The following is a 55,766-nucleotide window of genomic DNA, read 5'->3' on the forward strand; positions in this document are numbered from 1 at the left end:
GCCGCCCGCCACGATGACGGTGTTGAGGAACCACTTCGGCAGGTCCGAGTGGGACAGCACATCGGCGTAGTTGTGGAAGCTCAGGTCCTTGAACACCTCGCTGGGCTGCTGCCAGGCGGTCTTCGGGCCCAGCGAGATGAAGAAGATCCACACCACCGGGAAGGCGGCGATCACGGCCGCGAGGATCAGCGTGGCGTGCAGGGCGACGGAGGCCCCCAGGCTGCGCTCCTCCCGGCCGCGCACCTTGCGGGCGCGGGGGGCGGCGGCGGGTTCGGCGGCGGAGCGGGCGGCGGCGGCCGTCTCGTGCGTGGCTGCGGTCATGACGATGGCTCCTTACGCCTGCTCGGACTTCAGGGTGCTGCGGCGGTAGAACGTCGAGAAGGCCATCAGGAGGGCGAGGATGATGATCCCGTAGGTCGCCGCTCCCGCGTAGTCCGAGACGCCGGTGAAGGCCTTGTGGAAGGCGAAGGTGACGAGGATGTCGGTGTCACCGGTCGTGTTGTTGCCCAGCAGCAGGTAGATGACGTTGAACATGTTGAACGTCCAGATGCAGCCCAGCAGGATCACGGTGTTCGTGACCGGGCGCAGACCGGGCAGGGTGACGTTGAGGAAGCGCTGCCAGGGCGAGGCGCCGTCCATCTCGGCCGCCTCGTACAGCTCCTTCGGGATCGACTGGAGGCCGCCCAGGACCGCGACCATGTTGAACGGGATGCCGATCCAGACGTTCACCATGATGACGGCGATCTTCTGGGCCAGCGGGGTGCCGAGCCAGTTCTGCGCGGGCAGGCCGACCGAGGTGATGATGTCGTTGAGGACGCCGTACTGGGAGTTCAGCATCAGCCGCCAGGCGAAGACACCGATGAACGACGGCACGGCCCAGGGCAGGATCAGCATCGCCCGGTAGAAGCCGCGCAGCCGCATCTCGCGGTTGAGGAGCACCGCGAGGCCCATACCGAGGCCGACCTGGAGGGCGACGCAGGACACGGTCCACACGATCGTCCACACCAGCCGCGGGTAGAAGTCGCCGTCCGCGCCCGACAGGACGTGCCAGTAGTTGTCCAGGCCGACGAAGTGGTAGGTCGCCGGGCGGTGGAAGGCACCGATCGTGGTGGCGACGTTGGCCTCGTTGGCGTCGGTCAGCGACTGGTAGAGGCCGTAGCCCAGCGGATAGAGGACGAGTACGGCGATGACGACGGCGACCGGGGTCACCATCGCCCAGGCGTACCAGTACTTGTCCCAGGAGCGCCGGAGCGCGGAAACGCGTTCGGGGCGCGGGCTCTTGCCTCGCGCTGTCCTGTCGGTGGGTCCGGTGCTCGCTGCGGTCGTCATCCTCATCGGCTCTTTCGCGGCAGAAGTCTGGTGGTGCGCGCAGCCCCGGGGAGCCCCGGGCGGGGCGGCAGCGGGGAAACGTGTGTCCCCGGGGCTGCGTGTCCTTCGGTCGCCGTGCGGCTACCGTGGTCGGCTGCTGACGTCAGGTCAGCCGATGGAGTAGCCGGGCAGCAGCTGCTGGAACTGCTTGGCGGTGGCGTCCAGGCCGGACTTGACCGACTCGTCGCCCTGGAGGATCTTCACGTAGTTCTGGGCGAGCGGCGTGAAGAGGGAACCGACCTGCGGCAGCGCGACGCGCGGGCGGGCGGTCTTCTCCAGGATCGGCTTGAACCCGGCGATCTTGGCGTTGGCGGTGACGTCGGAGGTGTACGCGGACTTGCGGGTCGGCAGCGTGCCGGTGCCCTTGGCGATCGCGATCTGGCTCTCGGTGGACGTCATGAACTGGGTGAACAGGTAGCTGGCGTCCAGGTTCGACGAGCCCTGGTAGACGGCCAGGTCGTGACCGCCGGTCGGGGCCTGGGCGGTGCCGCCGGCGCCGGCCGGGACGGGGGCGTAGCCGAGGTTGTCCTCCTTGCCCTTGAACGCCGAGCCGGTCAGGTCGTCGCTCACCGACCACGGGCCCTGGACCAGCATGGCGACCTTGCCGTTCTTGAAGGCCGTCTGCATGTTCTGGTACGCGTTGGCGAAGTCGACCTTCATCGAGGCCTCGTCGTAGATCTTCTTCGCGGTCGTCAGGGCCGTGACGGCCTTGTCGTCGCTGATGGTGATCTTCTTGGCGGAGGTGTCGGCCATGTCGGCGCCGTTGCTGTAGAGCAGCGGGAGCAGGAAGTAGGAGTCCGGGTTGACGTAGGTGCCGTAGGCCCCGGTCTTCTTCTTGATGGTCTTGGCGTCGGCGATGAACTCGTCCCACGTGGCCGGCGGCTTGGCGATGCCGGCCTTCTTCAGCAGGTCCTTGTTGTACAGCAGGCCCAGAGTGTCGGTGACCGACGGCACGCCGTAGGTCTTGCCGTTGTACTTGGCGGTGTTCATCGGGCCCGTGTTGAAGTCCGAGGTGTCCTTCAGCGCGGCCGTGCCGTCGAGCGGGGCGATGTAGCCGAGCGAGGCGTACTCCGCCATCAGGCCGACGTCGGTGCGGACGACGTCCGGGGCGCCCTTGCCGCTCTTGGCGGCCGACTTGAACTTCTGCTCGACATCGGTGAACGGGATGCTCTGGTAGTTCACCTTGATCTTGGGGTACTTGGCCTCGAACTTCTTGATCAGGGCCTTGTACGTCGGGGCTTCGGTCGCCGCGTCCGAGGTGTCCCAGTACGTGATCGTGCCGGAGACGTCCTTCGGGTCCTTCGGCTTGCCGGCCGCGCTGTCACCCGAGCCGCCACAGGCGGTGGCGGAGAGGGCGATCACGGTGACCGCGGCGGCGATCGATATGCCACGTCGCATATTGAAGCTCCTAGAAGAAGGGAAGCCCGGATCGTCCCTTGGGAGACCGCGGGTGCCGTCTGTCCCAATCGACGGCCGCCGGGCGCGGGAGGAAAGTAGCAAGCCTGCAAGTCCTTGCGAAAGGCGTTGCAAGAAGATTTCTGCAAGATCTTGCAAGCGTGACGTTTCCGTTACCGCCAGGTTCCGTTCCCCCCGCCAGGGTGGCCATTTCCCACCGGCTCGTCCAGGGGGCGGGCAGAGGGGAGTCGCCGCGAGGAAGGCGCGGGTCGGCGTGGCCGGCGTGTCGCGGCTCCCGAGGCGGGGGCCCGGCCGGGCGGCGGCTGTCGGGTCGTAGCGCACGAGGTCCCGGAACACCGCCGCGATCCGCTGGCGCGGCTCCCCGGCGTCGTCCTGCCGGACGTCGGCCCCGTCCCCCGGGACGCTGCCCGACGTGGGGTCGTAGAACCTGCACAGCAGGGTCACGCAGCCCGCTGCTGGGCTGTAGCCAGGGCTGCGGGACGGCGGCGGGGCGCAGCAGATGCTGGTGGCCACGGCCGCGGGGTCGGCCCCGGGGCGTCGGCGGGTTCTGCGGTGCGGTCGTCGGCAGATGGTGGTGGGCCACGGCCGTGGAGGCGCCGCGATCCCGGCCGGGCCGCCCTGCACGGCCGCCACCGCCGAGGTGGGCACCGCCAGATCCGGACCGAAGGGTCGCCCCGGGCCGCCGCTGCCGGGCCGTGGCCGCGGCCGCGGGGTCGGCCCCGGGGTGTCGGCGGGTTCTGCGGTGCGGTCGTCGGCAGATGGTGGTGGGCCACGGCCGTGGAGGCGTCGCGATCCCGGCCGGGCCGCCCTGCACGGCCGCCACCGCCGAGGTGGGCACCGTCAGATCCCGACCGAGGGGTCGCCCCGGCCGCCGGGCGCCCGCCCGGTGCGATTCCATCCGGCGGCGGCCCGGGATCAGGCCCGGGCGCGCCGCAGCTCCGCTGCGTGGGCCGCGACGCGCCGGGCGCGGTCAGGCCGCCAGGCGCGGGATGGACCGGCCACAGTGACGCCAAGGGGGCGCTGGTCATCGCGGCCTGCGTCAGGTCACCGCCGCAGTCATGATCTGCGGGGGCGTGTCCCGGCCGCACTGCTCGGGGGTCCCGGCCGAGACGCAGCTGGCCGGTTGCCGTGCGCAGCTCCGCTGCGAGGACCGCAGCGCGTCGGACCGGTCACAGTGGCGCCAGGGGGCCGCTCACGGTCGTCCCGGCCTGCCGCGGTCACGATCTGCGCGGGCGGTGCCGACCGCGCTGCTTGGGCCCGGACCAGGCCAGGCCGGGGGTGGCCGTCAGCTGGGCGTAGGGCCGGCTCGCCGCCCGGCGGTCGGTCTGGGTGTGGCAGCACCGCGGTGGTCGCCCCGGCCTCCGCCGCCCTGGGCCGTGGCCCGCGCCCCGGTCGCCCCGCCCCAAGGGCCCGCCGGTGCACCGCCAACCCGGCGCCGGGCTTCACCCGGCCGCATGCGACGGTGGCGGTGACCCCTCGTGGGAAGGGGCACCGCCACCGCGCCGTACGGGTTACTGCCAGCTGTCGTGGGTGCTGTAGCCGGACGCGGCGCCTGTCGTGTACGACCGGTTGCTGCCCGACTCCCAGGTCACGTTCCCGGAGCCGTCCTTCTTGATGTACTTGTACTGGAAGGCGGTGTTCTTGGGGACGATGACCGCCTTGCTCCACACCGGGTAGGACGCCGAGGACAGCGGGATGGCGTCGGCCGTGTTCCAGGAGCCGAGGGAGGGGACGGAGCCGACGACGTAGACGTTGGTGCCGTACGTGGTCGTCGCGTTCTCGGAGAAGGTGACGTCGGTGGCGTCGGTGTTCGCCACGTTCCAGGAGTTGTTCAGGGTGAGCGCCGAGGTGGTCGTGGTGGCCGACCGGTTGGCGTTGGACTCCCAGGTCACGTTCCCGGAGCTGTCCTTCTTGAGGTACTTGTACTCGAACGACGCGTTCACCGGCACATTCACCTCGCCCGACCAGACCGGGTACCCCGCGGACGACAGCTTGACCGCCTTGGAGGTGTCCCAGCCGCCCAGCGCCGGGATGGAGCCGACCACGTAGACGTTGCTGCCGGAGGGCGTGGACGCGTACTCGTCGAAGGTCGCGCTGACCGTGTCACCGGAGCCGCCGCCCGCGTCCCCGCAGCCCACCGTGCAGGTGTAGGAGGCGTTGTAGAAGGCGACCGCACCCTTGGCCGGGACGGTGAGGGAGGCGCTGCCGCCGGACACGGTCACCGTCGAGGCCCCGCCGTCGATCACGTTCTTGTAGGTGCCGTCGGCCATGCCCGTGGCGAAGGTGTACGTCGCCGCCGAAGTGCCGTTGTTCAGCGCGAAGAAGCCCTTGCCGCTGCGCCCGAAGCCGATGACGGACGAGGACTTGGTCTGCCAGTCCGAGACGGCGGCGGTGTCCACGGCGTTGTGCCAGGCCACCATGCCGACCACGGCGGTGTCGCGGTCGAGGCAGTACCAGCTGCCGGAGCAGTCGGTGTTCGTCACGAAGCCCGAGGAGTTCGGCGGCGCCTGGTCGCTCTGGGTCCACTCCCAGCTGGCGTAGACCGTGGGCGTGGACCACTTGTAGGCGAGCTGGAAGAGGTTGGCCAGCTTGTAGCTGTCACCGTCCTTGTAGGACAGGTCCGTGCCGTTGCGCTCGGTGTCGTGGTTGGTGACGAAGGAGACCGAGTTGGCGGCCGGGAGGATGCCGCTGCTCTCGATCGAGGACAGGTCGGACACATTGCCCTGGAACGCGGACTTCAGCTTGCTCGCGTAGGTGAAGTCCAGGACGTCACCGGAGGCGTAGTAGTCCGAGGGCTGCGGGGTGGCGCCCGGGTAGACCTCCTGGAATATGTACGGCGTCGTCCCGGACGTCGTACGCGTGAGCTTGGACTCGATGGCGGCCAGGTCCGCCTCGGGGATGTGCTTGGCCGCGTCCACCCGGAAGCCGTCGACGCCCAGGGCGAGCTGGCTGTTGAGGTAGCCGGCGATGCCGCTGCGGACGTGGTCCGAGCCGGTCCTCAGGTCGGGCAGCCCGAGCAGCTCGCAGTTCTGGACCTGGGTCAGGCTGGAGTAGTCCTGGATCGTCAGGTCGGAGGTCGGGCAGTCGGTCGAGTCGTGGTAGTCGGTGCGGTCCCACTCGGGGGTGTCGTACTTGTTGCCGACCGTCGTGCCGTTGTAGCCGGTGCCGGTCTGCGCGGAGGTGTGGTTGATCACCGCGTCCGTGTAGACCTTCACGCCCGCCTGGTGACAGGCGCTGATCATCGCGGCGAACTTGGCCTGGGACCCGAAGCGGCTGTTCAGGTCGTAGGAGTAGGGCTGGTAGACGTCCCACCAGTAGTAGTTGGACTGCTTGAGCGACTCGGCGGGCGGGGCCACCTGGACCGCGCCGTAGCCCGCCGGGCCCAGCACGTTCTTGCACTCCGAGGCGATCGAGTCCCAGTTCCACTCCCACAGGTTGGCGATGACATCGCCCTTGGCGGCGGGGTCCGCCTGTGCGGGCGTGACCTGGAGAGTGGTCACGCCCAGGAAGGCGAGTGCCCCCGCCGCGACGGCGCTCGCCGTGCGGTGGAGGACACCCGGTGGCCGGTATCTGGTCATGTGCGGCTCCGACAGTGGGGGTTCGACTTTGAACAACTGGTGAGACTGGGGCTGTTGAGACGGGCACGTCAAGAGCGGTGTTGAAATTCCTTGCTGTGTCTTTCAAGACCCTTGCTGTAAACCTTTCGTTGGCGATACGGTCCCGCGGGGTCGGACCCCCCTGAGCCGTGACGCGAGGAGTTACCCGCCCGTGATACCGAGATGGCCGGCGCCCCGCAGGCGCCGCACCCCACGCGGGAGAGGGGCCGCGGCCGTTGCCGCCGCCTGTCTCGCAACCGCCCTGATCCAGCCACTGGCCGCGCACGCGGCGACCGCGCCCGAGCCGCCCTCGGACGCCGCGCTCGCCGCCCAGGCCACCCGGCACGACGACACCCGCGAGCAGTTCTACTTCGTCATGCCGGATCGTTTCGCCAACGGCGACACCGCCAACGACCGGGGCGGGCTGACCGGCTCCCGGCTCCGGACCGGCTACGACCCCACCGACAAGGGCTTCTACCAGGGCGGCGACCTCAAGGGCCTGACGAAGCGGCTCGACTACATCAAGGGCCTCGGCACCACCGCCATCTGGATGGCGCCGATCTTCAAGAACCGGCCGGTGCAGGGCACGGGCGCGAACGCCTCGGCCGGCTACCACGGCTACTGGATCACCGACTTCACCCAGGTCGACCCGCACTTCGGCACCAACCAGGACCTGAAGAACCTCATCTCCTCGGCGCACGCCAAGGGCATGAAGGTCTTCTTCGACGTCATCACCAACCACACCGCCGACGTCGTCGACTACCGGCAGAAGGAGTACGGCTACCTCTCCAAGGGCGCCTTCCCCTACCTGACCGAGGACGGGCGGCCGTTCGACGACGCCGACTACGCCGACGGCGGCCGGAAGTTCCCCGCCGTCTCCAGCGCCTCCTTCCCGTACACCCCGCAGGTCACCAGCAACGCCAAGGTCCCGGCGTGGCTCAACGACCCGACGATGTACCACAACCGGGGCGACTCGACCTACGCGGGCGAATCGACCACGTACGGCGACTTCTCCGGCCTGGACGACCTGTGGACCGAGCGGCCCGAGGTCGTGCACGGCATGGAGAAGATCTACGAGCGGTGGGTGAAGGACTTCGCCGTCGACGGCTTCCGGATCGACACCGTCAAACACGTCGACCTGCCGTTCTGGACCCAGTGGGCCACCGCCCTCGACCGGTACGCGGCCGCGCACGGGCGGAAGAACTTCTTCATGTTCGGCGAGGTCTACTCCGCCGACCCCGACGTCACCTCCCCGTACGTCACCCAGGGCCGCCTCGACGCCACCCTCGACTTCCCCTTCCAGGACGCGGCCCGCGGCTACGCCTCGCAGGGCGGCAGCGCGCAGAAGCTGGCGAGCGTCTTCGGCGCCGACTACAAGTACTCGACCGACAAGGCCAACGCCTATGAGCAGGTCACCTTCCTCGGCAACCACGACATGGGCCGCATCGGGTACTTCCTGAAGCAGGACAACCCCGGCGCCACCGACGCCGAGCTGCTGAAGAAGGACGAGTTCGCCAACGAGCTGATGTTCCTCAGCCGCGGCAACCCGGTCGTCTACTACGGCGACGAGCAGGGCTTCACCGGCTCCGGCGGCGACAAGGACGCCCGCCAGACGATGTTCGCCTCCAAGGTCGCCGACTACCTCGACGACGACGAGATCGGCACCGACCGCACCCACGCGAGCGACTCCTACGACACCGGTGCCCCGCTCTACCGCGACATCGCCGCCCTGTCCGAGCTGCGCAGGGCCAACCCCGCCCTGGCCGACGGGGTCCAGACCGAGCGCTACGCGGCCGACGGAGCCGGGATCTACGCCTTCACCCGTACGGACGCGAAGACCGGCCAGGAGTACGTCGTCGCCTTCAACAACGCCGACGCGGCGCGGACGGCGACCTTCGCGACCGGGTCCGCCGGCATGACGTACCGGGGTGTCTACGGCGCCACCGACTCCGTGACGTCGGACGGCGACCGCAAGGTCAACGTCACCGTCCCGGCCGAGTCCGCCGTCGTATACAAGGCCGCCGGCACCCTCGACGCGCCCGCCGCCGCCCCGTCCGTCACCCTGACCGCCCCGGCCGCAGGCGCCACCGGCACCGTGGAGGTCACCGCCGGCGTGACCGGCGGACAGCTGGACCGGGTCGTGTTCGCCGCACAGGTCGGCGACGCGAAGTGGAAGGTGCTCGGCACCGCCGACCACGCGCCCTACAAGGTCACCCAGAACCTCGGCAAGGACGTCCCCGCCGGAACCGCCCTGCGCTACAAGGCCGTCGTCGTCGACTCGGCCGGGCACACCGCGAGCGCCCTGGCGAGCAGCACCAGCGGCACCCCGCCCGCGCCGCAGGTCCCCACCGCCTCCTCCCGCGACTACGCGATCGTCCACTACAAGCGCACCGACGGCGACTACGGCAACTGGGGCCTGTACGCCTGGGGCGACCTCGCCGACGGCGAGGCGACCAGCTGGCCCGCCGGCCACCCCTTCATCGGCCGGGACGCCTGGGGCGCCTTCGCCTACGTCAAGCTCAAGCCGGGCGCCTCGAACGTCGGCTTCCTGGTCATCGACAAGGACGGCAACAAGGACGTCTCCGCCGACCGGAGCATCGACGTCACCCGCACCGGCGAGGTCTGGGTCGAGCAGGGCAAGAGCGACGTACTGACGCAGAAGCCCGGCTACCCCGCCCAGGACACCACCAAGGCGGTCCTGCACTACCACCGCGCCGACGGCGACTACAGCGGCTGGGGCCTGCACGTCTGGACGGGCGCCGCGCACCCCACCGACTGGTCGAACCCGCTGAAGCCGGTCAAGACTGATGCGTATGGCGCGGTCTTCGAGGTGCCGCTCACCGAGGGTGCCACCAGTCTCAGCTACATCATCCACAAGGGCGACGACAAGGACCTGCCCACCGACCAGTCCCTGGACCTCAAGGCCGACGGCCACGAGGTGTGGCTGGTGAGCGGGCAGGAGGAGCACCTGCTGCCGCAGCCCGCCGGCAGCGCCGCCGCCCTCGACCCGACCACTTCCAAGGCGATCTGGATCGACCGGGACACGGTCGCCTGGAACGGCGTCGACGGCGCCGCCTCCACCCAGCTGCTGTACTCGCCCGACGGCTCGATCGCCGTCAAGGACGGGACGCTGACCAGCGACGACGAGCACTGGATCCGGCTGACCAGGACCACCCTGACGGACGCCCAGAAGGGCAGGTTCCCGCATCTGAAGGACTACACCGCCTGGTCCGTCGACCCGCGCGACCGGGACCGGGTGCGCGACGCCCTGAAGGGTCAGCTCGTCGCCTCCCAGCGGGCCGCGAACGGAGCCGTGCTGGCGGCCACCGGGGTGCAGATCGCCGGCGTCCTGGACGACCTCTACCCGGCCGCCACCAAGGCGCGGCTCGGCCCGGTCTTCCACCACGGCCGGCCCACCCTGTCGGTGTGGGCGCCGACCGCGCAGAGCGTCGCCCTGGAGCTGGACGGCTCGCTGCACGCCATGCACCGCGACGACACCACCGGCGTCTGGTCCGTCACCGGCCCGGCGTCCTGGAAGGGCCGGTCCTACCGGTACGTCGTGAAGGTGTGGGCGCCCAGCGTCCGCAAGCTGGTCACCAACAAGGTCACCGACCCCTACTCGGTCGCGCTCACCGCCGACTCCGAGCGCAGCGTCGTCGCCGACCTGGACGACCCGTCCCTCGCCCCGCGCGGCTGGTCGGCCTTGCGCAAGCCGAAGGCCGTACCGCTGAAGGACGCGCAGATCCAGGAGCTGCACATCCGGGACTTCTCGATCGGCGACCCCACCGCGAAGCACCCGGGCACCTACCTGGCCTTCACCGACAAGAACAGCGACGGCTCCCAGCACCTGCGCGCGCTGGCCGGGGCCGGGACCTCCTACGTCCATCTGCTGCCCGCGTTCGACTTCGCGACCGTCCCCGAGAAGAAGGCCGACCAGGCGAGCCCCGGCTGCGATCTCGCCTCCTACCCGGCCGACTCCGAGCAGCAGCAGGCATGCGTGGCGAAGACCGCCGCCAAGGACGCCTACAACTGGGGCTACGACCCCTACCACTACACGGTCCCCGAGGGCTCCTACGCCACCGACCCGGACGGCACCGCCCGCACGGTCCAGTTCCGCAAGATGGTGCAGGCCCTCAACCAGGACGGCCTGCGGGTCGTCATGGACGTCGTCTACAACCACACGGCGGCCAGCGGCCAGGCGGACACCTCCGTCCTGGACAAGGTCGTGCCCGGCTACTACCAGCGGCTCCTCGCCGACGGCTCGGTGGCCAACAGCACCTGCTGCGCCAACACCGCGCCGGAGAACGCGATGATGGGCAAGCTGGTCGTGGACTCGATCGTCACCTGGGCCAAGGAGTACAAGGTCGACGGCTTCCGCTTCGACCTGATGGGCCACCACCCGAAGGCCAACATCCTCGCCGTCCGCAAGGCCCTCGACGCGCTCACCCCGGCCAAGGACGGCGTCGACGGCAAGAAGATCATCCTGTACGGCGAGGGCTGGAACTTCGGCGAGGTCGCCAACGACGCCCGCTTCGTGCAGGCCACGCAGAAGAACATGGCCGGCACCGGCATCGCCACCTTCTCCGACCGCGCCCGGGACGCCGTACGCGGCGGCAGCCCCTTCGACTCCGACCCCGGCGTCCAGGGCTTCGCCTCCGGCCTGTACACCGACCCCAACGGCTCGGCGGCGAACGGCACCCCGGCCGAGCAGAAGGCCCGGCTGCTGCACTACCAGGACCTGATCAAGGTCGGGCTCACCGGAAACCTCGCCAAGTACCGCTTCACGGACGACGACGGCAAGGAGGTCACCGGAGCGGAGATCGACTACAACGGCGCACCCGCCGGATACGCCGACGCCCCGGGCGACGCCCTCGCCTATGTCGACGCCCATGACAACGAGTCGCTGTTCGACGCGCTGACCTACAAGCTGCCCGCCTCGACGAGCGCCGCCGACCGGGCCCGGATGCAGGTCCTGGCGATGGCCACGGCCGCCCTCTCGCAGGGCCCGGCGCTCTCCCAGGCCGGCACCGACCTGCTGCGCTCGAAGTCGCTGGACCGCAACTCCTTCGACAGCGGCGACTGGTTCAACGCCATCCACTGGAACTGCGCGGACGGCAACGGCTTCGGCCGGGGCCTGCCGATGGCGGCCGACAACCAGTCCAAGTGGGAGTACGCCAAGCCCCTGCTGAGCACGGTCAGGGTGGGCTGCCCGCAGATCACCGGCGCCTCCGCCGCCTACCGGGACCTGCTCCGGATCCGTACCACCGAGAAGGCGTTCTCCCTCGGCACGGCGGACGCGGTGCAGGGCCGGCTGTCCTTCCCGCTGTCCGGCCCGGACGAGACACCCGGCGTGATCACCATGACCCTCGGTGACCTGGTCGTCGTCTTCAACGCCACCCCGCACCAGCAGGAGCAGAAGGTGACCGCCCTCGCCGGGACGGACTACCGGCTGCACCCGGTGCAGGCCGGCGGCACCGACCCGGTGGTGAAGACCTCCTCCTACGCGGCCGGCTCGGGCACCTTCACCGTCCCGGCGCGGACCGTGGCGGTGTTCACCAGGGCGGCGAAGTAGGGTCGGGCCGTTGCCGTAGAACAGGAGTGGCCATGCCGCAGATCACCGTCGACTACTCGCACCCGGTGGAGGACGCCTTCGACGAGAGGGACTTCGCGCGGGCACTGCACCAGGCGGTTGTCGAGATCGCGGCGGCCAGGCCGGAGGCGTGCATGACGCTCTTCCGGTCCAGTGACTCCATGGCGTTCGGATACGAGGACCCGGAGGCGCACGGACACGCCCTCGTGAACGTGACCATCGGGCTCCTCGCCGGCCGCACCGAGGAGACCAAGGCGCGGCTCACCGAGACCGTGCTGGAACTGGTCCGCAGCCATGTGGCGCCGGAGGACGGGGTCGTCCTGCACGCCTCCGCCGAGGTGCGCGACCTCGACCCGTCCTACCGCAAGTACGACGGATAGCGGGACCGGCGCTCAGGGCGCCAGGGACAGCAGCCGGCCGACCAGCTCCGCGAAGGGGCCGTCGGCCGGCTCTTCCTTGACCATCGTGCGCAGGGTCTCGGCCATGTCGTCGTCGTAGGCCGCGCTCACCGCGGCCAGCGCGGCGAAGTCGTGCACCAGCTGGAGTTCCAGTTCGGCGCGCGGCACCCGCCGGCCGTCCAGCCAGAGCAGCGCCGTGGACTCGGCGAGCGAGATCCAGGAGCGGACGACCAGCTCCAGGCGCGGGGAGGCGTCGGTGATACCGAGGTGCGCCAGGATCTGCTCGTAGGCGGCCTGCCGTACGGAGTCGATGAGGGCGTTGGTCGTGGACACGTGGTCCTTGGTGCCGACGCCGTCCGCGGAGACGGCCGGGCCGCCGCGCATCAGCGCCGAGAAGCCCGGGCCGTGCTCGTCCACGAAGTCGAAGTAGCGGCGCATCACGCGCAGCAGCCGGGCGCCGAGCGGACCCTCGTGCGGCTCGGCGAAGCGCGCCGCGAGATCCTCCGCCGCGCGCTTCAACGCCGCCTCGTACAGGCTGAGTTTGCCGGGGAAGTAGTGGTAGACCAGCGGCCGGGAGATGCCCGCGGCCGCGGCTATCTCGTCGATGGAGACCTCGTCCGGCGAGCGCCGGCTGAACAGCTCCAGTGCGACACCGATGAGCTGCTGCCGCCGCTCCTCGACGCCCATCCTGCGGCGAACCCCGGTACTCATGCGAACACCTTACCGACCGGTTCGGATCGGTGGTGTTCACATGTCCAGCACCAATCGATCACTTCGTGCACGCGATACACAGAGCAGCATCGAGTCACCACGCTCCGCGTCCGTGAGCAGCTCGTCCCGGTGGTCGATCTCCCCCTCCAGCACCCGCTGTTGGCAGGTCCCGCAGAAACCCTGCCGGCAGGAGTAGGGGGTGTCCGGCAGCTCCCGGCGTACGGCGTCCAGCACGGTGGAGCCGGCCGGCACGGTCACCGTCCGCCCGCTGCGCCGCAGTTCGACCTCGAACTCCGTGTCGCCCTCGGTGGCCGTGCGCGGGGCGAACCGCTCCAGGTGCAGCGCGGCGCCCTCGGGCAGCCGCTCCGCCACCGCCGCCATCAGCCCCTCGGGGCCACAGCAGTACACCGCCGTGCCCTCCGGCACCTCGGCGAACAGGGCGTCCAGGTCCGGCCGTCCGTCCTCGTCCTCGGCGACCAGCGTCAGCCGGTCCCCGGCCAGCTCCCGCACTTCGGCCAGGAACGGCATCGACGCCCGGGTCCGGCCGCAGTACAGCAGCCGCCGGCGAGCGCCGTCCGGCAGCGCCCGCAGCATCGGCAGAAGGGGGGTGATGCCGATCCCGCCGGCGACGAAGACATAGGAGTCGGCCGTGACCAGCGGGAAACGGTTCCGCGGCCCGCGCACCTCCAGCTCCATGCCCTCGGCCAGCTGCTCGTGCACCTCCCGCGAGCCGCCCCGCCCGTCCGCCACCAGCCGGGTGGCGACCGTGTAGCCCGAGGTGTCCTCGGGGTCCCCGCACAGCGAGTACTGCCGCACCAGCCCCGAGGGCAGCACCAGGTCCAGATGCGCGCCCGGCTCCCAGCGGGGCAGCGCCTCGCCCTCCAGCCGGAGCCGTACGACCCCGTCGGCGACCGTCTCGTGGGAGGTGAGCAGCAGTCGCAGCGCCCGGGAACGCGGCCGGCCGGAGACCGGCGGGTCCAGCGCGGGCAGCGGCCACAGCGGCGAGTCCTGGATGCGCCGGCGCAGGGCGCGCCGGGTCAGCAGGGCGGCGCCCGCGAGGAGCGCGGCGGTGGCGAGGGCGCGGGGCTGCGGCATCACGCGGCCCTCTTCTCCGCCGCCGTGGCCGCGGGGGAGGAGGCCAGATAGGCGACCGCCTGCTCGGTGTCGCCCTCCTGCGAGGGGTGGTAGTCCCGGCTCAGATAGCGGGGGATGGACCGCAGCATGTCCCCGGTCGAGGGCAGCAGGCCGCTCCTGCCCCGCAGGTAGAAGTCCTTGAAGGAGGCCTTGCCGTCGACCAGCGTCGGGTCGTTCTCCATGAAGAACCGCACCCCCCGCTGCCACAGGAACACCAGCGCCGTGAAGGCCGTGGCCCAGGTCCGGGCGCGCCGCCGGTAGCTGCCGTCCAGGTGCAGGAACAGCTCGAAGGCGACCGAGCGGTGCTCGACCTCCTCGGCGCCGTGCCAGCGCAGCAGGTCCAGCATGGTCGGGTCGGCGCCGCACCGGTCCAGCTGCTCGGCGTTGAGCACCCAGTTGCCGAGGAAGGCGGTGTAGTGCTCGATCGCCGCGATGAGTGCGACCCGCTCCAGCAGCCACCACCGGCGCGGCCTGCCCGGCGGCAGCGTCCGGTCGCCGAGCAGCTTCTCGAAGAACCAGTCGACCTGCGCGGTGTACGGCGTCGGGTCGAGCCCCTGCTCGCGCAGGTGCGGCAGCACCTCGTCATGGGCCTGGGAGTGCATGGCCTCCTGGCCGATGAACCCGATGACGTCCTCGCGCAGCCGCTCGTCGCGGATGTACGGCAGCACCTGCTTGTACACGTGCACGAACCACCGCTCACCGGCCGGCAGCAGCAGGTGCAGCACATTGATGGTGTGGGTGGTGAACGGATCCCCCGGCACCCAGTGCAACGGGGTGCCGTCCCAGGAGAAGGACACCTTGCGTGCCGTGAGCGGCACCCGGGCCTGCGTGTTAGACATGGCGTCAATGTACTGGCGGGTAGGCCCCCTGAGAACCCCCGCGACCAAGCTTGTTGACGCCAGTGTCAACTAGTGCAGTCCGGTGACCGTACGCCCGTCCGCCAGGGTGCCCTTCAGCTCCGCCTGCGCCCCCTGCGTGGCCCGCGCCGCCAGCAGCGCGCCCGGGCCGGAGGCGGTGACCCCGCCCGTGGCCCGGATCGACGCCGTCCGCGGGTCACCCGCCGCCAGCAGATACCAGTGCCCGCCACCGGACTTCCACAGCACCCCGGCCAGCACATGCGGATCCCGCGGCCCGCAGGCCGGCACGTCCACACCCTTGGCGACGGCCGCGCCGACCGGCCCGTTCGGGGTGCGGAACTGGGCCAGCGCCACCGTGCCGTCACCGCGCCAGGTGTCGGCCCGGGTGCACACCCAGTCACCCGCCCCGCTGCCGTCGGGCAGCGGCTGCTCGGCGTACGGCCACGCGTTGACGGTGCGCACCCCGGCCGCCCGCTCGGCCGCCAGCGAGCAGGCGAACGGCGCCCACGCACGCAGCCCCGCCGCCCCGGACGCCTCGCCGGGCACACCGGGCCGCCCCGCGGTCAGATGGGCCGGGACCAGCTCGCCGAGGTCGGTGGAGAGCCGGGTCCCGGAGGCGTCGGTCAGCTGGAGCACGGTCCACGAGGTGCAGGCACCGGGCTGCAACGCCGGGCTGGCCAGCGGTGCGGTGACCCCGTCCGTGACGGTCAGCGGGGTCGCCGCCGAGGCCGGCTTCATCAGGTCCCGCGCCGCCGCCCTGCGCACCCAGGGGGCGGTCAGATAGCGGACGTTGCCGTCGGCGCGGCCCAGCACCAGCGCGCTCGCCTCGGCGCCGGTCGCGCCGTCGACCCGGGCGAAGTCCAGGGCCGCGCCCGCGGTGCCGTCCTTCGGCTCGGCGTAGCGGGCGATGCGCAGACCGTCGTAGAGGATCACCACCCGGGCGGTGTCCACCTCGCCCGCGTACAGCAGTTGCGGCGGGCCCGCCGGGCCGCCGGTCTGGGTGCCGGGGGTCGCCGAGACCCGGACGGTCTGCCCGGGGCGGGCCCAGACGGCGAGCGCCCGGCGCAGCAGCGCGGTGTCCCCGGTGAGCGGGCCGCGCGCGGGCCACACCGAGAAGTCGGTGCGCGCCGAGGTCTTCCAGGCGGTGGGGGAGATCCGCACCAGCCTGCCCGGATCGAGGGCGGCCTCGGCGGACGGGTTCTCGGCGTAGGCGGGCGCGGCGGCGCCGTCCGGGCCCCAGCCGTCGCCCGGCAGCGCGACCAGCGCGCCGCACACCGCGAGCGCGGCGGCCGCGGCGAGCGCGGCCCTGGTGTGCTGACGGCGGCGCACCAGATCGGTGGGCCGGGCCTGGAGCGAACAGGGGTCGAACTCGGGGGAGTCGAGCAGCGGACCCTGCGCGGGCACGCCGTCCGCGGTGGCCAGCGCGCCGCCCGGGTCGTCCACCCCGGCGGCCGTGAGCACCTTGCGCACCTCGGCGTCGGACAGCTGGTCCAGGCCGCGCAGCACATAGGCGGCGCGGGCCGGCCCGGACAGCGCGGACAGCCGCTGGTCCAGGGCGAGTTCGTCGGCGCCGCCGGGGCGCGGGAAGAGCCTGAGGCCCCACACCTGCGGCAGCAGCGGCGGCAGCTGGGACAGTTTGGGCAGGCCCGCGCGGGGCCGGGCCGCCTCCAGCGCCGAACGCAGCACCCGCTCACGCAGGAAGGCGTACCCGGGGTCGGCGTCCCGGCGGCCGGTCTGGGCCGGGATCGTCGACCGCCGGCCGCGGCCGCGGGGCAGGGCCCGCTGGACCAGTGCGTGCGCGGTGAGCACACGGCGGCTGCGGCCGAGGCCGGGGGGCAGTACCAGGTAGGCGATGCGGACCAGCCGTGGATAGTGCTCGACGAGCGCGGCCTCGGCCTGCTCGACGTCGACCGGGCCGGCTGCTCCGGAGGAGGCGGGTGCGTGACGCTGGGCTACATCCTGTGACTGCACGTCCGGGAAAACGAGCGACGCGTTGATCGGTCACCCCCCGACCGGGTGGCCCGCTCCGGCGCGGCCCCGGATTTGAGCGCTCCGCGGCCGGGAGCCGTATCCGAAGGAGCTGACGCATGCTGTGGGCCACACGATCCGGAGGAACAGATGAGGCTGACCCGACCGATGCTCGCCGCCGCCGCGGTCCTCGCGCTGGGCGGCTGCGGCGCCGGCGGTACGACCGCGAAGGTGCCGCCGACCGCGACCGGCAGCCTGGAGAAGCTGGCCGCCGCGGTGCGCTGCACACCGGACATGCAGACGGACGCCGACGAGATCCGCCAGGCCATCTGCGCCAACAAGGAAGGCAAGTTCATCCTCGCGACCTTCGCCACCGACCGCGGCCAGCGCGAGTGGATCAACGACGCGAAGGACTACGGCGGTTACTACCTCGTCGGCCGCAAGTGGGTCGCCGTCGGCGACGACGGCACGGTCCGGGCGCTGCGGGGAACGCTCGGCGGTGACGTCGAGATGGGCACCGACCACCGCCATATGCACGGCGGCTGAGCGCGGCCCCGGGCACGCGGAAGGCCGGTGACGGGAGGGGGGCTTCCGTCACCGGCCTCGTTCACGGCCCGTCCGCTGGGTGGGGCGGGGTCAGGCGCAGTTGGCGCCGCGGTTGATGCAGTTCGCGATCTGGTTGGCCAGACCGCCGGTCGTGATGCTGATGAAGTCGTCGTGGTCCGTGGCCGGCTTGTGCAGCTGCTCCGGGAAGCCGTCCACCGCGTAGGCGTTCTTCACCTGGCCGTTCTGCACGGTCGGCGGGGTGATGTTGTAGACCAGCCGCATGGTCAGCTGCGGGATGGCCTTGAAGCCGTTCGGGCAGACCCCGCTCGCCGGGTCCGGGAAGGCCACGTGCGTACGGTGGTTGGCGCTGTCGATGTTCTGCCCGTCCCAGCAGCTCTGGAAGGCGAAGGTCCGCACCACCTTGCTGCCCTGCGGACAGATCGGGTACTGCTGCGTCAGCTGGACCTTGTTCTCGAAGCCGGTGCAGCTCCAGTGCGCGTTGGCGTTCGCCAGGCCGTTGGTGGTGGTCTTGGCGTCACCGGTGATGATCCGCAGGAACTGCGGCATCGGCACCACCTTGCTCGCCGGGCTGCCCACGTACTTGATCTGCGCGGCCACCGGGGTCAGGATCCGGCCGGCGTTGCCCTCCTTGCCACCGCCGAGGGCGTTCTGGTCGAAGTCCTGGGTGCCGTCCTGGACCCGGACCACCGGCCAGTAGTACGCCGACAGGTCGTTCTTGTTCTGGCAGCTGGTGCCGCCCTGGAGGAACGTCTGGTTGCTGGCGAAGGCGTTGATCTTCTGGTTGCCGACGTAGTCGTGCAGGTGGTGCGCGCCGTTGGTCACTCCGGGCGCCACGATGACGTTGTCGGTGTTGTGGTTCTTGTTGGCGTTCACCCCGCAGCGGGTGACGAACGTGCCCGTCGAGGCGTTGCCGGTCTGGCGCGGCTTGGCCTGGACGTTCGGGGCGACCTTGGTGATGTCCACGAAGTCCGCCGCGACGGGGCCGTTGCCGGCCTGGCCACCGATGTTCTGCCCGGCACCGCCCTGCTGGCCGGCACCGCCCTGCTGCTGACCGCCGGTGTTGTTCTGCTGGCCACCGTTGTTCCCCCCAGCGGTGGTCTGGTTGGCGGACTGCGTCGTGCAGGAGGCGAGCTGGGCGAGCGAGTTGTCGAAGCTGCCGCCGGCGCGCTGGACGTCGATGCGGATCCGGTTGATCGTCGCCGACCGCTTCTCCTTCAGCGGACCGACGATCGCGTTCTGCACGAAGCTGGGGTCCTTCGACTGCGCGTCCCGGGTGGAGGCGAGCCGGGTGTAGGCCTCGGTGATCTGCTTGTCGAGGTTCGACAGCTCCTGTGCGACACCCCAGCGGGCGGCGTTCGGCACGTTCGTCAGCTTCTGGCCGACGTCGGGGCAGGAGATGGTCGCGACCTGCGCGGTCGCGGCCTTCGTCTGGTTGCCTCCCCACATCTGGTTGTCCGACTCGTGCGCCGAGGCGTAGAAGTTCGCCCAGAGCAGCCCGCCCCCACCGAGCGCTAGGGCCGCCGCTGCGGCTAGCGCCTTGGTGGCCGGTGGCGTACGGCGTTTGCGTGTGTTGCGTCCCATGGAACTCCTCTGACTTCCTTGCGGGGCGGCAGCGAGGCGCCCGACAGGAGTGAAGCGGCGCCCTTCCATACGGGCGCCGCCCCGGAGGTGTTCACCGGTCTCACAAATTCCCTTCAGAAACAGGAAGTTGGCTCGCCAGGGCCAGCACCCTGGCCTCCACGTCCGGATCCAGCCCGACGGCGGGCCGGTCCGGGCGGCGGGGCGCCTCGCCGCCGATCCCGGTCAGCCAGCGCCAGGTGTCCGCGACGGTCTCCGTCACCGGCCGGCACACCAGCCCGGTCTCCAGCGCCCGGGAGACGTCCGCCCCGTGCGCGCCGGCCCACTCCTCGCCGGGCGGCACCCAGACCGGCAGCTGGGTCCACGGTTCTATGCCGGCGGCCAGGATCGTCTCCGGGTCGGTCCAGCGCAGCTCGGCGCCCGCGCCGGTCACCTCGGCGCAGGCCCGCAGCAGTTCGCCCATGGTGGTGTGGCCGGGCGGGCTCACGAGGTTGTACGGCCCGCTCGCCCCCTGCTCCACCGCGCCGAGCAGCCACTGGGCGAGGTCGCGCACATCGACGTACTGGAGCGGCAGCCCGGCCGGCCCCGGCGCCAGGACCGGGCCGCCGCGGGCCGTCCGGGACAGCCACCAGGGCAGCCGGCCGACGTTCTCGTACGGGCCGAGGATCAGCCCGGCCCGCACCAGCACCGAGCGTGCGGCGCCGAACTCCGCCACGGCGGCCAGTTCACCGCCCCGCTTGTCCCGGGCGTAGTCAGACGTCCCGGCGTCGGCGGACGCCCCCTCGACCAGCGCGGCGGCGTCCTCGGCGACCCCGGGCGGCCAGGGCCAGGCGTACACCGAGCGGCTGGAGACGTACACATACCGTCCGGCCCGCTCCCGCAAGGCTCGTGCCGACCCCCGTACGGCACGAGGCTCACCGGACCAGGTGTCGACGACCGCGTCCCAGGTGCCCGGGTGCGCGGCGAGGGAGGCCAGGCCGTCCGGGGAGGCGCGGTCACCGGTCAGCGACCGCACCCCGGCGGGGGGCTCGCGGCGCCCCCGGTTGAAGACGGTCACCTCCCAGCCGCGGTCGAGCGCGGCCTCCACGACGGCCCGTCCCACGAACTCCGTACCGCCCAGCACCAGAAGTCTCATACCGGGGAGCCTGCCCGCCCGGGAGCCGGGGCGGGAAGAGCGCTCTGCCGTCGGCAGAACGACGGGGTTCAGCGCCCGGCCGGCGGAGTGTACTTGTAGCCGACCCGGCGCACCGTCTGGATCGCCCGGCGGTGCTCGCCCAGCTTGCGGCGCAGCCGGGCGACATGCACGTCGACGGTACGGCCGTCGCCGACATGGCCGTACCCCCACACCGTGGAGACCAGCTGGTCGCGGGTGTGCACCCGGTGCGGGTTCGCCACCAGGTGGGCGAGCAGCTCGAACTCCAGGTAGGTGAGGTCCAGTGCGTGGCCGTCGACGCTGGCGGTGCGCCGGGTGAGGTCGACGCGGACCAGGGGATCGGGCGGGCCGGCCGCGGCGTCGTCGGCCGGGTCCGGCACGGCGACCGGATCCGGTACGGCGACCGGGGTGAACGGCGGGTGCTGGTCGGCGGGGACCAGCACCAGGTAGCCGACCATCGGCGGCCGGCCGGGCAGCGCGGGCAGGGTGTGCTGCGGGGCGGGCAGCCAGGTGGCGCCCGGCGGCAGCAGCTCCGCGATGTCGAAGGCCTCGTCCGGGGCGACGGCGCGCAGCCGGTGCCGGGCGCCGACGGGGGAGGGGGCGACGGGGGAAGGGGAGGGCAGGGAACGGGTGATCGCCATGAGAGGTCAGCTCTTTCGCGCGAGGAGTGCGTCGGGGACGTACGTCGTTTCGCGCCGACCGGGGCCGGGAGTTACGGCTTCAGCGGGTCCGCGCGGTGGTCGCGCGACAACACATCCGGTCGAAGTCGTGGTGCTGACGGGACGGCCAGAAGGGCTCGAGGTCGTGACGACCCGTCGCGAGGTTCTTCTGGAAGCCGGCCATGCGCCTATTGAAGCAGACCCGGTCCGCTCCGACGACCCTGGTGTCACCGGCAACTCGCGGACGGGGGAGCGGGGCAGGGCGGGCGCCGGGCATGCGGCAGGGGCGCCCGCCGTCACGGCGGGCGCCCCTGCGGACGAGCGGGCGGATCAGACCTGGCTGGCCTTCTCCAGGGCGGAGCAGCAGGTGTCCACCAGCAGGCGGGTCACCACGTACGGGTCGACGTTGGCGTTCGGACGGCGGTCCTCGATGTAGCCCTTGCCGTCCTTCTCGACCTGCCACGGGATGCGGACCGAGGCACCGCGGTTCGAGACGCCGTAGGAGTACTCGTTCCACGGGGCGGTCTCGTGCAGACCGGTCAGCCGGTCGTCGATGCCGGCGCCGTAGTTCTTGACGTGGTCGAGCGGCTTGGAGCCCTCGCCGAGCGACTCGCACGCGGTGATGATCGCGTCGTAGCCCTCGCGCATCGCCTTGGTGGAGAAGTTGGTGTGCGCGCCGGCGCCGTTCCAGTCGCCCTTGACCGGCTTGGGGTCGAGGGTGGCGGAGACGCCGAAGTCCTCGGCGGTGCGGTAGAGCAGCCAGCGGGCCACCCACAGCTGGTCGGAGACCTCCAGCGGGGCCAGCGGGCCGACCTGGAACTCCCACTGGCCGGGCATGACCTCGGCGTTGATGCCGGAGATGCCCAGGCCCGCCTTCAGGCAGTTGTCCAGGTGGGCCTCGACGATCTCACGGCCGAAGATCTCGTCGGCGCCGACACCGCAGTAGTAGCCGCCCTGGGGGGCCGGGAAGCCGCCCTCGGGGAAGCCCAGCGGGCGGGCGCCGTCGAAGAAGGTGTACTCCTGCTCGATGCCGAAGATCGGCTCCTGCGCGGCGAACCGCTCCGCGACCTCGGCCAGCGCGGCCCGGGTGTTGGAGGAGTGCGGGGTCATGTCGATGTCGAGGACCTCGCACAGCACCAGGATGTCGTCGCCGCCGCGGATCGGGTCCGGGCAGGTGAAGACCGGCTTGAGGACGCGGTCCGAGGAGTGCCCCTCGGCCTGGTTGGTGGAGGAGCCGTCGAAGCCCCAGATCGGCAGCGCGTCGAGACCGGCCGGGGAACCCGTGATGATCTTCGTCTTGGAACGGAGCTTGGCCGTCGGCTCGGTGCCGTCGATCCAGATGTACTCAGCCTTGAAGGTCACGGGGCCACATCCTTCGGGGGTGGGTCGGGCGCACCGGCGTGCGGGTGCTGCGGCGCTGCGGCACTGGGGCGCCGCTCGATCTGCCGCGCAGCCTGTCAACAGGCGGTTTCCCGGTCATTGCTCGAATGTGAACCCCGTGTTACCTGGTGGTTTTGTGCTGCGGGTCACCTTGTGAGGTGCCGGCGGGCGGGGTATGGGACGCGTCCGCCGCGGCCCGCCGCACCCCGTCGAGAAACCCGTGGATCGCGGCCCGCTCGCGCTCGTCGTAGCCGCGCAGCAGCTCCAGGCAGCGCTCGATCAGCGGGCCGAAGAAGGACCAGCCGAGGGCGACGGCGCGTTCCTCCACCTCGATCACCACCCGCCGCCGGTCCTGTGTCCCGCGCACCCGGCGTACGTGCCCGGCCCGCTCCAGCCGGTCCACGAGCGCGGTGGTGCCCGCCGAGTTCAGGCCGAGCGCGGCGCCGAGCCGTCCCGCGGTCAGCTCCTCGCCGGCCCGCCGCGCGTCCATGAGCGCGATCAGGGCGCGTACGTCCGTGGGGTGCATGCCGTACTCCTGCGCGAACCGGCCGCTGTGCAGGCCCAGCTCGACGGCGACGGCCCGCAGCAGATGGACGGTCTCCAGCTCGGGTCCTGATACCGGGTCCGTCTCCACAGGGCCTCCACGCTACTATCTCGTTCAGCGAATATCTTGCTGAGCGAGATAATAAGGGGGTACTCCGATGGTTTCCACGGCCGGGTACGACAGCGACGCCTTCCGGGTTGCGTACGACAGGGTGCTGGCGAAATGGCCCGCTGACCGGGAGTCCCTGTTCGTCTCCACCCCCTTCGGGGACACCCATGTCAACGCCTGCGGTCCGCGCGACGCGCCCCCGCTGCTGCTCCTGCCCGGCGGCGACGGGGCGACCGCCGCTTCCTGGTACGCCCAGGCCGCCGAGCTGTCCCGGATCCGGCGGGTGTACGCCGCGGACCTGATCGGCCGCCCCGGCCTCGGCACCCCGGCCGACGCCCGCCCGCTGCGCACGGCCGACGATCTCGCGGTCTGGCTGGACGCCCTTCTCGACGGCCTCGGCGCCGGCGCCGCCGACGTGGGCGGACACTCGTACGGCGGCTGGATCGCCCTGCACCACGCGCTGCGCTCCCGCGCCCGGGTGCGCCGGCTGTTCCTCCTGGATCCGACCCAGTGCTTCGCCGGGTACCGGAAGTCCTACCTGCTGCGCGCGCTGCCGATGCTGCTCAGGCCCGCACCCGGCCGGGTCCGCGCCTTCCTGGAGTGGGAGACCGGGCGGACGGACCTGGACCCCGACTGGCTGCGGCTCCAGGAGGCCGCCGCAGGCTTCCCCGCCGAGCGGCCGGTGACCGGCCCGCGCCCGGCGCCGGACGCGCTGCGCGCGCTGGACCTGCCGGTCCTGCTGCTCGTGGCCGCGAACAGCAGGACCCATGCGGCGGGTGAGGTGGCCGACCGGGCGCGCGCACTGCTGCCGCGCGTGCGGACGGCGATCCTGCCGGGGGTCTCCCACCACGCGCTGCCCCAGTCCGCGGGGCCCGACGACGACGTGGCCGGCCGCCTCACCGCGTTCCTGTCCGGATCCTGAGCCTCACCCCACCTTCTCGATCAGCGCGTGCCGGATCAGGAACTTGCCGGGCTCCCTGACCTGTTCGAAGGCCGCGTTGTTGAGCAGCACGCAACTGCCGGAGACGGAGGTGACCTTCACCGTCGTGGACTTGTTGTTGTCCAGGTTGGTGACCTTCAGGGTGGTCCCCGCCGGGAACTGCCCGCTGGACGCGGCCGGGGCACCGGCCTCGCCGGACAGGGTCACGGTGGAGCCCTTGCAGACCTGCTGACCGGACTGCGCGCCCGCCTGTCCGGCGGCCTGCTGGCCCTGCTGTCCGCCGGCCTGCTGGCCCGCCTGTTGCGAGGCTTGTCCGCCGGCCTGCTGCGAGGCCTGTCCGCCCGCCTGCTGCCCGGCCTGTCCGGCGGTGCCGTCCTGTGCCGTCTGGGAGCCCTGAGCCGACTCCCCGACGGTGCATCCGGCGGCCTTCTGCTGGACCTTGATCTGGTCGATCACCGCCTGCCGGTTGGCGATCCGGGCCGCCGACTGGCCGTCCGGATGCGCCTTCTGGCCGTCGATGAACTTCTGGTTGTTGCCGAGCGCCGTGGCCAGCCCCTGGCACACGCCCGCGTCCCCGGCCGACAGGGTCCGCGCCTGCCGGCCGGGCTGGGCGGCGTTCGACGTGGTGGCCAGCGCGAAGGCACCGCCGCCGGCCACCGCCGCGGCGCTGACGAGCAGCGCGATCTTCTTCTTCGTACCGAGAGTTCTCCTGCGCGACATGCGCGCCTCCTGAAAGAGGTAGGGGAGCGTACGTCGCTAGGTACGAGATACCGAACAGGGTTGCTCAGCCGCTGAAGCGCTTGCCCAAGTAACCTGAGTCACAGGGGAGTTGAGCGGCGCTCAGCTCTTGTTGTGCGCCAGGGCCTCGCGTACGGCCTCCTCGGTGCGGGCGACCAGGGCCGTACCGTCGTCGGCGGTGATGATCGGCCGCTGGATGAGCTTCGGGTGCTCGGCGAGCGCCGTGATCCACCGCTCCCGCGACTCCGCGTCCCGCGGCCACTCCTTCAGCCCCAGTTCCTTGGCGGCCTCCTCGCCGGTGCGGGTGATGTCCCACGGCTCCAGGCGCAGCCGCTCCAGTACGGCCCTGATCTCGTCCGCGCTCGGCACGTCCTCCAGGTAGCGGCGGACGGTGTAGTCGGCGCCCTCGGCGTCGAGCAGGCTGATCGCGCTACGGCACTTGGAGCAGGCAGGATTGATCCAGATTTCCATGCGCGCCACGCTACCCGCCCTCCGGCGGCAGCAGCCGCAGCGCCTCCAGGGCGGCGTGTTCGAATTCCGACCGCCTCATCCGCACCTTCCGAACCTGGTGTGACACGGCGCCAATTTCCAGCCTGACCTGGGAGTTCGCGCACTCCGCGGCCATCCCGTTGTCAGTGCCCGGCAGTAGAATGGAGGCAGTGTTCGAGGGGGTCACCGGAACCCTGGACGACCCCCTGACCGCGACAGGAGGATGCCTGTGCCCGCTGCCGCTCTGAAGCCGAAGCCCTTGCCGACCCAGTCCACCACCAAGCGTTCCGTGCTGTTCGACTCGCCCTACGAGCCCGTGGTGAAGCGGCCGCTGCCGGCCGGACGGCCGCGCGACTGGTACGTCACGCACAACCGGCGGCTGAAGGCCATGCGCCTCGCCATAGCCCTGCTCGACTCCGGTGTCTACGCGCCGAACCAGGCGGGCGACGAGGCGATCCGCAGCACCGCCGAGCGGATCGGTGTGCACCCGCCGTCCGCCACCACCTGCCACATGGTGCGCGCCCTGCTGCGGTACAGCCGATGAGGTACGGCGCCGGACGCCCCGTGGCCCGGGGCGCCCGGCGCCGGTCTCAGGCCGACAACTCCCGCTCCAGCGGGGTCCGGAAGCGCGGGGTGATCCGCGTCGCCCCCACCCAGGCCCGCAACCGCTCCGCCTCCCGCGCGATCGCCGCCTCGCCCTCCGCGCCCACGCCGTCCGCGAGGATCCGCCACACGACCTCCCCGTCCGCGCGCCGGGCCCAGCCGCCCACCACCCGGCCGTTCCACCACACGGTCGGCCCCACGTTCCCGCTGCGGTCGAACAGCTGCGGCCGCAGGCCCGGTTCGAGGTACCAGTCCCGCTGCTGCCAGCCCATGGCCGTCGGGTCGAGAGCCGGCAGCAGCGCCGCCCACGGCTCCTTCGGGGCCTGCACCGGGTCCGTGTCGCCGTCCGCCACATAGCCCGTGCCCTCCGCCAGCGACACCTCGCGCGCCCCGATCGCCGTCAGCGCCCCGCGGACCTCGCTCACCCGCCACCCCGTCCACCACTTCAGATCCGCCTCGGTGGCCGGGCCGCAGGCTCTCAGCCAGCGCTCCAGCAGCCGCGCCCGGGCCACGCCGCCGTCCAGCTCCGGATGCGGCGGGGCCGGGGCCCAGCGGAACTGCCCGGACGTCCAGGAGCCGAGCGGCCGCCCGCGGACGACCTTGCCCTCGACCCCGAGGACGCGCAGCAGGCGCGAACACACCGTGTGCACACCCTCGTAGCTCTTGCCCGCTCCGTACACGAACTGCTCGCGCAGCCGCGGCTCGTCCGCCGACAGCTCCGCCGCGGTCGCCTGGCCCCGCCGCTCCAGCGCGGCCAGCGTCGCCTTCTCCACCTCCGCCAGCCAGTCCGCGTCCGGGGCGCCCGCCCGAGCCATGTCCCGGAGCAGGTGCGCCCGCTCCCGCGCGGCCACCGCCAGCCCCGTCGAAGCGTGCACGACCGCCGTCAGCTCGGCCGGGAACACGAACACGGTGTGCCGCATGCCGTGCATCCGGACCAGGGTGCGGTCCTCGTACAGCGCCCGCTCCGTCTCCGGGACCGTCCGCGCCGGGTCGGCCAGGCGCGCGGCCAGCGCCAGATACACCGTCGCCGGATCCGTGCCGTGCAGGGCGACCAGCGCGCCGGCGACCTCCTCGGGCCGCGCCGCCCGGACCGCCCCCGCCAGCCGGTGCCGCACCGCCAGCCGGGCCCGCCGCTCCTCCACCCCGATGTGCCGCATGCCACCATCCCCTCACGCCGATCCCTGCCTGCATGGTCGCGCACCGCACTGACAACGGCCCCGGTCTCCCGTCACCTGTTCGGAGTACTCCGCGTGCGGACGGCTCCTCCCGCGCCTTCACTGCGAGCAGGAGCTGCGCGGGAGGAGCCGAGGGAGGCCGCCGTATGAGTACTCCGGAGGACCGCGCCCGGCGCGGCAAGGAGGCCCGCAAGCGCGTCGCCCGTTCCGCGCACGCCCTCTGGCTGCCGTCCGCCGAGCGCCCCGACCCGGTCGCCGTACTGGAACGGCAGGGCCGCGACCGGCTTCCGGAGCTGCTGCCCGTGCGGTACGGCCGGATGGCCGCCTCCCCGCTCGCCTTCCTGTGCGGCGCCGCGGCGGTGATGGCCGCCGATCTGGCCGCCGCCCCGCACACCGGTCTCACCGTGCAGCTGTGCGGCGACGCCCATCTGCTGAACTTCGGCCTGTACACCGCCCCCGACCGCACCCTCCTGTTCGACCTGGACGACTTCGACGAGACCTTCCCCGGCCCCTTCGAATGGGACGTGAAGCGGCTCGCCGCCAGCGTCGCCGTCGCGGCCCTGGAGAACGGCCACGGCAAGGGAGCCGCGCGCGCCGCCGCCCGGGCCGCCTGCGCCGGATACCGCACGACCGTCCGCCGGCTGGCCGGACTCGGCGAACTGGCCGTCTGGCACGAGCGGATCGACACGGCGAGCCTGCGCCCCCTGGTCCGCTCCGGACGGCGCCGGGCGCGGGCCGGGGCCACGCTCACCCGGGCCCGCCGCCGCACCCACCTGCCGGCCCTCGGCAAGCTCACCGAGCTGGTGGACGGGCGGTGCCGGATCATCCACGACCCGCCGCTGCTGGAGCCCGCCGGTGCCCCGGACACCGCCTCCCTGCGCAAGCTCTTCAGCGACTACCGCTCCACCCTCCCCGAGGAGCGCCGCAGCCTCCTCGACCGCTACCGCTTCGCCGACGCCGCCCGCGAGGTCGTCGGCGTCGGCAGCGTCGGCATGCGCTGCTTCCTCGTGCTGCTCGCCGGGCGGGACGCGGGCGACCCGCTGTTCCTGCGGATCAGGGAGGCGCGGACCTCGGTACTGGAGGAGCATCTGCCGAGCGGGCCGTACGTCCACCCCGGGGACCGGGTCGTCGCCGGGCAGCGGCTGCTCCAGGCCGGTGCCGACCTCTTCCTCGGCGCCGTCACCGGACCCCAGGGCCGCGCCTTCTACTGGCGGCACCTGCGCGAGGCCAAGGGCGGCGCGGTGGACGTGGCCGGCCTGGGCCCGGCGGCCCTGGCCGGCTACGCCCGGCTGTGCGGCAGCGTCCTGGCCCGCGCGCACGCCCGCTCCGGCGACCGGGTCGCCATCGCCGCCTACCTCGGCGGCGCCGACACCTTCGACCGCTCGGTCGCCGACTTCGCCCTCGCCTACGCCGACCGGACCGCCGCCGACCACGGCACCCTGGGCGCGGCCATCGCGGCGGGCGTGGTGACGGCGGCGCCGGGCCTGTGAGGGCGCGGGACGGCGAGTCCGCCGCACAGCGGCACGGGCGGGACGGCGAGTTCGCCGTATAGCGGCACGGGCCGCGGAAAACCGGATGCAGCCGCGCTCCCCCTCTCCCTACGCTGAACAAACGGCACGAAGCCGACACCCTCCCCTTCCGCCACCCCCCTTTCCGCCACCGGCACCCAAGGAGGTCCGTCATGCGTGGCATCGTCGCGACCGGGACGGCCGTCCTGGTCATCCTCGGTATCGGAGACCATCTGTGGTGGCTCGCCGCCGTAGCGCTGCTCTATCTCTACGCCACGCACGGCCGCGGATCACCCGGCACGACCGGCACGACCGGTTCGACCGGTACGGCCCCGCCCGCGCCCGGCGCCGGTGCGCTGCCGGACAGCTACCGGGCCTACCGCGAGCGCCGCGACCGGCAGGCCCGCTGGGAGCGCCGCTACCGCCGTGAGCGCCCCGTCGAGGCCCGCCGTCAGGAGCAGGAGAAGAGCAGGTGAGCCAGGGCGCCCCCGGTCACAGTCCGGGGGCGCCCCACACCGGGAACCAGCGGCCGAGGTCCGGCTCGATCCGCAGATCGTCCGCGAGCGCCGCCTTCACCTGGAGCTCCAGCGCGCCGTTCCGCCGCTGCCCGCCGCCCGGCAGCGGCGCGAAGGGATAGAAGCTCCCCCGCTTGTACAGATACACCAGCGCCAGCCTGCGGCCCCCGTCGTCCCGGAACCCGGCCAGCGAGCACAGCAGCTGCGGGCCGAAGCCGTTGGCCTCCATCGAGCTGTTCACCGCGTGCAGGTCGTTGACCAGCTGCGGGAGCTGGTCGGGGGAGCGCTGGGACACCAGCCAGGAGTAGCCGTAGTCGTCCCGCCGCAGGTCCACCGGGGGACCGGTGCGCTCGGCGTCCGCGTCGAGCAGCGCCTGCACCTCCCGGTGGGTCTGCTCGAAGGCCGCGCCCTCCACCGTGGCGAAGCACACCGCCCCGCCGCCGGTCGGGGTGAAACCGGCCGCCGCCTGGAGAGTGACGGCGGCCGACGGCAGCGCGAACAGCTGGTCGAGATCGGGCGCGACCGGTTTCGTACGCCCCAGCAGGATGTCCAGCAGCCCCAACGCTCAGCCCGCCTTCCGCCGACGTGTCACTGTCATTCGCCCGCCCCGGGGACGGCCGCTTCGCCCAGCTCCGCCGAGATCCGGCCCAGCTGCGCCAGGCGCTGCTCCAGGGTCGGATGGGTGGAGAAGAACCGCTCCAGCCCGGGCTCCTTGCCGGCGGCCGGGGTGAAGTAGAACGCGTTGAACGCCTGGGCGGTGCGCAGATCCTTGGTCGGGATCCGGGCGATGTCCCCGGAGACCTTGGTCAGCGCGGACGCCAGCGCCGAGGGCCGGCCGGTCAGCTGGGCGGCGGCGCGGTCGGCGGCCAGCTCCCGGTACCGGGACAGCGCCCGGATCAGCAGGAAGCTGAGCGCGTACACGGCCGCGGAGACACCGAGCACGGCGGCGAACACGACGGCCGTGTTCTGGTCCCGGCGGCCTCCGCCGAACACCTGTGAGTAGAAGGCGAACCGCACGATCAGCCCCGCGATCACCCCGAGGAAGGAGGCGATCGTGATCACGGCGACGTCCTTGTGCGCCACATGCGACAGCTCGTGCGCGAGCACGCCCTCCAGCTCGGCGGGGTCCAGCCGGCGCAGCAGCCCGGTCGTGACACAGACGACGGCGTGATCGGGATTCCGGCCGGTCGCGAACGCGTTCGGCATGTCCATCTCGGACACCGCGACCACCGGCTTGGGCATGTCCGCGATCGCGCACAGCCGGTCGACCACCGCGTGCAGCTCGGGATACTCCTCCCGCTCCACCACCCGCCCGTGCATCGCGAACATGGCGATCCGGTCGGAGAACCAGAACTGCGCCACGAACATCGCCCCGACCAGGACGACGACCAGCAACCAGGACTTCAGCAGCACGATCAGCGCAGCGACGAAGCCCACGTACAGCAACCCGAGCAGGAACAGCGTGAGACCCATGCGCATGGTCAGTCGCCGGTCGCTCCGGAAGCGGCTCTGCATTGTGCATCACCCCGCAGTCAGGCACTCGTCCCGCTGTCCAGTGTGCACCTGCGGACCGCCATGAAGCGCTCCCGAACGGCCCTAGGACCAGCAAAACGCCTCGGTCTGTCAACCCAGCAGCACACGGATCCGTTCCAACAACCCGGCGACCTCCGGCTCCGCCCGGCCCACCGTCCCCCACCTCAGCGCATGCCGCGCGAGCGGCACGGCCCGCGCCCGCAGCCGTACGTCCGCGTCACCGAGCAGGACGACGGCCGCCCGCAGCCGTACGGCCTCGCCGTGCGCGGCGAGCAACCGCCACGCGGACACCCGCACCCACCGGGGCCGCGCCGGGTCCAGCCGGTCCAGCAGCCACCCCGCCGGCAGGGCGGCCGCCGAGGGCAGCAGGGCGAGCGTGGCCTCGCTCACCACCCCGGCCGCCGGATCGTCCAGCATCGCCCGCAACCACTCCACGTCCGTCGCATCGAGCACCCGCAGCCCGGCCACCGCCCGCGCCCGCACCGCCGCCACCGGATGGCCGAGCAACCGCCGCAGCACCTCGGCATCGCCGCGCTCCCCGCACTCCGCGAGCCCGATCACGGCCCCGGGCGGCAGCGCCGGGTCGCCCGGATCGGCGCAGCACGCCCGGTACCAGGGCAGCGGATCGGTTCCGTACTGCCGTACGACATACCGGGCGCAGGCGCGCACCAGCGCCGACCGGTCCGCGAGAAAGCCCACCGCCCGCTCCGGGAGCCCCAGTGGCCGCAGCGCGGTCACCCCGGCCGACCGCACCCGCGGACTGCGGGCGCCGAGCAGCGGTTCCAGCACCTCCTCGCACGGCGCGGCGAGGGCCGCCTCCGCACACATCGTCTGTACGACGGGATCGTCGTCCCGCGCCGCGGCACGCGCCAGCTCGACGGGGGACAGGGCCCCGCCCCCGACGGCCAGCTCATACCCGTACCGCCGCACGGCACGGTCCCCGGAGCAGAGCAACGGGGCCAGCACCTCCCGCTCCGCCCCGCGCAGGACGTCATCGAGCAGCCGGAGCCCGAAGTCCCCGCGGTGCCGGTCGCCGAGGCGCCGGACCAGCGGGGCGAGGCTCACGGCCGTCCGGGTGTCCAGCGCCTCGGCGAGCAGCTCCCGGGCCCGTGTCCGCACCGGCTCGGCCCAGTCGGCGCACCGCACCGCCACCAGCGGCAACAGCTGCGCCCGCCCGCCGGCCCGCTCCAGCGCCCGCTGCCGGATCCGTCCGTGACGGTGGCAGAGGGCGAGGGCGAGCTGGGAGTCACCGAGCGGCTCACGCGGTCCAGGGCGGCGAGCAGGGCCCGCCCGCCGTCCGTCCCCTCCCAGTCCGCGCCGACCTCCGGCGGCCGGTAACAGTCGATCACCCGCGCGCCCTCGTCGAGCTCCAGCCACGCCACCGGGTCGCCGCTGCCGAGTACCTCCCGCAGCGCCGCACCCTCGGCGAGCCGCGTCGCCGCCCGGCTCCCCTCCCGCACCCGTGCCCCCTTAATACAAGGAACTAATACGAGGAACGCATTTGCGCGTACCCCAGCAGCACTATCACCGCGGCCACGCAGCCGAGCACCACGACCGTCGACACCCACGACGAGCGTCGCGGCCCCACCGGATCCGGGTCGGCGCGGAACGGCGCCGGATTCGGCGGGTTCTCCTTCCACCGCGCGGCCAGCATCCGAGCCCGCGCCGAAGGCTCCTTGTGCTCAGCCGAGTTCGCCCACGTGTGGTCGAACTCGCCCTCCCAGTCGTCCAGTTCAGACATCCCCGTTCAACCTCTCTCGTCCGACAGAGTCAGGAGGGATGATCCCCCGAGAGTAGGAAGCATGGAAAGCCGGGAAGGTTGCGGCGCCGGGGGAGAGGGCGGCCGTGGTCAGCGCAGGGCAGCCACGGACGGTACGACCACGCCGTACAGGTCCGCGATGGTGGCCAGGGCGCTGTGGTGGAGCTGGGGGGCCGGGACGTCGGCCACGGGGGTGGACAGGGGGCGGGTCGCGCAGGCGTCGGCGACGACCGTGGGGCGGTTGCCGCGGAGAAAGGCGCCCTGGGCGGTGAAGGTCACGCACATGTGGGTCATGAAGCCGGCGATGATCACGTCCTGGTGGCCGGCCGCGTCGACGTGGGAGCCCAGGTCGGTGTCACGGAACGCGTCGGGTGCCCCCTTGACCACCACGGCCTCGCCCTCGGCGGGCGCGACGCGCGGGTGGAGCCGGCCGATGTCGGCGCGGATGTCGTAGGGGGTGTCCGGGCCGCCGTCGTGTATGACGTGGACGACCGTGGCGCCGGCCTCCCGGGCCCGGGCCAGCAGCTCGGCGCCGGCGTCGAGCGCGGCCTCCCAGCCCGTCAGTTCCAGGACGCCCCGGGTGTAGGTGTTCTGGTAGTCGACCAGGATCAGCGTCGAGGCGGCGAGCGAGGCCGGGGTCGGGTCGAGGTCGTTGAGGTCGCGCAGCGTTGTCGTTTCCATGCCCCTCACGCTAGGAGCGCTCCTGCTATGGCGACAATGTCGGGTGACTTGCAGATTCGGACATCGAGAAGGGGAGGGCCGAGGTGGGGGAGGAGCGCGTGGTCGTCGTGCTGTTGTTCGAGGGGGTCGATCTGCTCGACGTCACCGGGCCGCCGGAGGTGTTCGCGCTGCTGCGCCGGGAGACGGAGGAGGCCGGCGGTTACCGGGTCGCGCTGGCGGCCGCGAGCCTGGACCCGGTCACCACCTCTGCCGGGGTGCGGGTGCTGCCGGACATCACCTTCGCGCAGGCCGCCGAGGGCCGTATCGACACCCTGCTGGTGCCCGGCTCGGTCGACGTCGACGAGCACCGGCGGGTCCATGCCCGGACCGACCCGGAGGTGGTCCGGTGGGTGGGGATCCTCGCCGAACGCGCCCGGCGCATCGCCTCCGTCTGCGTGGGCGCGCATCTGCTCGCCGCCGCCGGACTGCTCGACGGCCGGCGCGCCACCACCCACTGGTCGACGGCACAGCAGCTGGCCGCCGAGCACCCGTCCGTCGAGGTCGACGCCGACCCGATCTTCATCCGCGACGGCAAGGTGTGGACCGGCGCGGGCATCACCGCCTGCCTGGACCTCTCCCTCGCCCTGGTCGCCGAGGACTTCGGCGAGACCGTCGCGCTGCGCGTCGCCCGGCAACTGGTGATGTACCTGAAGCGGCCGGGCGGCCAGAGCCAGTTCAGCGTCCCCCTCGAACCCGTCTCGACCACCCGCCGCATGGACGAGCTGCGCCGCCATGTCACCCGGCACGCCACCGGCCGGCTCACCGTCGCCGACCTCGCCGCCCACGCCCATGTCAGCGAGCGCCAGCTGACCCGCCTGTTCAAGACCGAGCTGGGCACGACCCCGGCGTCGTACATCGAGTCGGCCCGGGTCGAGGCGGCCCGCAACCGGCTGGAGACCACCGACGACACCCTGGAGCGGGTGGCCGCGGCCTGCGGGTTCAACACCGTCGACACCCTCATCCGCGCCTTCCGCCGCAAGCTCGACACCACCCCGACGGAGTACCGCAGCCGTTTCCGGCACACCGGCTGAGCCGGCCGGGGCCGGCGAACGCGGCGGGGGCCGCCACCCTTGCGGATGACGGCCCCCAGGGGCGCTCGGCGGTGTCGATCACACGTCGAAGTACAGCTCGAACTCGTGCGGGTGCGGACGCAGCTGGAGCGGGGCGATCTCGTTGGTGCGCTTGAAGTCGATCCAGGTCTCGATCAGGTCGGACGTGAACACGTCGCCCTGGAGGAGGAACTCGTGGTCGGCCTCGAGCGCGTCCAGGACGGCGTTCAGCGAGGTCGGGACCTGGGCGACGTTCGCGTGCTCCTCCGGAGCCAGCTCGTACAGGTCCTTGTCGATCGGCTCGGCCGGCTCGATCTTGTTCTTGATGCCGTCCAGACCCGCGAGGAGCAGGGCCGAGAAGGCGAGGTACGGGTTGCCGGAGGAGTCGGGCGCGCGGAACTCGACACGCTTGGCCTTCGGGTTCGAACCCGTGATCGGGATACGCATGGCGGCGGAGCGGTTGCGCTGCGAGTACACCAGGTTGATCGGCGCCTCGAAGCCCGGCACCAGGCGGTGGTACGAGTTCACCGTCGGGTTGGTGAAGGCCAGCAGCGACGGGGCGTGCTTGAGGATGCCGCCGATGTAGTAGCGGGCGGTGTCCGACAGGCCCGCGTAACCGGCCTCGTCGTAGAACAGCGGGTCGCCGTTGGACCAGAGGGACTGGTGCACGTGCATGCCCGAGCCGTTGTCACCGAAGATCGGCTTCGGCATGAAGGTCGCGGTCTTGCCGTTGCGCCAGGCCACGTTCTTCACGATGTACTTGAAGAGCTGGAGGTCGTCGGCCGCGGCGAGCAGCGTGTTGAACTTGTAGTTGATCTCCGCCTGGCCGGCCGTGCCCACCTCGTGGTGCTGGCGCTCCACCTTCAGGCCGGACTTCTCCAGCTCCAGGGAGATCTCGGCACGCAGGTCGGCGAAGTGGTCGACCGGCGCGACCGGGAAGTAGCCGCCCTTGTAGCGGACCTTGTAGCCGCGGTTGTTCTCCACCGCACCGGTGTTCCAGGCGCCCGCCTCGGAGTCGATGTGGTAGAAGGACTCGTTCGCGGAGGTGGCGAAGCGGACCGAGTCGAAGACGTAGAACTCGGCCTCGGGACCGAAGTAGGCAGTGTCCGCGATGCCGGTCGAGGCGAGGTAGGCCTCGGCCTTCTTCGCCACGTTGCGCGGGTCACGGGAGTACTGCTCGCCCGTGATCGGGTCGTGGATGAAGAAGTTGATGTTGAGGGTCTTGTCGCGGCGGAACGGGTCCACACGGGCGGTGGAGAGGTCGGCGCGCAGGGCCATGTCGGACTCGTGAATGGCCTGGAAGCCGCGGATCGACGAGCCGTCGAAGGCAAGCTCCTCGTCCGGGTCGAACGCCTCAACGGGCACCGTGAAGTGCTGCATGACGCCCGGCAGGTCGCAGAAGCGGACGTCGACGAACTTGACGTCCTCGTCCGCGATGAACTTCTTGGCCTCGTCGGCGTTCTGGAACATCCAGCTCCTCCTACTCCCGACCGTCCTCGCCGGGGTGGTAGATCGTTCGTGCGGCCAGTGCGGTGGCACACGCTGGTCTCGACCCTAGGGATGGGTGATTTCTCGGGCGTGACTCGTTTGTTTCGCAGAAGTTAACCGGCCACGCTTCCACCGTAGCCCCGGGACACCCCGCCGTACCCCGGTCATTTCGGGCGCAGTACCGTGGTCGCGTGGACAACAGGCAGGCAATCGGATCGTGGCTCTCCGGGCCCCGCGCGGCCATGGAAGAGGCCGGTGCGGACTTCGGCTACCGGGGTCAGCAGCTGGGGCTGCCCGAGCAGGGGCCGAACTCGATCGCCCGGCCCGGGCGGCGGCTCGGCGCGCTGCTCGTGGACTGGGGGCTGTGTGTCTTGATCGCATACGGCCTGATCACGCACGGCAACGGCCCGGCTACCAGCAACTGGGCACTGGGCATCTTCTTCGTGCTGAGCGTGCTGACCGTCGGCACGGTCGGCTTCACTCCGGGTAAGCGGATCTTCGGCCTCCGGGTCGTCGCCCTGGAGACCGGCACGGTCAGCCCGCTGCGCTCCCTGTTCCGCTCGGTCCTGCTCTGCCTGGCCATCCCGGCGCTGATCTGGGACCGGGACGGGCGAGGACTCCACGACCGCCTCGCGAAGACGGTCGAGGTCCGCATCTGACACCGGCCGAGGCCAGGTCCACACCGATCCGGCACCGGCCGGCGACCTGTGCCGCACCGACGCCCGGCATCGGGCCACCGGTCCGCACCTGCACCGGTCTGCCACCGGCCGGGACCCGCACACCGGCCACTGGGCCCGACCCTGCACCGGCTGGCCACCGGCCCCCGACCCCGCACCGGCCGGCCACCGGGCCGCACGCGGTCCGGCCGGCCCCCAGCCCCCGACCCCCGCCGGCCGGCGACCCACCCGGCGCCGCCCTGGCCCCCGTGCTCGCCCCCCTCAGCCGCGCCTCAGCCCTGCCTCAGCCCCCCTCAGCCCCACCCCCACCCCCTCACCCCAACCCCAGCACCTCCCGCACCACCCCCCGCAGCTCGCCCTCCGCGTCCCCCGGCGCAGCCTGTGTCCGCCACGCCACGAAGCCGTCCGGGCGGACCAGAACCGCGCCGTCGGGCGTCGTGCCGTGGGCCTCGGTCCAGTCGGTGTCGCAGTGCAGGTCGGCGTCCGGAGCGGTGGCGGGGCCGATCCGGTAGGGCTCCAGACGTACACCCTCCGTCCGGGCGATCCGGTGCGCCGCCCGCTGCCACTCCGCGCCCGCCGGGGTCGACGCGTCGCTGAGCAGGACCAGTGACCGTTCGTACAGGTCCAGGGTGGACAGGCGGTCGCCCGCGCGGTGCAGCCACAGGTGGGGGGCGCGGGTGCCCGGCTCGCCGGACAGGCTCAGGCCCTCGGGTACGACGGGCTGGGACCGGTCGGCGCCGACGACCGCGCCGTCCGGGTAGCGGTGGCCGAGGACGACGTTGAGGATGCCGCCGCGTCTGCCGCCGCCGATGCCGGGGGCCGGGGCGAAGCCCGGGTGGCTGTGTTCCACCGAGCGGGCCGAGGCACGGGCGCTGGTGGCGAGGGCGACCGGGCGGCGCTCGGCGTCGTAGCTGCCGAGCAGGCCGGGGCCGGCCCAGCCGTCGACGACGGCGGCGAGCTTCCAGGCCAGGTTGTGGGCGTCCTGGATGCCGGTGTTGGAGCCGAACGCGCCGGTCGGGGACATCTCGTGGGCGGAGTCGCCGGCCAGGAAGACCCGCCCGTCGGCGTAGGCCGCGGCGACCCGTTCGGCGGCGCGCCAGGACGCCTTGCCGGTGATCTCCACGTCGAGGTCGGGGACACCGACGGCGCGGCGGATGTGCCGGCGGAGCCGTTCCTCGGTGAACTCGTCCAGCGTCTCGCCGTGCTCGGGGTGCCAGGGGGCGTGGAAGACCCAGCGCTCCTTGTTGTCGACGGGCAGCAGGGCGCCGTCCGCCTCCGGGTCGGTGAGGTAGCAGCAGATGAAGCGGCGGTCGCCCACCACGTCGGCGAGGAGCTTGGACCGGAAGGTGACGCTCACGTTGGCGAACAGGTCGCCGGGGCCGGTCTGGCCGATGCCGAGCCGGTTGCGCACCGGGCTGCGCGGGCCGTCGGCCGCGACCAGGTAGTCGGCACGGACGGTGTAGAGCCGGTCGGAGTCGCGGTCGCGGACGTACGCCGTCACTCCTTCGGGGTCCTGCGCGAAGGATTCCAGCTCGTGGAAGTAGCGCAGGTCACCGCCGAGTGCGCGGGCGCCGCTCAGCAGCACCGGTTCCAGGTCGTTCTGGCTGCACAGGCACCAGCTGGTCGGGCTGAACCGGGCCAGGCCGCCGCCCGGGTCGATCTCCCGGAACAGCCATTCGCCGGCATCGCCGACCAGCGTCGGGGTCTGGAGGATGCCGTGGTTGTCCGCGAGGAGCGAGGCCGCCTCCTTGATCGCCGGCTCGATGCCGGCCACCCGGAAGAGTTCCATCGTGCGGACGTTGTTGCCGCGGCCACGCGGGTGGATCGAGGTGCCGGAGTGCCGCTCGACGAGCATGTGGCGGACGCCTAGACGGCCCAGGAAGAGGGACATGGACAGGCCGACCAGGGAACCGCCCACGATGAGGACGGGCACCTGGTGATCGGCTTTCGCTTGCATCGGTGGCTCCAGAGGCAGGGGTCGGGCGGTGGGGCTCGTTGCAGGTTCCATGCCCGGTGCGGAGCCCTGTGCGGGGCTCCCGGCGGGCTCAATCACCCGCCTGGTTCACGCGAGTCGCGCGTCGTCCGGGACCGGAACACGATCAAAAAGCGCTGACGTCGCGTCATCGGCGACGGCGCTGAAGCCTCTGCCCGCCCGGGCCCCCGTGAAGGAGATGTGCGACCCATGACGACCACCTCGGAAAAGGCCTCGGATCAGCTGACGCGACAGATGACGAAACGGGTCTCCCAGTCCGTCTTCGACGGCTCCCGCCTCCGGGTCGTCCTGCTGGTGGACGTGTACGACGGCGCCCAGCAGCAGTTCCTGGAGGCCTACGAGCAACTGTGCAACCAGGTCGCGTCCGTGCCCGGCCATGTCAGCGACCAGCTGTGCCAGTCCATCGAGAACCCCTCCCAGTGGCTGATCACCAGCGAATGGGAGAGCGCCCCGCCCTTCCTCAACTGGGTGAACAGCGAGGAGCACGTGCGGATGGTGGAGCCCCTGCACTCCTGCGTCCGCGACACCCGCTCGCTGCGCTTCCACATCGTCCGGGAGACCGGCACGGAGGCGGCGGCCGGGGCCGCGCAGCCGCAGCGCCGGCTCCAGGCGTCCCCGCGGATCGGGGACGGAGTGATCCGGCACGCGCTCACCTTCACCGTCCGGCCGGGCAGCGAGGAACGGGTCGCGAAGATCCTCGCGGACTACGCCTCGCCCGAGCCGCGGGTCGACGAGACCACCCGGCTGTGCCGCACCTCGCTGTTCATGCACGGCAACCGGGTGGTACGGGCCATCGAGGTGCGCGGCGACCTGCTCGCGGCGCTGCGGCACGTGGCCCGGCAGCCCGAGGTACGGGCCGTCGAGGAGGCCATCAACCCGTACCTGGAGCAGGAGCGCGACCTCAACGACCAGGAGTCCGCGCGGGTGTTCTTCACCCGGGCGGCGCTGCCCGCCGTGCACCACGTCACCGCCGACGAGCTGGCCGAGGGCGAGCGGCACGCGCTGTACTACCCGGCCCGCCCGGACCGCGGGATGGAGCTGGCCGAGCTGCTCGCGCAGACGGACGAGGCGGCGGCGGACGACCCGGCCAGCCCGGTGCTGCGCAGCACGATCTTCCAGCGGGACGACGTCGTCGTACGGCTGATCGACCTGCGCCCCGGCGCGGACGCGGACGCCGCCGCGGCGGCCGCCCCGGCCGACCTGCTGGCCGGTGCCGCCGTCCGCATGCAGCTCATCACCGACCGCCGCTCGCCGGACGCCTGAACCGCCAAGCCGCACCACACCACGGAGGTACGTCGTGATCAAACCCCTTCCGAAGATCGTGCACCTCAGCGAGGTCGAGCCCAACACCCGGCGCGGCGGCGATCTGCGCGCCATGCTCACCCCGGCCACGGTCGGCTCCACCAGCGGTTTCATGGGTGTGGCCATCGTGCAGCCGGGAGACCGCATCGGCGAGCACTACCACCCGTACTCCGAGGAGTTCGTGTACGTCGTCTGCGGCGAGCTGGAGGTCGACCTGGACGGCGAGCCCCATCCGCTCCGGCCGGAGCAGGGGCTGATGATCCCCATCAACATGCGGCACCGCTTCCGCAACGTGGGGAACGTGGAGGCGCGGATCGTCTTCCACCTCGGCCCGCTGGCCCCGCGGCCGAGCCTCGGCCACGTCGACACGGAGGAGACGGAGTCCGTCGCGGTGGGGCAGGTCCGGTCGTGACCCGGCGCGTGGCGGTGACCGGCATAGGCGTGGTGGCTCCGGGTGGGATCGGCGTGCCGGCGTTCTGGAACTTGCTCGCCGAAGGCCGGACCGCGACGCGCGGCATCACGTTCTTCGACCCCTCCGGACTGAGGTCGCGGATCGCGGCCGAGTGCGACTTCGACCCGGCCGCGCACGGCCTGGACGCCGAACAGGTGGAGCGGGCGGACCGGTACATACAGTTCGCCCTGGTCGCGGGCGAGGAGGCGGTCCGGGACTCCGGTCTCGACCTCGGCCGGGAGAACCCGTGGCGGGTCGCGGTGTCGCTGGGCACCGCGGTCGGCGGCACCACCCGGCTGGAGCACGACTATGTGCTGGTGAGCAGCGCCGGCCAGCGCTGGGACGTGGACCACCGCAAGGCGGAGCCCCAGCTGCACCGGGCGTTCTCGCCGAGCACCCTCGCCTCCGCGGTGGCGGAACGCTTCGGCGCCCAGGGCCCGGTGCAGACGGTCTCCACCGGCTGCACCTCCGGCCTGGACGCCGTCGGCTACGCCTTCCACACCGTCCAGGAGGGCCGGGCCGACATATGCATCGCCGGCGCCTCCGACTCCCCGATCTCCCCGATCACCATGGCCTGCTTCGACGCGATCAAGGCCACGTCCCCCAACAACGACGACCCCGCGCACGCCTCCCGTCCCTTCGACAACGACCGTGACGGCTTCGTCATGGGCGAGGGCGGCGCGGTGCTCGTCCTGGAGGAGCTGGAGCACGCCCGGGCCCGCGGTGCCCGCGTCTACTGCGAGCTGGACGGCTACGCCACCTTCGGCAACGCCTACCACATGACCGGCCTGACCAAGGAGGGCCTGGAGATGGCCCGCGCGATCGAGACCGCGCTCGACCACGCCCGCCTCGACCCGACCGCCATCGACTACGTCAACGCACACGGCTCCGGCACCCGGCAGAACGACCGCCACGAGACCGCCGCCGTGAAACGGGCCCTCGGACAGCACGCCTACGACACCCCCATGAGCTCCATCAAGTCCATGGTGGGCCACTCCCTCGGGGCGATCGGCGCGATCGAGGTCGTCGCCTGCGTGCTGGCCCTCGCCCATCAGGTCGTCCCGCCCACCGCGAACTACGAGACCCCCGACCCCGAATGCGACCTGGACTACGTCCCGCGCGTCGCCCGCGAACGGACCCTGAACGGCGTCCTGTCCGTGGGCAGCGGCTTCGGCGGCTTCCAGTCCGCGGTGATCCTGACCCGGCCGAGAGGAAGGAAACGATGAGCGAACCCCATCCTCGGCGGGCGGTCGTCACCGGCATCGGCGTCGTCGCGCCCAACGGAACCAGCACCGAGACCTTCTGGAAATCCGTCGTGGACGGCGTCAGCGTCCTCGACAAGGTGACCCGGGAGGGCTGTGAGGAGCTGCCGCTCAAGGTGGCCGGCGAGATCCGCGGCTTCGAACCGGCGGCCGCGGTCGAGGAACGCTTCCTCGTCCAGACCGACCGTTTCACGCACTTCGCGATGGCCGCGGCCGACCTCGCGCTGGACGACGCCCGGCTCGGCCGCGCCGACACCGACGGCTCCCCGTTCGACGTGGGCGTGGTCACCGCGGCCGGCTCCGGCGGCGGCGAGTTCGGCCAGCGCGAACTCCAGCGGCTGTGGGGCAAGGGCAGCCGGTACGTCGGCCCCTACCAGTCCATCGCCTGGTTCTACGCCGCCAGCACCGGCCAGATCTCCATCCGGCGCGGCTTCAAGGGGCCCTGCTCGGTGGTCGCCGCCGACGAGGCCGGCGGCCTGGACGCCCTCGCCCACGCGGCCCGGGCCGTGCGGCGCGGCACCGATGTCATCGTGGCCGGCTCCACCGAGGCGCCGCTCGCGCCGTACTCGGTGGTGTGCCAGCTCGGCTACGACGAGCTGAGCCGGGAGGCCGACCCGGCGCGCGCCTACCGCCCGTTCACCGACCAGGCGTGCGGCTTCGTGCCGGCCGAGGGCGGCGCCATGCTCGTCGTCGAGGAGGCGGCCTCGGCGCGGCGCCGCGGGCTGCCCGTGCGGGCCGTCCTCGCCGGGCACACGGCGACCTTCACCGGAGCCGGCCGCTGGGACCGGTCCCGGGAGGGGCTCGCGCAGGCCATCCGCGGCGCCCTGGACGAGGCCGGCTGCGCCCCGGAGGAGATCGACGTGGTCTTCGCCGACGCCCTCGGCACCCCCGAGGCCGACCGCGCGGAGGTGCTGGCCCTCGCCGACGCGCTCGGCGCGCACGCCCGGCGGGTGCCGGTCACCGCGCCCAAGACCGGGATCGGCCGCGGCTACTGCGCGGCCCCCGTCCTCGACACCGCGGCGGCGGTACTGGCCCTGGAACACGGCCTGGTCCCGCCCACCCCGGGTGTCGTCGACACCTGCCACGACCTCGACCTCGTCACCGGCCGGGCGCGCGCCGCCGAGCTGCGCACCGCCCTGGTCCTCAGCCGGGGACTCATGGGGTCGAACGCGGCGCTCGTGCTGCGGCACGGCGCCGCCGCACCACCGGACACCAGCGAAGGAGGAAAAGCATGAGTGACCACATCACCGTGGAAGAGCTGTCCGAACTCATGAAGAAGGCCGCCGGGGTCACCGTCTCCCCGGACGAGCTGGAGCGGCGCGCCGACGCCGGCTTCGACGACCTCGGCATCGACTCGCTCGGCCTGCTCGGCATCGTCGGCGAGCTGGAGAACCGCCGCGGCACGCCCATGCCGGTCGACGCCGAGCGGTGCAAGACCCCCCGCCAGTTCCTCGACCTCGTCAACAGCGCACTGCCCGCGGGAGCCTGACATGGCCGGACACACCCAGAACGAGATCACCGTCGCCGCACCCCTGGACCTGGTGTGGGACATGACCAACGACGTGGCGAACTGGCCGAACCTCTTCACCGAGTACGCCAGCGCCGAGATCCTCTCCCAGGAGGGGAACAAGACCACCTTCCGGCTCACCATGCACCCCGACGAGAACGGCACGGTGTGGAGCTGGGTCTCGGAGCGGGAGACGGACCGTCCGCGCCTGGAGGTGCGGGCCCGCCGGGTCGAGACCGGCCCCTTCGCCTACATGAACATCCACTGGAAGTACGAGGAGGTACCGGCCGGCACCCGCATGGTGTGGACCCAGGACTTCCAGATGAAGCCGGAGGCGCCGGTCGACGACGACTGGATGACCGACAACATCAACCGGAACTCCAAGATCCAGATGGCCCTGATCCGGGACAAGATCGAGAAGGCGGCCGCCGGTCACCGGCCCGCCCCCGCCCTGGCCACCGACTGAGCCCGGACGACGAGGAGACAACCGTGCACCAGGCCCTGATCGTCGCCCGGATGGCCCCGGGCTCCGCCCCCGACATCGCCAAGGTGTTCGCCGAGTCCGACCGGGGCGAGCTGCCGCACCTCGTCGGTGTGGTGCGGCGCAGCCTCTTCCAGTTCGGCGATGTGTACATGCACCTCATCGAGTCCGAGCGCGAGCCCGGCCCGGCCATCGCCAAGGTCACCTCGCACCCCGAGTTCAAGGACGTCAGCGAGCGGCTCTCGGCGTACGTCAGCGCCTACGACCCGGAGACCTGGCGGTCCCCGAAGGACGCCATGGCGCAGCGCTTCTACCTCTGGGAGCGCGACGCCCGTAGCTGAACCCGCCCTCCGGACACCGGTGCCGGGCCCGCGTCGTACGCGGACCCGGCACCAGTGGCGTTCCGGGGGAGCCGGCTCACCCGGAGACCGTGCAGTCGAACGCGTGCAGATACGGGTTGACCGGCCGGATGTCGCCGACGGTCAGCCCCCCGGCCGTCAGCCGCTCCACCATGCTGGCGGTGGTGTGCTTGGCCCCGCCCACGTTCAGCAGCAGCAGCAGGTCCATGGCGGTGCTGAACCGCATCGACGGGGTGTCGTCCACCAGGTTCTCGATCACCACGACCCGGGTGCCCGGACCGCCCCGCTCCACCACGTTGGCCAGCAGCCGCGCGGTGGACCCGTCGTCCCACTCCAGGATGTTCTTGATGATGTAGACGTCGGCCTCGACCGGCACGGACACCCGGACGTCACCGGGCACGATCTCCGCCCGGTCCGCGAGGTCCCCGCCCGGGCGCAGCCGCGGTACGGCGTTCTCCACCACCCGGGGCAGATCCAGCAGATAGCCCCGCATCGCCGGGTACTTGTCGAGCAGGCTGGCCACCACGTGCCCCTGGCCGCCGCCGAGGTCCGCGACCGACGTGGCGCCCGACAGGTCCAGCAGGGCGGCGACATCGCGGGCCGACTGCTCGCTGGACGTGGTCATCGCGCGGTTGAAGACGTCCGCGGACTCGGGGGCGTCCTCGTTCAGATAGACGAAGAACTCCTTGCCGTACAGGCCCTCCACGACGTTCCGGCCGGAGCGCACCGCCTCGTCCAGCTTCGGCCAGGCGTCCCAGGTCCACGGCTCGGTGCACCACAGGGCGATGTCCCGCAGGCTGTGCGGGTCGTCCGTGCGCAGCAGCCGGGACATCTCGGTGTGCGCGAACGTCCCGTCGGGCCGCTCGGCGAAGACGCCGTAGCAGGACAGGGCGCGCAGCAGCCGGCGCAGCGGCTTCGGCTCGGTGTGCACCGCGGCCGCCAGGCCCTCCACGGTCATGGGGGCGTCCCCGAGGGCGTCCGGGACGCCCAGCCGGGCGGCCGCCCGGACGGCGGCGGCGCACGCCGCGCCGAACACCAGCTCCCGCAGCCGCATCGACGGCGGCGGGGCGGAAGCGGCCTCCTGCACCGCGGGGGCCTGGAACTCGCGGGATGGTGCGGTCATGCGCCGCCCTCCTTCCTTGGGTGGGGGTGGTACGGCCGTGCGCTCAGCACAGACCGGCGGGCTTCGAGGTCCGGCAGGAGTTGCTCTGGAAGGTGTTGCCGCTCTTGGTGGCTTCCTGGTTGACGAGGTCCGCGGGGCCGTTCTCCGCCAGCGTGTTGCCGCTGATCCGGTTCCGCTCGCTGGTCACGCCCACGAAGCTCTTGAACAGCACGATGCCGCCCGACAGCGGGGATTTGCCGGAGTTGCCGGTGACCAGGTTCCGGGTCACCTCGGTGTCCTCGGCGCCGGTCAGGACGATGCCGGAGCCCTGGAGGAAGGCCAGCCGGGCGGTCTTCTCGCAGTACTTGTTGTTCTTCTCGATCCGGTTGTCGCTGACGGTCAGCGCGCCCGCCTTCGGCTTGTTCTCGTCGCCGACGACGAACACGCCCGCGCAGTTGCCGGTGACGGAGTTGTCCGCGACGGTGAGATTGCGCAGCCGGCGCACGGTGACGCCGATCCGGTTGCCCTCCAGCAGGTTCCGCTCGATCACCGTGCCCCGGGTGTCGGTGGCGCCCGCCTCGTCCTTCACGGTGTTGGCGAGGAACAGGCCGGCGTCGCCGTTGTCGCGGGCGATGTCGTCCCGGTAGACGCTGCGGGTGGAGCGCTCCTCGGCGATGCCCCACTGGCCGTTCTTCTCGGAGGTCACCCCGCGCACGGTCAGATGGTCCGCGCCCACGGCCATGACACCGATCCGGGAGAACCCGCGCACGGTCAGGTGGGCGACGGTGACGTCCTGGACCGGCTGGTTCTTGGCCCCGACGACACAGATGCCGTTGCCCTGCTCCGCACAGGACTTCTCCGCCATGCGGGAGCCCGTGGTCTTCTGCGCGGCGGGCTGGAGCACGGTGCGCGAGCCCATGCCGCGCAGCGTCAGGCCGGGCGTGGTCAGCTTCACGCTCTCGCGGTAGGTGCCGGCGAGCACGAGCACCGTGTCGCCGGGCTGGGCGGCGTTCACCGCTTTCTGGATCGACTCACCCGGACGCACCACGAGGGTGCGATGGGCGGCGGAGGCGGGGGCGGCGGCCAGGAGCGCGCTGCACAGCGCGGTGGCGCACGAAACGTATGCGATATGGCGTTTTGTCACATTCCGAAGGCTAGGAGTGGATGAGCCGATAACCGGCCGGATGCTCCGTTCGGCGGCGTGTCCGGGGGAGTACGGCCCCACCGGCGCCCTGATGCCCCGGCAACGGCGGCACCGGCTGCTAGCTTCGCGAGCTGTCGGAGGGTCCCAGGCCACGAGCGGAGGCAGCGGTGACGGGTACGACGGACGACGCGGACGGGCCGGAGATCGCCCCGTTCGGACGCAGGAGCTTCCTGGCGACGGCCGCGCTGGCCGCCGCGGCGCCGGTCACGGCGGCCGCCCCGGCCGAGGCTGGGGAACCGCCGGCGGCCTCTGCCGAGGCCGTGGAACCGCCGGCGGACGACCCGTTCCCCGGCCCGGTGGCGCGGCTGCTGGCCGTTCCCGGTGGCGGCCGCGGGGTCGGCTGGCTGCGGGCGGCGCTCCAGGTCGCCGCGGAGATCGAACTCTCCACGATCCCGCCCTACCTGTGCGCGTGGTGGTCCGTCACGGACCGCGGCTGCGAGGCCGCGCGGCTGATCCAGCGGATCGTCGGCGACGAGATGTACCACCTGGGCGTGGTCTGCAACCTGCTCGCGGCGGTCGGCGGCCGCCCCCGCCTCAAGCGCGCGGCACCCGTCTACCCCGGTCCGCTGCCCGGCGGCGTACGCGCCGGGGTGAACGTGTACCTGTCGGGGCTGACCCGGTCCTTCGTGCACGACGTGATGATGGCGATCGAGGCGCCCGACGAGCCGCTCGCCCGGAAGAGGGAACTCTCGCCGGGCATCGGCGACTTCTACGGCGGTCTGCTGGAGGCGTTCCGGCGCACCGCGCCGGAGCTGTCGGCCGAGGGCCAGCTGTCCAGCCGGATCGGCGCCGACGAGCTGAAGCCGGTGGCGAACCTGGACGACGTGGAACAGGCCATCGAGATCATCAAGGAGCAGGGCGAGGGCACCGCCGGCTCACCGGCCGACGCCTACCAGGACGACCACCCGGCCCACTACTACGCCTTCGCCGAGATCTACCACGGCCGCCAGCTGCGCCGTACCGAGCACGGCTGGCACTTCACCGGCGCCCCCGTGCCGTTTCCGGAGGCCCGCCCGATGGCCCGGGTCCCGGCCGGCGGCTGGCCCGACCCGCCGGAGCAGGTGCAACGCCTCCTGGACCGGTTCGACGGCACCTACACCGATGTGCTCGCGGCCCTGGAGGACGCCTGGTCCGGCGGCGGCTCCCGCAGCCTGGGCGCGGCGATCCGCTCGATGCGCGCGATGGAGGCCCCGGCCGTGGAGCTGATGGAGATCCCCCTCCACCACGGACGGGGCACGTACGGCCCGCAGTTCCGCTGCTCCTAGGGGCTACCGCCCCCGCTGCCCGCCCTTGGGCATCCGCATCCCCTTGGGCATGGGCCCCTTGGGCAGCGGCATGTTGCTCATCAGGTCACCCATGGCCCGCAGCCGGTCGTTCGTGGCCGTCACCTGGGGACCGGCCAGCACCCGCGGCAGCTTCAGCATGGTGGTCCGCAGCTTCTTCAGCTCGACCTGTCCCTCGCCGTTGCCCACGATGATGTCGTGCACCGGCACATCGGCGACGATGCGGTTCATCTTCTTCTTCTCGGCGGCCAGCAGGCTCTTCACCCGGTTGGGGTTGCCCTCGGCGACCAGCACGATGCCGGCCTTGCCGACCGCCCGGTGCACCACGTCCTGGCTGCGGTTCATCGCGACCGCCGGAGTCGTCGTCCAGCCCCGGCCGATGTTGTCCAGCACGGCCGCGGCGGCGCCCGGCTGGCCCTCCATCTGACCGAAGGCGGCCCGCTCGGCACGGCGGCCGAACACGATCGCCGTCGCCAGCACCGCGACCAGCAGGCCGAAGATGCCCAGGTAGACCGGGTGACCGATCAAAAAGCCGATCGCGAGGAAGACACCGAGGGTGCCGATGCCGACGGCCGCGAGTACAAGACCGATCTTGGTGTCGGCCTTGCGGGTCATCTTGTACGTGAGAGCGATCTGCTTCAGTCGCCCTGCGTTCGCGGCGTCCGCCGCGGGTTCCTTCCTCGCCATGCCACGAAGTCTACGTGGCGCCGGGAGCGCCGACGACGGCAGTGCCCGGCGGCGCCCTGCGACGGCGGACGTCAGGGCAGGGTGGCGGCCCGGTCCAGGACCCGCTGGGCCTCGACCCGGTCCTTGGCCCGGCGGCGGTCCTCCAGCACGGACGTCCAGGCGTTACGGCGGGCGGTGCGCTGGCCGCCGCTCATCAGCAGCGACTCCACGGCCCGCAGGGCGGCGGTGAAGGACGGGATGGCGGTGGCGCGTACGGGCGCGGCCTGCATGATCGGGGTCCCCCCTCAGTAGGTTCTACGGGGTGTGATGCCATGCTCACTGATCGGTGTTACCAGTGCATGTCCGACCGGTCAAACACCCATGAAGACCTGATGCGCGGACCGGAAACGCGGACGCGGCCCCGGAACGCGCCCTCATCAGCGAGGACGCGCGGGACCGCGTCGAGTCGGCCATTACTGGCCGGTCATGCCGTATGCGTGAATTCACACGCGCTGTCGGGGGTGGCTCAGACCGCCTGGGCGGCGACGTACGTGCCGCGCTTCTCCACGGCCATCTGGTAGAGCCGCCCGGCCCGGTAGGAGGACCGCACCAGCGGGCCGGACATCACCCCGGAGAAGCCGATCTGCTCGGCCTCCTCCTTCAGCTCCACGAACTCCTCCGGCTTCACCCAGCGCTCCACCGGGTGGTGCCGCACGGAGGGCCGCAGGTACTGGGTGATGGTGACCAGCTCACAGCCGGCGTCGTGCAGCTGCTTGAGCGCCTCGCTGACCTCTTCCCGGGTCTCGCCCATGCCGAGGATCAGGTTGGACTTGGTGACCAGGCCGAAGTCGCGGGCCTCGGTGATGACCTTCAGGGAACGCTCGTAACGGAAGCCGGGGCGGATCCGCTTGAAGATCCGCGGGACCGTCTCGACGTTGTGCGCGAAGACCTCGGGGCGGGAGGCGAAGACCTCGGCCAGCTGCTCCGGGACGGCGTTGAAGTCGGGGGCCAGCAGCTCGACCTTGGTCCGGCCGCCCTCGCGCTGTGCCGTCTGCTGGTGGATCTGGCGCACGGTCTCCGCGTACAGCCAGGCGCCGCCGTCCTCCAGGTCGTCGCGGGCGACGCCGGTGATGGTGGCGTAGTTCAGGTCCATGGTGACCACGGACTCACCCACGCGGCGCGGCTCGTCGCGGTCCAGCGCCTCGGGCTTGCCGGTGTCGATCTGGCAGAAGTCACAGCGCCGGGTGCACTGGTCGCCGCCGATGAGGAAGGTCGCCTCGCGGTCCTCCCAGCACTCGTAGATGTTCGGGCAGCCGGCTTCCTGGCAGACCGTGTGCAGGCCCTCGCTCTTCACGAGGTTCTGCATCTTCGTGTACTCGGGGCCCATTTTCGCCCGGGTCTTGATCCACTCGGGCTTGCGCTCGATGGGGGTCTGGCTGTTGCGGACCTCCAGGCGCAGCATCTTGCGTCCGTCGGGTGAGACTGCGGACACGTCGGCTCCCTAGCGATTGATTCTTCGGCGTTCCCAAGGGTACGCCCGTGGATTTGGTGGCCCCGAGTCGGTTCCGGCCTGGGCCGGTCAGGCGGACGCCTGCTCGATCACCCGCGGCTTCAGGTCCGCGTTGCCGAGGACGTCCTGGAGGTGCTTCTCGACGACCGGCAGCACCTCCTCGATGGTGACCTCGCGGCCGAGTTCGTGGGAGAGGGAGGTGACGCCCGCGTCGCGGATGCCGCAGGGGATGATCTTGTCGAAGTTGGCCGTGTCCGGGTTCACGTTCAGGGCGAAGCCGTGCATCGTGACGCCCTTGGCGACCCGGATGCCCATGGAGCAGATCTTGCGGTCCTCGTGCCGGCGGCCCGCGCGCGAGGGCGCGTACTCGGGGCCGACCAGGCGGTGGTCGAACTCGTCGTCGTCGGCGCGCGGCGCGAAGTCGAGCGTCAGGCCTCCGAGCGCGGGGCGCTGCTCGATCGGGTCGCCGAGGACCCAGACCCCGGCGCGGCCCTCGACCCGGGAGGTCTCGATGCCGAACTCGGCGCACACCCGGATCATCGCCTCTTCCAGGCGGCGCAGGTGCGCGACCACGTCCACCGGGCGCGGCAGCTTCTGGATCGGGTAGCCGACCAGCTGGCCCGGGCCGTGCCAGGTGATCTTGCCGCCGCGGTCCACGTCGATGACCGGGGTGCCGTCCAGCGGGCGCTCGCTGGCCTCGGTGCGGCGGCCCGCCGTGTAGACCGGGGGGTGCTCCAGGAGGATCACGGTGTCGGGCACCTCGTCGGCGAACCGCGCCGCGTGCACCCGGCGCTGCTCGTCCCAGGCCACCTGGTAGTCCACGAGGTCCGCACCGAACCCCATGCGGACGAACCGCAACTCACTCACGGCAAGCGCCTCCCTCGGCGACGGTTGTCAGGCATGTTCTGCGCTCACGCCACTGTACGTCCGTCCGGAGTACGTCAGCCGGGAGGGCGTTCCTCACACGATCGGATGAATGGGGGGCGAATTATGCGACTGCCTGTTCACTTACCGCTACATTCGCGCCGTTCGTGAGGCCATAAGGGCTGCTCAGAGGCAAACCGGGCACTTCAGATGACCGGAAGGCAGGAGACCGCACCGCAGATGACGGACCGACCCGCGCAGCGCACCCCCAACCGCCAGCTCGCCGCGCTCATCGCAGAAGCTGGGTTCTCCAACGCGGGTCTGGCCCGTCGCGTCGACCAGCTGGGTCTGGAACACGGGCTGGATCTCAGATACGACAAGACCTCGGTCACCCGCTGGCTGCGCGGGCAGCAGCCGCGGGGCACCACCCCGGCGCTGATCGCCGAGGTGTTCACCCGCCGGCTCGGGCGCCGGCTCACCGCCCAGGACCTCGGCCTGGACGCCTGTGCGCCGGTCTACGCCGGGCTGGAGTTCGCCGCCTCGCCGGAGGAGGCCGTCGACATCGTCAGCGGGCTGTGGCGCAAGGACTCCGGCAGCCACGCCGAACTGCGCAAGATCGCCTTCACCCCGGCCGGGCTCGTCGTGCCCAGCCGGGACTGGCTGATCGGCAAGCCCGACGACAAGGTGGCCCGGGAGCCGGCGCCCCGGGTGCCCCCGCAGGGCCGCCCGGGGGTGGTGCGGCCCCAGCCGCTCGCACCGCCCCGGACGCGCGGGCACGCCGAACGCGCCCCCGGGCACAAGGTCACCGGCGGCGACATCGCCGCGCTGCGCTCGGTCGGCGAGCTGTTCCGCACCCTCGACGACCGGTTCGGCGGCGGCCACGCCCGGCAGGCCCTGGTGCGCTATCTGGAGCACGAGTGCGAGCCGATGCTCCGCGGCACCTACGACGAGCAGACCGGCCGCCGGCTGTTCGGCGCCGCCGCCGATCTGACCCGGCTCGCGGGCTGGACGTCGTACGACATCGCCGCGCACGGGCTCGCCCAGCGGTACTTCGTGCAGGCCCTGCGGCTGGCCCAGGCCGCCGGCGACCGGTCGTACGGCTCCTTCGTGCTGGTCACCATGAGCCGCCAGGCGGTCTACCTCGGGCACGGCCGGGAGGCCGTCCAGCTCGCCCGGGTCGCCCAGCAGGGCGTCGGCACCGGCGCCCCGCCGGTCGTCCAGGCGCTGCTGCACTCGGCGGAGGCGCGGGCGCACGCGGTGCTGGGCGAGGTGCGGGCGTGCACGGCCGCGCTGGTGCGGGCCGAGCGCGCGCTGGAGGCGGCCCGGCCCGGGGACGACGTGCCGTACTGGGCGAGGTTCTTCGACGAGGCCCAGCTGGCCGACGAGTTCGGGCACTGCCACCGCGATCTGCAGCAGTTCCGGGCCGCCGCCCAGCACGCCGAACGCTCCCTCCAGCTGCGGGCCCCCTCCTTCGCCCGCAGCCGCCTCTTCTGCCGGGTCGTCCTCGCCACCGCCCGCCTCGGCCTCGGCGAGCTCGACCAGGCGTGCGCGCTGGCGGCGGAGGCGGCGGGGCAGGCGGCGGAGATGCGGAGCGCTCGCGCCGTGGAGTACGTACGGGACTTCGAGCGTCGGCTGGAGCCGTACAAGGACGCGGCACCCGTGCGGGGCTACCGGGAGAGGGTGGCGGCGCTCGGATAGGCCACCCCCTCCTCCGGGGCTACGCCGCCTTGGGCAGCACGGGGGCCGGGTCCGCGCTGTGCATCGAGCCCGCCGCGCCCAGGTCCGTCAGGATCGCGGCCGCGGCGCGGTGGGCGGAGTGCAGGGCGCCCTGGACCGTGCTGGTGTCGCGGTGGTCGCCGCACACGTACAGGCCGGCCAGCAGCCGTACCGGGCGGCGCGGATCGTGCGGCGGGCGCATCGCCGGGACCGCCTCCGGGGTGTGGTGCACGGCCAGCGTCTCCCAGCGGCGCGTGGAGGTGCCGTAGAGCCGGGCGAGGTGCATCCGTACGGCCGTCTCCACGCCCTCGGGCGGCGGGCCGAGGACGGTCGAGGAGATCAGCACCCGGCCGGCCGGCGCCCGGCTCGGGTCCACCGTGCTCAGCACCGCCGTGTGCGCCACCGGCCCGCCCCGGTCCGCGTCCAGCAGCAGCGAGGTGCCGACGGAGAACGCCGGCCCGGGGTCGTCGGTGGTGTGGTGGACCACCGTGACCGCGTGGAACTCCGGCACCCGCAGCCCCGGCAGCAGCTCCGCCGCGGCCCGTGCGTCGGTCGCGAGCAGCACCGCCCGGCAGCGGATCTCGCCGTGCTCCGCGGTCGTCACCGCGGTCGTGGAGACCGAGGTGACCCGCACCCCGGTGTGCACCGTGCCCGGCGGCAGGGCCCCGGCCAGCAGCTCCGGCAGCATCTCCGCACCGCCCTCCGGCACCGCCAGCCGGCCGCTCGCGAAGGCGCGCAGCGCCAGATCGGCGCACCTGCTGGATGTGCTCAGCTCCGGGTCGCACAGCAGCGCGGCGAGCAGCGGCCGCAGAAAGCCCTCGATGGTGCGCGCCGGCACCCCGCGCGTGGCCAGGGCCTGCGCGGCGGGCATCTCGGGGCGCGCCAGGAGGCGCTCGACGGGGGTCGCGGCGATCCGGCCCAGCGCGGCGCCGAGCCGGGCCTGGTCGACCGCGCTCACCGGGGCGCCGGCCCGGCCGGGCGCGGCCGCCGTGCCCCGGGGGGCGCTGGCGAAGGCGCGCACCACATGGAGTGCGCCCCTTGCGCTCCCCGTGCTCGCCGGCGCGCCCGCGCGGTGCCGGCGGCCGTCGCGGTGCAGCAGGACGCCCGGCGCGAAGCGGCGCAGGGTGAGGGCGTCGAGGCCGGGGGTGAGGCGGAGTTCGGGGTAGGACGTGGACAGCAGCTGTCCCATGCGGTCCAGCCGGAAGCCGTCGACCTTCTCGGTCGACATACGGCCGCCGACGTACGGGGCGGCCTCCAGGACCGCGGTGGTGACTCCTGCACTGGTCAGCCGATGAGCCGCCGAGAGTCCGGCGATTCCGGCTCCGACGATGACGACGTCCACCTGGTACGCGGGCTCAAGCACGAGGCCCCTCCTGTGGTTGCGCGGCCGGTGGAGACGTCATGCCCCCAACAGGCTCCGGGGATACCCGAGTTCGGGTCGAGGGTAGGGTGCCGACCGGTCAACGGCAGTCGCGCATCGACAGGGCACGGTCGCATAGAGGTCGCATGTGGTCACGCCGGTTCTCCGCTGCCGCGCTGGCCTCGCCAGGTCGCATCCGGTCGACCGCCTTTTTCCGGGCATGGAAACCCCTTGGGAGCCCCGCGCGGCGCGCCGTAGGGTGAGCGCCATGCCCCGACCGTCCCTCCGTCCCGCCGTGCTTGCCGACGAGGAGCAGCTGGCGCTCCTCGACCGGATCACCTGGTCCACCCTGCACGCGGTCTCCCCCGAGCCGAAGCCGCCGTACCAGCCCTTCTTCGACGAGCGGCACGACCCGCGCGACCATCTGGTCGCCGAGCTGGAGGGGCGCGTCGCCGGCTACATCCGGCTCGGCCGGCCGACCCCGCTCGCCGTCAACGCGCACGTCCTCCAGATCCAGGGCCTCGCCGTCGCACCGGAGGCGCGCGGGCTGGGGCTCGCCCGCGCACTCCTGCGGGCCGCCGCCGAGGAAGCGCGCAGGCGCGGCGCACGCCGGCTGACCCTGCGCGTGCTCGGGCACAACACCCCGGCGCGACGGCTCTACGCGTCCGAGGGATTCGCCGTGGAGGGCGTACTGCCGGAGGAGTTCCTCATAGACGGGACGTACGTGGACGACGTGTTCATGGGCCGCAGCCTGTGAGCCGCGCCCGGTGAGCCGTGCCGTACGAGCCGTACGGCGTGAGTGCTAGGAGTCGACCAGGGCGCCCGTGTCCACCGGGGCCGTCGCCGTCGCCGCGCGGTCGGCGTCGCCCGCGACCTCGGCCGCCGTCAGGGCGTACCCGGTCTCGGCGTCCGAGGTGGAGCGGGCGAAGACCACCCCGAAGACCTTGCCGCCCGGGGTGAGCAGCGGGCCGCCGGAGTTGCCCGGCCGGACCGTCGAGCGGACCGCGTAGATCTCCCGGGTGACCACGCGGTCGTTGTAGATGTTCTGGCCGTTCGCCCGCAGCCGGCCCGCCACGGTCGCCGCCTGGAGGTTCAGCCCGCCGTCCTGCGGATAGCCGGCCACCACCGCCGAGGCCCCGCGCCCCGCGCCGCCGTCGAAGCGCAGCACCGGGGCGCGCAGCCGGGGCACGTACAGCACCGCCACGTCCCGGTCCGGGTCGAAGAGCACCACCCGGGCCGGATACGAGGGCCCCACCCCGCCGATCCGCACGCTCGGCCGGTCGATGCCCGCCACCACGTGCGCGTTGGTCATCACATGCCGCGCCGCGTACACGAAACCGCTGCCCTCCCGGCCCTCGTTGCCCGCCGCGCCCTCGATCTTCACCGTGCTCGCCTTGGCGGCGTTCGCCGCGGCCGGGGTGACGCTGTCCCCGGTGGGCCGGGGCACCTGGGCCGTCGACTCGTTCTCGAACGGGTTGAAGACCTGCGGGAAGCCCGCCTCCGTCAGCGCGGAGGTGGCCCGGGAGAACCACGCGGGGGTGGTGTCCGGCATCGTCCGCTGCACCGCGCCGAGCAGCGTCGAGTTCCGGATCTGCGTCGTCAGCGTCTGCGAGGGAGCCGCGGCCAGCACGCTCGCCGCCACCCAGGCCACGATCAGCACCGCCGCCGCGTTCGCCGCCGCGCCCCCGACGCCGTCCGCGACCCGCAGCGCACCCGGTCCCCGGTCCAGCTCCCCGCGCAGCCGCAGCGCCAGCCGGCTCGCCAGCTCGTGCCCCAGCACCGCCGGCCCCAGCACCGTCAGCACCGCGACCACCGTCGCCTGCGGCGTCCCCCGCGCCACCAGGCCGGTCACCCAGGGCAGCAGCCACACGCCGACGGCCGCGCCGCCGACGAACCCGGCCAGCGAGACACAGCCGGCCACCAGTCCGCGCCGGTAACCGGAGGCCGCGTAGAGCAGGACCACCAGCACGAGCAGCAGGTCGAGCAGGTCCACGGAGCCGCCTTTCTCTGTCCCTGTGCCTGTATCACCGAAAACGTCCTGTACCAGGACGATGGTTCCACCAGGTGGCACAGCGCACATCGCGGGCGGGGCGCTCCGGTCCGAGAGTGGGACCATGCGTGTCCTGAGAAGATCGCCGCGAGCCGGCCGGATACCCGGTGCCGTCCTGGTGCTGCTGGGCTGTCTGCCCGGAGTGCTCGCCGTGCTGGCACTGGTGCTGTGCGCGCGCGGCGCCGACCGCCCCGTCGCCGTCCGCCTGGACCCGCCCGCCGCGGGCCGGCCGCAGAACCTGCGGCGGGTCGCCCGGCCGGCCATCGTGCCCCGCTCCGTCTGGCTGACCGGCCCCACCGCGGCGCACCGACAGCCGCCGCCGCGCTACGACGACCAGGTGATCGCCGTCTTCGTGCACCACACCGACTCGCCGAACGGCTACCGCTGCGCCGACGCGCCCCGCATCATCCGGCACCTCTACGCCGGCCAGACCGG

The 55,766-nt window shown here is 72.3% G+C and carries 52 protein-coding genes and 1 pseudogene (2 of these 53 only partly in view); 21 read left to right on the forward strand and 32 right to left on the reverse strand.

From position 1 onward, the window contains the following. The 4 genes from ACWCV9_RS10240 to ACWCV9_RS10255 all read right to left on the reverse strand — a co-directional run. A protein-coding gene (locus ACWCV9_RS10240; protein ID WP_450785393.1) for a sugar ABC transporter permease crosses the window boundary here: on the reverse strand, positions 1-321 show its start. The gene continues 591 nt to the left of window position 1, outside the view; 321 of the gene's 912 nt are visible here — the first part of the coding sequence; its start codon is at positions 319-321; the stop codon falls past the left edge of the window. Between the two features lie 12 nt (positions 322-333). Then, positions 334-1,329, reverse strand: a complete 996-nt coding sequence (locus ACWCV9_RS10245) for a carbohydrate ABC transporter permease (protein WP_385845115.1) — start codon at positions 1,327-1,329, stop codon at positions 334-336. 147 nt (positions 1,330-1,476) lie between these two features. Further along, a complete protein-coding gene (locus ACWCV9_RS10250) occupies positions 1,477-2,766 on the reverse strand; it encodes an extracellular solute-binding protein (protein ID WP_450785395.1) in 1,290 nt (429 codons plus the stop codon). 1,529 nt (positions 2,767-4,295) lie between these two features. Beyond that, entirely contained in the window at positions 4,296-6,362 is a 2,067-nt protein-coding gene (locus ACWCV9_RS10255; protein WP_450785397.1) for a carbohydrate-binding module family 20 domain-containing protein, read from the reverse strand. Positions 6,363-6,552: 190 nt separating this feature from the next. Here ACWCV9_RS10255 and pulA point away from each other — a divergent pair, with 190 nt between their 5' ends. Both pulA and ACWCV9_RS10265 read left to right on the forward strand, forming a co-directional pair. Next, entirely contained in the window at positions 6,553-11,952 is a 5,400-nt protein-coding gene (gene pulA / locus ACWCV9_RS10260) for a pullulanase-type alpha-1,6-glucosidase (protein ID WP_450785399.1), read from the forward strand. 32 nt (positions 11,953-11,984) lie between these two features. Continuing rightward, positions 11,985-12,350 (forward strand): 5-carboxymethyl-2-hydroxymuconate Delta-isomerase, encoded by a 366-nt coding sequence (locus ACWCV9_RS10265; protein WP_450785400.1) that lies wholly within the window; start codon positions 11,985-11,987, stop codon positions 12,348-12,350. A 12-nt stretch (positions 12,351-12,362) separates the two neighbouring features. On the opposite strand, the gene ACWCV9_RS10270 is transcribed toward ACWCV9_RS10265, so the two are convergent. From ACWCV9_RS10270 to ACWCV9_RS10285, 4 genes are all read right to left on the reverse strand, one after another. Then, positions 12,363-13,079, reverse strand: coding sequence for a TetR/AcrR family transcriptional regulator (locus ACWCV9_RS10270; RefSeq protein WP_450785402.1), 717 nt, complete (start codon positions 13,077-13,079; stop codon positions 12,363-12,365). Positions 13,080-13,115: 36 nt separating this feature from the next. Continuing rightward, entirely contained in the window at positions 13,116-14,174 is a 1,059-nt protein-coding gene (locus tag ACWCV9_RS10275; protein WP_450785404.1) for a PDR/VanB family oxidoreductase, read from the reverse strand. Then, positions 14,174-15,052 carry a metal-dependent hydrolase gene (locus tag ACWCV9_RS10280; protein ID WP_450785406.1) on the reverse strand — a complete coding sequence of 293 codons (879 nt, stop codon included), beginning with the start codon at positions 15,050-15,052 and terminating at the stop codon, positions 14,174-14,176. Before ACWCV9_RS10280 ends, ACWCV9_RS10275 begins: the two co-directional genes overlap by 1 nt. Positions 15,053-15,121: 69 nt before the next feature. Then, on the reverse strand, positions 15,122-17,041 hold the full coding sequence (locus ACWCV9_RS10285; protein ID WP_450785408.1) for a hypothetical protein: 1,920 nt from the start codon (positions 17,039-17,041) through the stop codon (positions 15,122-15,124). A 147-nt stretch (positions 17,042-17,188) separates the two neighbouring features. Between ACWCV9_RS10285 and ACWCV9_RS10290 the strand changes: the two genes are divergently transcribed. Continuing rightward, a complete protein-coding gene (locus ACWCV9_RS10290; RefSeq protein ID WP_450785410.1) occupies positions 17,189-17,584 on the forward strand; it encodes a hypothetical protein in 396 nt (131 codons plus the stop codon). Between the two features lie 90 nt (positions 17,585-17,674). On the opposite strand, the gene ACWCV9_RS10295 is transcribed toward ACWCV9_RS10290, so the two are convergent. The 6 genes from ACWCV9_RS10295 to ACWCV9_RS10320 all read right to left on the reverse strand — a co-directional run bounded on the left by ACWCV9_RS10295 (position 17,675) and on the right by ACWCV9_RS10320 (position 23,009). Next, the gene (locus tag ACWCV9_RS10295; protein ID WP_450785411.1) at positions 17,675-19,186 is read right to left on the reverse strand and encodes a DUF1996 domain-containing protein; all 1,512 of its coding nucleotides are present in this window, start codon (positions 19,184-19,186) and stop codon (positions 17,675-17,677) included. Positions 19,187-19,286: 100 nt separating this feature from the next. Further along, entirely contained in the window at positions 19,287-20,318 is a 1,032-nt protein-coding gene (locus tag ACWCV9_RS10300) for an SDR family oxidoreductase (RefSeq protein WP_450785413.1), read from the reverse strand. A gap of 68 nt (positions 20,319-20,386) precedes the next feature. After that, complete coding sequence (locus tag ACWCV9_RS10305; protein ID WP_450785415.1) at positions 20,387-20,977, reverse strand: winged helix-turn-helix domain-containing protein; 591 nt, start codon at positions 20,975-20,977, stop codon at positions 20,387-20,389. A 79-nt stretch (positions 20,978-21,056) separates the two neighbouring features. Beyond that, positions 21,057-21,179: a hypothetical protein gene (locus tag ACWCV9_RS10310; protein ID WP_385845100.1), complete on the reverse strand. Its 123-nt coding sequence runs from the start codon at positions 21,177-21,179 to the stop codon at positions 21,057-21,059. Positions 21,180-21,325: 146 nt separating this feature from the next. Further along, on the reverse strand, positions 21,326-22,357 hold the full coding sequence (glnII, locus tag ACWCV9_RS10315; protein ID WP_450785417.1) for a glutamine synthetase: 1,032 nt from the start codon (positions 22,355-22,357) through the stop codon (positions 21,326-21,328). A gap of 139 nt (positions 22,358-22,496) precedes the next feature. Continuing rightward, positions 22,497-23,009 carry a MarR family winged helix-turn-helix transcriptional regulator gene (locus ACWCV9_RS10320; RefSeq protein ID WP_450785419.1) on the reverse strand — a complete coding sequence of 171 codons (513 nt, stop codon included), beginning with the start codon at positions 23,007-23,009 and terminating at the stop codon, positions 22,497-22,499. 67 nt (positions 23,010-23,076) lie between these two features. Between ACWCV9_RS10320 and ACWCV9_RS10325 the strand changes: the two genes are divergently transcribed. After that, positions 23,077-23,949, forward strand: a complete 873-nt coding sequence (locus tag ACWCV9_RS10325) for an alpha/beta fold hydrolase (protein WP_450785420.1) — start codon at positions 23,077-23,079, stop codon at positions 23,947-23,949. A 3-nt stretch (positions 23,950-23,952) separates the two neighbouring features. Here ACWCV9_RS10325 and ACWCV9_RS10330 read toward each other — a convergent pair whose 3' ends face one another. Further along, on the reverse strand, positions 23,953-24,687 hold the full coding sequence (locus ACWCV9_RS10330; RefSeq protein WP_450785422.1) for a hypothetical protein: 735 nt from the start codon (positions 24,685-24,687) through the stop codon (positions 23,953-23,955). Between the two features lie 120 nt (positions 24,688-24,807). Then, a complete protein-coding gene (locus ACWCV9_RS10335; RefSeq protein ID WP_450785424.1) occupies positions 24,808-25,176 on the reverse strand; it encodes an arsenate reductase family protein in 369 nt (122 codons plus the stop codon). A 247-nt stretch (positions 25,177-25,423) separates the two neighbouring features. Here ACWCV9_RS10335 and ACWCV9_RS10340 point away from each other — a divergent pair, with 247 nt between their 5' ends. After that, positions 25,424-25,738 (forward strand): hypothetical protein, encoded by a 315-nt coding sequence (locus ACWCV9_RS10340; protein ID WP_450785426.1) that lies wholly within the window; start codon positions 25,424-25,426, stop codon positions 25,736-25,738. A gap of 46 nt (positions 25,739-25,784) precedes the next feature. Here ACWCV9_RS10340 and ACWCV9_RS10345 read toward each other — a convergent pair whose 3' ends face one another. Beyond that, complete coding sequence (locus ACWCV9_RS10345; protein WP_450785428.1) at positions 25,785-26,954, reverse strand: winged helix DNA-binding domain-containing protein; 1,170 nt, start codon at positions 26,952-26,954, stop codon at positions 25,785-25,787. 164 nt (positions 26,955-27,118) lie between these two features. On the opposite strand from ACWCV9_RS10345, the gene ACWCV9_RS10350 reads away from it, so the two are divergent. Together ACWCV9_RS10350 and ACWCV9_RS10355 are read left to right on the forward strand one after the other, a co-directional pair. Continuing rightward, entirely contained in the window at positions 27,119-28,462 is a 1,344-nt protein-coding gene (locus ACWCV9_RS10350; RefSeq protein WP_450785429.1) for a DUF2252 domain-containing protein, read from the forward strand. A 191-nt stretch (positions 28,463-28,653) separates the two neighbouring features. After that, entirely contained in the window at positions 28,654-28,956 is a 303-nt protein-coding gene (locus ACWCV9_RS10355) for a hypothetical protein (RefSeq protein ID WP_450785431.1), read from the forward strand. A 16-nt stretch (positions 28,957-28,972) separates the two neighbouring features. Here the strand turns inward: ACWCV9_RS10355 and pspAB are convergent, their stop codons facing one another. The 3 genes from pspAB to ACWCV9_RS10370 all read right to left on the reverse strand — a co-directional run bounded on the left by pspAB (position 28,973) and on the right by ACWCV9_RS10370 (position 31,680). Further along, a complete protein-coding gene (gene pspAB, locus ACWCV9_RS10360; RefSeq protein WP_450785433.1) occupies positions 28,973-29,557 on the reverse strand; it encodes a PspA-associated protein PspAB in 585 nt (194 codons plus the stop codon). Positions 29,558-29,589: 32 nt separating this feature from the next. Further along, a complete protein-coding gene (gene htpX, locus ACWCV9_RS10365; protein ID WP_450785435.1) occupies positions 29,590-30,510 on the reverse strand; it encodes a zinc metalloprotease HtpX in 921 nt (306 codons plus the stop codon). Positions 30,511-30,618: 108 nt separating this feature from the next. Then, positions 30,619-31,680 (reverse strand): hypothetical protein, encoded by a 1,062-nt coding sequence (locus ACWCV9_RS10370; RefSeq protein WP_450785785.1) that lies wholly within the window; start codon positions 31,678-31,680, stop codon positions 30,619-30,621. 60 nt (positions 31,681-31,740) lie between these two features. On the opposite strand from ACWCV9_RS10370, the gene ACWCV9_RS10375 reads away from it, so the two are divergent. Further along, positions 31,741-31,866 (forward strand): hypothetical protein, encoded by a 126-nt coding sequence (locus ACWCV9_RS10375; RefSeq protein ID WP_450785436.1) that lies wholly within the window; start codon positions 31,741-31,743, stop codon positions 31,864-31,866. 145 nt (positions 31,867-32,011) lie between these two features. Here ACWCV9_RS10375 and ACWCV9_RS10380 read toward each other — a convergent pair whose 3' ends face one another. Beyond that, positions 32,012-32,269, reverse strand: a complete 258-nt coding sequence (locus ACWCV9_RS10380; protein ID WP_450785438.1) for an SCO2583/SCO2584 N-terminal domain-containing protein — start codon at positions 32,267-32,269, stop codon at positions 32,012-32,014. A 108-nt stretch (positions 32,270-32,377) separates the two neighbouring features. After that, a complete protein-coding gene (locus ACWCV9_RS10385; RefSeq protein ID WP_450785440.1) occupies positions 32,378-32,968 on the reverse strand; it encodes a cysteine hydrolase family protein in 591 nt (196 codons plus the stop codon). A gap of 83 nt (positions 32,969-33,051) precedes the next feature. Here ACWCV9_RS10385 and ACWCV9_RS10390 point away from each other — a divergent pair, with 83 nt between their 5' ends. Then, positions 33,052-34,038 (forward strand): GlxA family transcriptional regulator, encoded by a 987-nt coding sequence (locus ACWCV9_RS10390; protein ID WP_450785442.1) that lies wholly within the window; start codon positions 33,052-33,054, stop codon positions 34,036-34,038. Positions 34,039-34,116: 78 nt separating this feature from the next. Here ACWCV9_RS10390 and glnA read toward each other — a convergent pair whose 3' ends face one another. After that, positions 34,117-35,526 (reverse strand): type I glutamate--ammonia ligase, encoded by a 1,410-nt coding sequence (gene glnA / locus ACWCV9_RS10395; protein WP_385845075.1) that lies wholly within the window; start codon positions 35,524-35,526, stop codon positions 34,117-34,119. A gap of 209 nt (positions 35,527-35,735) precedes the next feature. On the opposite strand from glnA, the gene ACWCV9_RS10400 reads away from it, so the two are divergent. Beyond that, positions 35,736-36,203, forward strand: a complete 468-nt coding sequence (locus tag ACWCV9_RS10400) for an RDD family protein (RefSeq protein ID WP_450785444.1) — start codon at positions 35,736-35,738, stop codon at positions 36,201-36,203. A 331-nt stretch (positions 36,204-36,534) separates the two neighbouring features. Here the strand turns inward: ACWCV9_RS10400 and ACWCV9_RS10405 are convergent, their stop codons facing one another. After that, positions 36,535-38,178: an FAD-dependent oxidoreductase gene (locus ACWCV9_RS10405; RefSeq protein ID WP_450785446.1), complete on the reverse strand. Its 1,644-nt coding sequence runs from the start codon at positions 38,176-38,178 to the stop codon at positions 36,535-36,537. Positions 38,179-38,403: 225 nt separating this feature from the next. Between ACWCV9_RS10405 and ACWCV9_RS10410 the strand changes: the two genes are divergently transcribed. Genes ACWCV9_RS10410 through ACWCV9_RS10440 form a run of 7 tightly spaced genes read left to right on the forward strand, consistent with a single transcriptional unit; the run spans position 38,404 to position 43,558 of the window. Next, a complete protein-coding gene (locus ACWCV9_RS10410; protein WP_450785448.1) occupies positions 38,404-39,477 on the forward strand; it encodes a SchA/CurD-like domain-containing protein in 1,074 nt (357 codons plus the stop codon). Between the two features lie 34 nt (positions 39,478-39,511). Continuing rightward, positions 39,512-39,928: a cupin domain-containing protein gene (locus ACWCV9_RS10415; protein ID WP_385845069.1), complete on the forward strand. Its 417-nt coding sequence runs from the start codon at positions 39,512-39,514 to the stop codon at positions 39,926-39,928. Then, on the forward strand, positions 39,925-41,193 hold the full coding sequence (locus ACWCV9_RS10420; protein ID WP_450785450.1) for a beta-ketoacyl-[acyl-carrier-protein] synthase family protein: 1,269 nt from the start codon (positions 39,925-39,927) through the stop codon (positions 41,191-41,193). Before ACWCV9_RS10415 ends, ACWCV9_RS10420 begins: the two co-directional genes overlap by 4 nt. Further along, positions 41,190-42,464 carry a ketosynthase chain-length factor gene (locus ACWCV9_RS10425; protein WP_450785451.1) on the forward strand — a complete coding sequence of 425 codons (1,275 nt, stop codon included), beginning with the start codon at positions 41,190-41,192 and terminating at the stop codon, positions 42,462-42,464. Before ACWCV9_RS10420 ends, ACWCV9_RS10425 begins: the two co-directional genes overlap by 4 nt. After that, positions 42,461-42,718 carry an acyl carrier protein gene (locus ACWCV9_RS10430; protein ID WP_450785453.1) on the forward strand — a complete coding sequence of 86 codons (258 nt, stop codon included), beginning with the start codon at positions 42,461-42,463 and terminating at the stop codon, positions 42,716-42,718. Before ACWCV9_RS10425 ends, ACWCV9_RS10430 begins: the two co-directional genes overlap by 4 nt. Before the next feature lies 1 nt (position 42,719). Further along, complete coding sequence (locus ACWCV9_RS10435; RefSeq protein WP_385845063.1) at positions 42,720-43,202, forward strand: SRPBCC family protein; 483 nt, start codon at positions 42,720-42,722, stop codon at positions 43,200-43,202. A gap of 23 nt (positions 43,203-43,225) precedes the next feature. Beyond that, complete coding sequence (locus tag ACWCV9_RS10440) at positions 43,226-43,558, forward strand: TcmI family type II polyketide cyclase (protein WP_450785455.1); 333 nt, start codon at positions 43,226-43,228, stop codon at positions 43,556-43,558. A 76-nt stretch (positions 43,559-43,634) separates the two neighbouring features. Here the strand turns inward: ACWCV9_RS10440 and ACWCV9_RS10445 are convergent, their stop codons facing one another. Together ACWCV9_RS10445 and ACWCV9_RS10450 are read right to left on the reverse strand one after the other, a co-directional pair. Beyond that, positions 43,635-44,699 (reverse strand): methyltransferase, encoded by a 1,065-nt coding sequence (locus ACWCV9_RS10445; RefSeq protein WP_450785456.1) that lies wholly within the window; start codon positions 44,697-44,699, stop codon positions 43,635-43,637. Positions 44,700-44,742: 43 nt separating this feature from the next. Then, on the reverse strand, positions 44,743-45,822 hold the full coding sequence (locus ACWCV9_RS10450; RefSeq protein WP_450785458.1) for a right-handed parallel beta-helix repeat-containing protein: 1,080 nt from the start codon (positions 45,820-45,822) through the stop codon (positions 44,743-44,745). Between the two features lie 167 nt (positions 45,823-45,989). Here ACWCV9_RS10450 and ACWCV9_RS10455 point away from each other — a divergent pair, with 167 nt between their 5' ends. Beyond that, positions 45,990-47,147 (forward strand): ferritin-like domain-containing protein, encoded by a 1,158-nt coding sequence (locus tag ACWCV9_RS10455; RefSeq protein WP_450785459.1) that lies wholly within the window; start codon positions 45,990-45,992, stop codon positions 47,145-47,147. A 3-nt stretch (positions 47,148-47,150) separates the two neighbouring features. Here the strand turns inward: ACWCV9_RS10455 and ACWCV9_RS10460 are convergent, their stop codons facing one another. The 4 genes from ACWCV9_RS10460 to lipB form a co-directional block, all read right to left on the reverse strand. Continuing rightward, positions 47,151-47,852, reverse strand: a complete 702-nt coding sequence (locus ACWCV9_RS10460) for a DUF4191 domain-containing protein (protein ID WP_385844102.1) — start codon at positions 47,850-47,852, stop codon at positions 47,151-47,153. Between the two features lie 71 nt (positions 47,853-47,923). Next, entirely contained in the window at positions 47,924-48,121 is a 198-nt protein-coding gene (locus ACWCV9_RS10465; RefSeq protein ID WP_450785461.1) for an SCO2195 family GlnR-regulated protein, read from the reverse strand. A 236-nt stretch (positions 48,122-48,357) separates the two neighbouring features. Then, a complete protein-coding gene (lipA, locus tag ACWCV9_RS10470) occupies positions 48,358-49,323 on the reverse strand; it encodes a lipoyl synthase (RefSeq protein WP_450785463.1) in 966 nt (321 codons plus the stop codon). A gap of 87 nt (positions 49,324-49,410) precedes the next feature. Further along, a complete protein-coding gene (gene lipB, locus ACWCV9_RS10475) occupies positions 49,411-50,208 on the reverse strand; it encodes a lipoyl(octanoyl) transferase LipB (RefSeq protein ID WP_450785465.1) in 798 nt (265 codons plus the stop codon). 237 nt (positions 50,209-50,445) lie between these two features. On the opposite strand from lipB, the gene ACWCV9_RS10480 reads away from it, so the two are divergent. After that, entirely contained in the window at positions 50,446-51,903 is a 1,458-nt protein-coding gene (locus tag ACWCV9_RS10480; protein ID WP_450785467.1) for a regulator, read from the forward strand. Between the two features lie 19 nt (positions 51,904-51,922). Here the strand turns inward: ACWCV9_RS10480 and ACWCV9_RS10485 are convergent, their stop codons facing one another. Next, positions 51,923-53,284, reverse strand: a complete 1,362-nt coding sequence (locus ACWCV9_RS10485; RefSeq protein WP_385844097.1) for an NAD(P)/FAD-dependent oxidoreductase — start codon at positions 53,282-53,284, stop codon at positions 51,923-51,925. Between the two features lie 265 nt (positions 53,285-53,549). On the opposite strand from ACWCV9_RS10485, the gene ACWCV9_RS10490 reads away from it, so the two are divergent. Next, positions 53,550-54,038, forward strand: coding sequence for an N-acetyltransferase family protein (locus ACWCV9_RS10490; protein ID WP_450785469.1), 489 nt, complete (start codon positions 53,550-53,552; stop codon positions 54,036-54,038). A 45-nt stretch (positions 54,039-54,083) separates the two neighbouring features. Here the strand turns inward: ACWCV9_RS10490 and ACWCV9_RS10495 are convergent, their stop codons facing one another. Next, on the reverse strand, positions 54,084-55,274 hold the full coding sequence (locus ACWCV9_RS10495; protein ID WP_450785470.1) for a MarP family serine protease: 1,191 nt from the start codon (positions 55,272-55,274) through the stop codon (positions 54,084-54,086). A 121-nt stretch (positions 55,275-55,395) separates the two neighbouring features. On the opposite strand from ACWCV9_RS10495, the pseudogene ACWCV9_RS10500 reads away from it, so the two are divergent. Continuing rightward, positions 55,396-55,766, forward strand: a pseudogene (locus tag ACWCV9_RS10500) (peptidoglycan recognition protein family protein) (its annotated part continues 421 nt past the right edge of the window); the annotation flags it as partial.

Source organism: Streptomyces sp. NPDC001606 (assembly GCF_053596835.1).

What these genes read in the sequence shown, in the direction of transcription:
- ACWCV9_RS10245 (WP_385845115.1), bottom strand. Translation starts at nt 1,329, where the DNA reads ATGACGACCGCAGCGAGCACCGGACCCACCGACAGGACAGCGCGAGGC.
- ACWCV9_RS10250 (WP_450785395.1), bottom strand. Translation starts at nt 2,766, where the DNA reads ATGCGACGTGGCATATCGATCGCCGCCGCGGTCACCGTGATCGCCCTC.
- ACWCV9_RS10255 (WP_450785397.1), bottom strand. Translation starts at nt 6,362, where the DNA reads ATGACCAGATACCGGCCACCGGGTGTCCTCCACCGCACGGCGAGCGCC.
- ACWCV9_RS10265 (WP_450785400.1), top strand. Translation starts at nt 11,985, where the DNA reads ATGCCGCAGATCACCGTCGACTACTCGCACCCGGTGGAGGACGCCTTC.
- ACWCV9_RS10270 (WP_450785402.1), bottom strand. Translation starts at nt 13,079, where the DNA reads ATGAGTACCGGGGTTCGCCGCAGGATGGGCGTCGAGGAGCGGCGGCAG.
- ACWCV9_RS10275 (WP_450785404.1), bottom strand. Translation starts at nt 14,174, where the DNA reads ATGCCGCAGCCCCGCGCCCTCGCCACCGCCGCGCTCCTCGCGGGCGCC.
- ACWCV9_RS10280 (WP_450785406.1), bottom strand. Translation starts at nt 15,052, where the DNA reads ATGTCTAACACGCAGGCCCGGGTGCCGCTCACGGCACGCAAGGTGTCC.
- ACWCV9_RS10290 (WP_450785410.1), top strand. Translation starts at nt 17,189, where the DNA reads ATGAGGCTGACCCGACCGATGCTCGCCGCCGCCGCGGTCCTCGCGCTG.
- ACWCV9_RS10295 (WP_450785411.1), bottom strand. Translation starts at nt 19,186, where the DNA reads ATGGGACGCAACACACGCAAACGCCGTACGCCACCGGCCACCAAGGCG.
- ACWCV9_RS10300 (WP_450785413.1), bottom strand. Translation starts at nt 20,318, where the DNA reads ATGAGACTTCTGGTGCTGGGCGGTACGGAGTTCGTGGGACGGGCCGTC.
- ACWCV9_RS10305 (WP_450785415.1), bottom strand. Translation starts at nt 20,977, where the DNA reads ATGGCGATCACCCGTTCCCTGCCCTCCCCTTCCCCCGTCGCCCCCTCC.
- ACWCV9_RS10310 (WP_385845100.1), bottom strand. Translation starts at nt 21,179, where the DNA reads ATGGCCGGCTTCCAGAAGAACCTCGCGACGGGTCGTCACGACCTCGAG.
- ACWCV9_RS10325 (WP_450785420.1), top strand. Translation starts at nt 23,077, where the DNA reads ATGGTTTCCACGGCCGGGTACGACAGCGACGCCTTCCGGGTTGCGTAC.
- ACWCV9_RS10330 (WP_450785422.1), bottom strand. Translation starts at nt 24,687, where the DNA reads ATGTCGCGCAGGAGAACTCTCGGTACGAAGAAGAAGATCGCGCTGCTC.
- ACWCV9_RS10335 (WP_450785424.1), bottom strand. Translation starts at nt 25,176, where the DNA reads ATGGAAATCTGGATCAATCCTGCCTGCTCCAAGTGCCGTAGCGCGATC.
- ACWCV9_RS10345 (WP_450785428.1), bottom strand. Translation starts at nt 26,954, where the DNA reads ATGCGGCACATCGGGGTGGAGGAGCGGCGGGCCCGGCTGGCGGTGCGG.
- ACWCV9_RS10350 (WP_450785429.1), top strand. Translation starts at nt 27,119, where the DNA reads ATGAGTACTCCGGAGGACCGCGCCCGGCGCGGCAAGGAGGCCCGCAAG.
- ACWCV9_RS10355 (WP_450785431.1), top strand. Translation starts at nt 28,654, where the DNA reads ATGCGTGGCATCGTCGCGACCGGGACGGCCGTCCTGGTCATCCTCGGT.
- htpX (WP_450785435.1), bottom strand. Translation starts at nt 30,510, where the DNA reads ATGCAGAGCCGCTTCCGGAGCGACCGGCGACTGACCATGCGCATGGGT.
- ACWCV9_RS10380 (WP_450785438.1), bottom strand. Translation starts at nt 32,269, where the DNA reads ATGTCTGAACTGGACGACTGGGAGGGCGAGTTCGACCACACGTGGGCG.
- ACWCV9_RS10385 (WP_450785440.1), bottom strand. Translation starts at nt 32,968, where the DNA reads ATGGAAACGACAACGCTGCGCGACCTCAACGACCTCGACCCGACCCCG.
- glnA (WP_385845075.1), bottom strand. Translation starts at nt 35,526, where the DNA reads ATGTTCCAGAACGCCGACGAGGCCAAGAAGTTCATCGCGGACGAGGAC.
- ACWCV9_RS10405 (WP_450785446.1), bottom strand. Translation starts at nt 38,178, where the DNA reads ATGCAAGCGAAAGCCGATCACCAGGTGCCCGTCCTCATCGTGGGCGGT.
- ACWCV9_RS10410 (WP_450785448.1), top strand. Translation starts at nt 38,404, where the DNA reads ATGACGACCACCTCGGAAAAGGCCTCGGATCAGCTGACGCGACAGATG.
- ACWCV9_RS10425 (WP_450785451.1), top strand. Translation starts at nt 41,190, where the DNA reads ATGAGCGAACCCCATCCTCGGCGGGCGGTCGTCACCGGCATCGGCGTC.
- ACWCV9_RS10430 (WP_450785453.1), top strand. Translation starts at nt 42,461, where the DNA reads ATGAGTGACCACATCACCGTGGAAGAGCTGTCCGAACTCATGAAGAAG.
- ACWCV9_RS10435 (WP_385845063.1), top strand. Translation starts at nt 42,720, where the DNA reads ATGGCCGGACACACCCAGAACGAGATCACCGTCGCCGCACCCCTGGAC.
- ACWCV9_RS10445 (WP_450785456.1), bottom strand. Translation starts at nt 44,699, where the DNA reads ATGACCGCACCATCCCGCGAGTTCCAGGCCCCCGCGGTGCAGGAGGCC.
- ACWCV9_RS10460 (WP_385844102.1), bottom strand. Translation starts at nt 47,852, where the DNA reads ATGGCGAGGAAGGAACCCGCGGCGGACGCCGCGAACGCAGGGCGACTG.
- ACWCV9_RS10465 (WP_450785461.1), bottom strand. Translation starts at nt 48,121, where the DNA reads ATGCAGGCCGCGCCCGTACGCGCCACCGCCATCCCGTCCTTCACCGCC.
- ACWCV9_RS10480 (WP_450785467.1), top strand. Translation starts at nt 50,446, where the DNA reads ATGACGGACCGACCCGCGCAGCGCACCCCCAACCGCCAGCTCGCCGCG.
- ACWCV9_RS10490 (WP_450785469.1), top strand. Translation starts at nt 53,550, where the DNA reads ATGCCCCGACCGTCCCTCCGTCCCGCCGTGCTTGCCGACGAGGAGCAG.